The 57,671-nt window shown below is 73.2% G+C and carries 33 protein-coding genes and 2 pseudogenes (2 of these 35 running past the window's edge); 19 read left to right on the top strand and 16 right to left on the bottom strand.

Annotated features, from left to right (window positions below):
- Positions 1 to 568: the 5' end (the start) of an elongation factor Tu gene (tuf, locus tag ACFZAT_RS22490; RefSeq protein WP_391266235.1), read on the bottom strand. It extends 602 nt beyond the left edge of the window; the window shows 568 of its 1,170 coding nt (coding positions 1-568); its start codon is at positions 566 to 568; the stop codon falls past the left edge of the window.
- Between the two features lie 366 nt (positions 569 to 934).
- Between tuf and ACFZAT_RS22485 the strand changes: the two genes are divergently transcribed.
- Together ACFZAT_RS22485 and ACFZAT_RS22480 are read left to right on the top strand one after the other, a co-directional pair.
- Positions 935 to 1,645: a VTT domain-containing protein gene (locus tag ACFZAT_RS22485; RefSeq protein ID WP_391266234.1), complete on the top strand. Its 711-nt coding sequence runs from the start codon at positions 935 to 937 to the stop codon at positions 1,643 to 1,645.
- A gap of 187 nt (positions 1,646 to 1,832) precedes the next feature.
- Complete coding sequence (locus ACFZAT_RS22480) at positions 1,833 to 2,705, top strand: undecaprenyl-diphosphate phosphatase (RefSeq protein WP_391266233.1); 873 nt, start codon at positions 1,833 to 1,835, stop codon at positions 2,703 to 2,705.
- Between the two features lie 48 nt (positions 2,706 to 2,753).
- Here ACFZAT_RS22480 and ACFZAT_RS22475 read toward each other — a convergent pair whose 3' ends face one another.
- Entirely contained in the window at positions 2,754 to 3,131 is a 378-nt protein-coding gene (locus tag ACFZAT_RS22475) for a hypothetical protein (RefSeq protein ID WP_199879199.1), read from the bottom strand.
- A 151-nt stretch (positions 3,132 to 3,282) separates the two neighbouring features.
- On the opposite strand from ACFZAT_RS22475, the gene ACFZAT_RS22470 reads away from it, so the two are divergent.
- Together ACFZAT_RS22470 and lnt are read left to right on the top strand one after the other, a co-directional pair.
- Complete coding sequence (locus tag ACFZAT_RS22470) at positions 3,283 to 4,152, top strand: universal stress protein (RefSeq protein WP_391266232.1); 870 nt, start codon at positions 3,283 to 3,285, stop codon at positions 4,150 to 4,152.
- Between the two features lie 92 nt (positions 4,153 to 4,244).
- A pseudogene (gene lnt, locus ACFZAT_RS22465) lies at positions 4,245 to 5,813 on the top strand (apolipoprotein N-acyltransferase); the annotation flags it as partial.
- Positions 5,814 to 5,821: 8 nt separating this feature from the next.
- Here the strand turns inward: lnt and ACFZAT_RS22460 are convergent.
- Both ACFZAT_RS22460 and ACFZAT_RS22455 read right to left on the bottom strand, forming a co-directional pair.
- Entirely contained in the window at positions 5,822 to 6,721 is a 900-nt protein-coding gene (locus ACFZAT_RS22460) for a Gfo/Idh/MocA family oxidoreductase (protein WP_391266231.1), read from the bottom strand.
- Between the two features lie 19 nt (positions 6,722 to 6,740).
- Complete coding sequence (locus ACFZAT_RS22455; RefSeq protein WP_391266227.1) at positions 6,741 to 7,955, bottom strand: FAD-dependent monooxygenase; 1,215 nt, start codon at positions 7,953 to 7,955, stop codon at positions 6,741 to 6,743.
- A gap of 93 nt (positions 7,956 to 8,048) precedes the next feature.
- On the opposite strand from ACFZAT_RS22455, the gene ACFZAT_RS22450 reads away from it, so the two are divergent.
- Together ACFZAT_RS22450 and ACFZAT_RS22445 are read left to right on the top strand one after the other, a co-directional pair.
- Positions 8,049 to 8,636, top strand: coding sequence for a TetR family transcriptional regulator (locus tag ACFZAT_RS22450; RefSeq protein ID WP_391266223.1), 588 nt, complete (start codon positions 8,049 to 8,051; stop codon positions 8,634 to 8,636).
- A gap of 122 nt (positions 8,637 to 8,758) precedes the next feature.
- On the top strand, positions 8,759 to 9,199 hold the full coding sequence (locus ACFZAT_RS22445) for a hypothetical protein (RefSeq protein ID WP_391266613.1): 441 nt from the start codon (positions 8,759 to 8,761) through the stop codon (positions 9,197 to 9,199).
- Positions 9,200 to 9,224: 25 nt separating this feature from the next.
- Here ACFZAT_RS22445 and ACFZAT_RS22440 read toward each other — a convergent pair whose 3' ends face one another.
- The 8 genes from ACFZAT_RS22440 to ACFZAT_RS22405 form a co-directional block, all read right to left on the bottom strand.
- The gene (locus ACFZAT_RS22440) at positions 9,225 to 9,710 is read right to left on the bottom strand and encodes a hypothetical protein (RefSeq protein ID WP_391266221.1); all 486 of its coding nucleotides are present in this window, start codon (positions 9,708 to 9,710) and stop codon (positions 9,225 to 9,227) included.
- Positions 9,711 to 9,803: 93 nt separating this feature from the next.
- Positions 9,804 to 10,487 (bottom strand): uracil-DNA glycosylase, encoded by a 684-nt coding sequence (locus ACFZAT_RS22435; protein ID WP_391266220.1) that lies wholly within the window; start codon positions 10,485 to 10,487, stop codon positions 9,804 to 9,806.
- Positions 10,488 to 10,589: 102 nt separating this feature from the next.
- Entirely contained in the window at positions 10,590 to 12,182 is a 1,593-nt protein-coding gene (locus ACFZAT_RS22430) for an ABC transporter substrate-binding protein (RefSeq protein WP_391266219.1), read from the bottom strand.
- Positions 12,183 to 12,299: 117 nt separating this feature from the next.
- Complete coding sequence (locus ACFZAT_RS22425; RefSeq protein WP_391266216.1) at positions 12,300 to 13,055, bottom strand: glucose 1-dehydrogenase; 756 nt, start codon at positions 13,053 to 13,055, stop codon at positions 12,300 to 12,302.
- Between the two features lie 20 nt (positions 13,056 to 13,075).
- Positions 13,076 to 13,837, bottom strand: coding sequence for a 3-oxoacyl-ACP reductase FabG (gene fabG, locus ACFZAT_RS22420; protein ID WP_383305048.1), 762 nt, complete (start codon positions 13,835 to 13,837; stop codon positions 13,076 to 13,078).
- 214 nt (positions 13,838 to 14,051) lie between these two features.
- A complete protein-coding gene (locus ACFZAT_RS22415; protein ID WP_391266212.1) occupies positions 14,052 to 14,435 on the bottom strand; it encodes a DUF3037 domain-containing protein in 384 nt (127 codons plus the stop codon).
- Positions 14,432 to 15,283, bottom strand: a complete 852-nt coding sequence (locus ACFZAT_RS22410) for a HipA family kinase (protein WP_391266210.1) — start codon at positions 15,281 to 15,283, stop codon at positions 14,432 to 14,434. The genes ACFZAT_RS22415 and ACFZAT_RS22410 overlap by 4 nt, the downstream gene beginning before the upstream one ends.
- A 142-nt stretch (positions 15,284 to 15,425) precedes the next feature.
- Positions 15,426 to 16,553: a hypothetical protein gene (locus ACFZAT_RS22405; RefSeq protein WP_391266209.1), complete on the bottom strand. Its 1,128-nt coding sequence runs from the start codon at positions 16,551 to 16,553 to the stop codon at positions 15,426 to 15,428.
- 197 nt (positions 16,554 to 16,750) lie between these two features.
- Here ACFZAT_RS22405 and ACFZAT_RS22400 point away from each other — a divergent pair, with 197 nt between their 5' ends.
- Positions 16,751 to 20,089 (top strand): right-handed parallel beta-helix repeat-containing protein, encoded by a 3,339-nt coding sequence (locus tag ACFZAT_RS22400; protein WP_391266208.1) that lies wholly within the window; start codon positions 16,751 to 16,753, stop codon positions 20,087 to 20,089.
- Positions 20,086 to 21,312, top strand: a complete 1,227-nt coding sequence (locus ACFZAT_RS22395) for a S8 family serine peptidase (RefSeq protein WP_391266207.1) — start codon at positions 20,086 to 20,088, stop codon at positions 21,310 to 21,312. Before ACFZAT_RS22400 ends, ACFZAT_RS22395 begins: the two co-directional genes overlap by 4 nt.
- 60 nt (positions 21,313 to 21,372) lie before the next feature.
- Here ACFZAT_RS22395 and eccCa read toward each other — a convergent pair whose 3' ends face one another.
- Positions 21,373 to 25,308: a type VII secretion protein EccCa gene (eccCa, locus tag ACFZAT_RS22390; protein WP_391266612.1), complete on the bottom strand. Its 3,936-nt coding sequence runs from the start codon at positions 25,306 to 25,308 to the stop codon at positions 21,373 to 21,375.
- Between the two features lie 401 nt (positions 25,309 to 25,709).
- Between eccCa and eccD the strand changes: the two genes are divergently transcribed.
- The 10 genes from eccD (at position 25,710) to ACFZAT_RS22340 (ending at position 53,759) form a co-directional block, all read left to right on the top strand.
- Positions 25,710 to 27,110: a type VII secretion integral membrane protein EccD gene (gene eccD, locus ACFZAT_RS22385; RefSeq protein ID WP_391266206.1), complete on the top strand. Its 1,401-nt coding sequence runs from the start codon at positions 25,710 to 25,712 to the stop codon at positions 27,108 to 27,110.
- Positions 27,111 to 27,163: 53 nt separating this feature from the next.
- Complete coding sequence (gene eccB, locus ACFZAT_RS22380) at positions 27,164 to 28,648, top strand: type VII secretion protein EccB (RefSeq protein WP_391266205.1); 1,485 nt, start codon at positions 27,164 to 27,166, stop codon at positions 28,646 to 28,648.
- A 156-nt stretch (positions 28,649 to 28,804) separates the two neighbouring features.
- Positions 28,805 to 29,143 (top strand): hypothetical protein, encoded by a 339-nt coding sequence (locus tag ACFZAT_RS22375; protein ID WP_391266200.1) that lies wholly within the window; start codon positions 28,805 to 28,807, stop codon positions 29,141 to 29,143.
- Between the two features lie 84 nt (positions 29,144 to 29,227).
- Positions 29,228 to 29,551: a WXG100 family type VII secretion target gene (locus ACFZAT_RS22370; protein ID WP_018105149.1), complete on the top strand. Its 324-nt coding sequence runs from the start codon at positions 29,228 to 29,230 to the stop codon at positions 29,549 to 29,551.
- Positions 29,552 to 29,666: 115 nt separating this feature from the next.
- Positions 29,667 to 30,113 (top strand): type VII secretion system-associated protein, encoded by a 447-nt coding sequence (locus ACFZAT_RS22365; protein ID WP_361344018.1) that lies wholly within the window; start codon positions 29,667 to 29,669, stop codon positions 30,111 to 30,113.
- 58 nt (positions 30,114 to 30,171) lie between these two features.
- Positions 30,172 to 33,339 (top strand): AAWKG family protein, encoded by a 3,168-nt coding sequence (locus tag ACFZAT_RS22360; protein WP_391266198.1) that lies wholly within the window; start codon positions 30,172 to 30,174, stop codon positions 33,337 to 33,339.
- Between the two features lie 47 nt (positions 33,340 to 33,386).
- A complete protein-coding gene (locus tag ACFZAT_RS22355) occupies positions 33,387 to 33,836 on the top strand; it encodes a YbaB/EbfC family nucleoid-associated protein (RefSeq protein ID WP_391266197.1) in 450 nt (149 codons plus the stop codon).
- Between the two features lie 7 nt (positions 33,837 to 33,843).
- A complete protein-coding gene (locus ACFZAT_RS22350; protein ID WP_391266196.1) occupies positions 33,844 to 34,212 on the top strand; it encodes a hypothetical protein in 369 nt (122 codons plus the stop codon).
- An 18-nt stretch (positions 34,213 to 34,230) separates the two neighbouring features.
- Positions 34,231 to 52,539: a hypothetical protein gene (locus tag ACFZAT_RS22345; RefSeq protein ID WP_391266194.1), complete on the top strand. Its 18,309-nt coding sequence runs from the start codon at positions 34,231 to 34,233 to the stop codon at positions 52,537 to 52,539.
- A 47-nt stretch (positions 52,540 to 52,586) separates the two neighbouring features.
- A complete protein-coding gene (locus ACFZAT_RS22340) occupies positions 52,587 to 53,759 on the top strand; it encodes a ricin-type beta-trefoil lectin domain protein (protein ID WP_391266193.1) in 1,173 nt (390 codons plus the stop codon).
- Between the two features lie 69 nt (positions 53,760 to 53,828).
- Here the strand turns inward: ACFZAT_RS22340 and ACFZAT_RS22335 are convergent.
- Positions 53,829 to 54,056: pseudogene (locus ACFZAT_RS22335) on the bottom strand (hypothetical protein); the annotation flags it as partial.
- Positions 54,057 to 54,497: 441 nt separating this feature from the next.
- On the opposite strand from ACFZAT_RS22335, the gene ACFZAT_RS22330 reads away from it, so the two are divergent.
- Positions 54,498 to 55,538 carry a substrate-binding domain-containing protein gene (locus tag ACFZAT_RS22330; protein ID WP_391266611.1) on the top strand — a complete coding sequence of 347 codons (1,041 nt, stop codon included), beginning with the start codon at positions 54,498 to 54,500 and terminating at the stop codon, positions 55,536 to 55,538.
- Positions 55,539 to 55,542: 4 nt separating this feature from the next.
- Here ACFZAT_RS22330 and araD read toward each other — a convergent pair whose 3' ends face one another.
- Together araD and araA are read right to left on the bottom strand one after the other, a co-directional pair.
- A complete protein-coding gene (gene araD, locus ACFZAT_RS22325; RefSeq protein WP_391266192.1) occupies positions 55,543 to 56,256 on the bottom strand; it encodes an L-ribulose-5-phosphate 4-epimerase AraD in 714 nt (237 codons plus the stop codon).
- 35 nt (positions 56,257 to 56,291) lie between these two features.
- On the bottom strand, positions 56,292 to 57,671 hold the 3' portion of the coding sequence (gene araA / locus ACFZAT_RS22320; RefSeq protein ID WP_391266190.1) for an L-arabinose isomerase. Its footprint extends 129 nt past the window's final position; the window shows 1,380 of its 1,509 coding nt (coding positions 130-1,509); its start codon lies beyond the right edge, outside the window; the stop codon is at positions 56,292 to 56,294.

Below are 57,671 nucleotides of genomic sequence, written 5' to 3'. Positions count from 1 at the left end.
CCTCCACGGCCCCCGTCCAGCGTGGGTCGCCCTCCAGCGCGCGGAGCCCCGACACCCGTACGACGGGCACCGTGTCGCCGCCGTAGCCGTGCGCGGACAGCAGCTCGCGCACCTCCAGCTCGACCAGGTCGGTCAGCTCGGGGTCACCGGCGTCCGCCTTGTTGAGCGCGACCACGATGTGGTCGACGCCCACCTGGCGGGCGAGCAGCACGTGCTCGGCGGTCTGCGGCATGATCCCGTCGACCGCGGAGACGACGAGGATCGCCCCGTCGAGCTGGGCGGCCCCGGTGACCATGTTCTTGATGTAGTCGGCGTGGCCGGGCATGTCGATGTGCGCGTAGTGCCGGGTGCCGGTCTCGTACTCGACATGCGCGATGTTGATGGTGATGCCGCGCTGCGCCTCCTCGGGCGCGCGGTCGATGCGGTCGAAGGGGACGAAGGTGCCGGTGCCGCGGTCGCTGAGCACCTTGGTGATGGCGGCGGTCAGGGTCGTCTTGCCGTGGTCGACGTGGCCCATGGTGCCGATGTTGAGGTGCGGCTTGGTGCGCACGTATGCCGTCTTGGGCATGGGTTCATTCCTTGGGATGCGAAGCGTGACGTGAGGACCCCGGGGCCCGGCCGACCCTCCCCTCGCGGGGTCCGCCGGACAGTCGGGGGAGGGTCAGCTTCGGGCGCCGCCGAGGGGCGCTGCGGCAGCGGTGACCGCTGCGGCGCCACCTGCTGCGAGTGCGGACACGGCAGCCTTCGGCGCGTCCGCGACTGCGGACGGCGCTGCGAGGAAGGCGTACCGGAACATGCGCCGATCATCTCCGAGGGGCCGCCCGCCCGTCGAGCGAATTACGGCGGGCGGTACGGGGATTGGGCGCGGGTCGCCGGGGCGGGCGGCGGAGGCACATTACGGCGATCACACACCTTTGTCGGTTACTCTCCCCGAATGCTCGACGTCGTCCCCGACACCCGGCCCGCCCCCGGCCTCGCCGTGCGCTGCACGCGGGTGCTGCTGTCACCGTGGTCCCGGCTCTCGCTGCTGGTCGCCGTGCTGGTGGCCGCCGCGACGGCCATGCTGCTGCTGGACCCGCAGCGGCTGCTGACCTCCGGGAGACTCGGGGAGCTGGGCGGCGGCTCGACGGCGGTGGTGCTCTTCGGACTCGCGTACGGCGTCTGCACGGTGGCGTTCGTGCCGCGTCCGCTGCTGAATCTCGCCGCGGGCGCCCTGTTCGGGGCGCAGGCGGGGCTCGTGGCGGCGCTCGGCGGCACGGTGCTGGGCGCGGGGGTCTCCTTCATGCTCGTCCGGGTCCTGGGCCAGGACGCCTTGCGGACCCTGGTGCGGGGGCGCTGGCTGCGGGCGGCGGACGGGCAGCTGAGCCGGCACGGCTTCCGCTCGATGCTGGCGCTGCGGCTCTTCCCCGGGGTGCCGTTCGCCGCCGCCAATTACTGCGCGGCCGTCTCGCGCATGGGCTGTCCGCCGTTCCTGGTGGCGACGGCCCTGGGCTCGATCCCGAACACCGCCGCCTACGTGGTGGCGGGCAGCGAGGCGTCGTCGCCGACCTCGCCCGCCTTCCTGGCGGCGATGGGCTTCATCGTGCTGACGGGCGCCGGAGCGGCCGTGGTCGCCTGGCGCCGTCGCCACCGCCTGGGCGGCTGAGCACGGCGACGGGGCGGGGCGCGCGGGGGTTGTCGCCGGGCGTTCACCCGGGGGCGATACGCTGCCCGCGACCGACAGACGAGACAGGGCCCGGCCGGGCCCTGTTCTCGCGTGACCGCACACCGCACGCCGCCCGCGCCCGACGCGGGGGGCCGGCGCACGAGTACCCCGGGATGGCCCAAGCCCCATGAGCTGGTTCGAATCGTTCGTCCTCGGCCTCGTCCAGGGACTGACCGAGTTCCTGCCGATCTCCTCCAGCGCGCATCTGCGGCTCACCGCGGCGTTCGCCGACTGGCAGGACCCGGGCGCGGCCTTCACCGCGATCACCCAGATCGGCACGGAGGCCGCGGTCCTCATCTACTTCCGCAAGGACATCGCGCGGATCGTCTCGGCGTGGTTCAGGTCGCTGACGGACCGTTCGATGCGTGGCGACCACGACGCCAAGATGGGGTGGCTGGTCATCGTCGGCTCCATCCCGATCGGCGTGCTGGGCCTGGCGTTCCAGGACCAGATCGAGGGCCCGTTCCGCGATCTGCGGCTGATCGCCACCACCCTGATCGTGATGGGCATCGTGCTCGGCGTCGCGGACCGGATGGCCGCCCGCGACGAGAAGGGCGGCAGGCACCGGGCCGGCAGGCAGCGCAAGACCCTGCGCGAACTGGGCGTCAAGGACGGCCTGATCTACGGCTGCTGCCAGGCGATGGCCCTCGTCCCCGGCGTCTCGCGGTCCGGCGCCACGATCAGCGGCGGTCTGCTGATGGGTTACACCCGGGAGGCGGCGGCGCGTTACTCGTTCCTGCTGGCGGTCCCGGCGGTGCTCGCCTCGGGCGTCTTCGAGCTGAAGGACGCGGGCGAGGGGCACGTCGCATGGGGGCCGACGCTCTTCGCGACGGTCATCGCGTTCGGCGTGGGGTACGCGGTCATCGCGTGGTTCATGAAGTTCATCACGACGAAGAGCTTCATGCCGTTCGTGATCTACCGGATCGTCCTGGGCGTGCTGCTGTTCGTCCTCGTCGGCGCCGGTGCGCTGTCCCCGCACGCGGGTGAGTCCGCGGGCTGATGTGCGTACGGTGCCGCCCCCGGCCGCGACCGGGGGCGGCGCACCGCGTCAGATCTCCGCGTCCCCGGGGCCCTCGGCGCCGAACTGCTCGGCGCGCAGGGCGAGGTCCTGGAGCACGTCCGCCGAGGTGACGTCCGTCTGCCCGGAGTCGTGGACCTGGGCGAGCATGGCGAACGCCAGGGTGAACGCGCCGACGAGCTGTTCCACCGCACCGCCGACCTCACGTCCGACGACGACCACCACGTCCTCGACGGTGGCGTCCTCCGGGATGGCGATCCGGGGCATGGTCTCGTTGAGTAGGGCGGTCACGACGGTCGAGTCGGTGTCGGCGTCCTCGCGGTCCGGGTTCTCCTCCAGCAGCCGGCGCATCTCCCCCGCTTCGGTGAGGATGCCGACCACACGCTTCACCACTTCGCTCTGCTCCATACCGCGAGCATAGGCGCAGCCGGACCGGCCCCGAGGGACAACGACGGGCGAGGTCACGCCGTGCCGGGGCCCGGACGGCCGCCTCCGCCTCGGCACCGGTGCCCGTGCCGCCGTAGCGTACGAAGCAGGTCCGGCCGGCGGAGAGGAACCCATGAGCGACACCGAGCTTCCCGTGATCGCGGCGGTCGACGGCTCCTCGCACAGCTGGGACGCGCTGGACTGGGCGGCCCGGGAGGCGGTCGTACGGAACTGGCCGCTGCTCGTCGTGCATGTCCGGCAGCTGGCCCGGCGCACCGACCAGGAGGTGCAGGAGCGCGAGGCGGGCGAGCTGCTTGCCTCGGCCGTGCGCCGCGTCGCGCAGGCCGCTCCGGGGCTGCGGCCCACGACGCTCGCACCGCTCGACTTCCCGTCGGCGGCGCTGGTCTCGCTGAGCCGGGACGCCTCGCTGCTGGTGCTCGGCTCGCGGGGGCTCGGCGGGTTCCGGTCCCTGATGCTGGGGTCCAACAGCCTGGCGACGGCGTCCATGGCGAAGTGCCCCGTGGTGATCGTGCACGGCGGCCGTGACGACGAGGAGCAGGACGGTGAGGGCGCGGGCGAGGTCTTCCCCGACATCGTCGCCGGGGTGGCCGCCGACGAGAGCAGCGAAGGGGTGCTGGACTTCGCCTTCGAGACGGCGGCGGCGCACCCGGGCGCCCGGCTGCGGATCGTGCACGGCTGGACGATGTTCTCGTCGATGCTGTCGGGCGGCCCGGTCTTCGACCGGGAAGCGGCGGCGGACGCGGCCGAGCGGTCGCTGGCCGAGGTCACCGCCGGCTGGCGGGCCCGCTATCCGCAGGTCGAGGTCATGAAGGAGCCGGTCAACGGCTCCGCGACACGCACGCTGGTCACCGCGTCCGCGACGGCGTCGCTGACCGTCGTCGGGAGGCGGAGCGGCGGTGAGTCGCTGGGCCTCGGCCTGTCGCCGGTGGCGCACACGACGCTCACGCACGCGATGGGCCCGGTGGCCGTGGTCCCCTGCTGACGGACGGGCCGCGTCCGCTGCCGCACACTGGGCAGAAGATCGGGACCGGCCGGGGGACGGACCCGCCGGCGGGCGGGGCGAGGAGGTGCGGCATGGGTGCGTGGACCGGGTGGCGCGAGCGGGGCGCGCGCGTGCTGGACCGGACCCCGGGGCGCGCGGCCGCCGCTCTGGTGGCCGGTGCGCTGCCGGCCCTGGCCTTCCCCGCGCCCTCGCTCTGGTGGTTCGCCTACGTCTGCCTGGTCCCGCTGCTGTTGCTGGTCCGGTCCGCCGGGACCGGGCGCGCGGCGGCGCGGGACGCGTGGCTGGGCGGCACGGGTTACATGGTCGCCGTGCACCACTGGCTGATGCCGAGCCTGCATGTGTTCATCGTGATCCTCGCGGCGCTGCTGGGTCTGCTGTGGGCGCCGTGGGGGCTGCTGGTGCACCGGCTGCTGCGGGGCCCGGTGAGCGGGCGGGCGGCGGTCGCGGCGGTGGTCGTGGTCCCGTGCGGCTGGCTGATGATCGAGCTGGTGCGGTCCTGGGAGGCGCTGGGCGGGCCGTGGGGGCTGCTGGGGGCGAGCCAGTGGCAGGTGGTACCGGCGCTCCGGCTGGCCTCGGTGGGCGGGGTGTGGCTGGTGAGCCTGCTGGTGGTGGCGGTGAACACGGCGGTCACCGTGCTGCTGGTGCACTCCGCCGCCCGGGCCGCGGCCGCCGTGTCGCTCCTGGTGGGGGCGCTGGTGGCCGGTGCGGCCTGGGCGTGGGCGCCGCAGCCCGAGCGGACGGGCACGGCCAGGGTGGCGGTCGTGCAGCCCGGGGTCGTGGAGGGTCCGGGGAGCATTGGGCGGAGGTTGGCCCTCAGCGAGGAGCTGACGCGGTCGCTCGCCGGCAGGGGCGTCGACCTGGTGGTGTGGGGCGAGAGCAGTGTCGGGGTCGACCCGGCCCGGCGGCCGGAGGTCGCGGCCCGGCTCGCGGCGCTGTCGCGGACGGTGGGCGCGGACGTCCTGGTGAACGTGGACGCCCGGCAGACCGACGCGGCGGGGCGTACGGGGATCTTCAAGAGCGCCGTGCTGGTCGGACCGGACGGGCTCACCGGGGACCGGTACGACAAGATGCGGCTGGTGCCGTTCGGTGAGTACATCCCGGCCCGGTCGGCGCTCGGCTGGGCGACCTCGATGGGCCGGGCGGCGGGCGAGGACCGGCTGCGCGGCACGAGCCCGGTCACGATGCGGGTGCCCGGCGCCGACGGACTGCGCATCGGCCCGCTGGTCTGCTTCGAGTCCGCTTTCCCCGACATGAGCCGGCGTCTGGTCCGGGACGGGGCGGGACTCCTGGTCGCCCAGTCCTCCACCTCGTCCTTCCAGCACGGCTGGGCGCCGGGCCAGCACGCCTCGCTCGGCGCGCTGCGGGCCGCGGAGAGCGGCCGTCCGATGGTGCACGCGACGCTCACGGGCGTGAGCGCGGTGTACGGCCCCGGGGGCGAGCCCGTCGGGCCCCGCCTCGGCACGGGGACCAGCGGCACCGCCGTCTACGGGGTGCCACTGGCCCGGGGCACGACGCTCTACGTGCGCCTGGGCGACTGGCCGGTGTACGGGGCGCTGGGGGTGCTGGCCGTCTTCTGTGCGGCGGAGGGCGTACGAGGGGTGCGCGCCCGGAGGCGTACGCGGCCGGTGAAGACCGCGACGCAGAGTCTTTAGGCCGCGTCCAGCTCCCGCAGGACGCGCTCGCACAGCTCATGGGTCTCCAGGGCGTCCCGGGCGCTCGGCGTGCGGCCCTCGTGTACGGCGTCCAGGAAGGCCAGGACGGCCTGCTCGATGCCGCGCTGACGGGCCACCGGGACCCAGTCGCCGCGCCGTCGCACGCTCGGCTGGCCCTTGTGGTCGATGACCTCCGCGAGGTTGAGCACCTCGCGCTTGGAGTCCTGGCCGGAGACTTCGAGCCGTTCCTCGGTCGAACCGCTGAGCCGGTTCATCGCTCCGATCGCGGTGAAGCCGTCGCCGGAGAGCTGCAGCACCACGTGGTGCAGCAGACCGTCCACGAGCCGGCCGCTGACCACCGTGCGCTCGACGGGGCCGGGCGCCAGGAAGCGCAGGGTGTCCACGACGTGGATGAAGTCGTCGTACACCATGGTCCGGGGCTCCTCGGGGAGCCCGACGCGGTTCTTCTGGAGGAGGATCAGCTCGCGCGGGTGCTCCGCGCACTGGGCGTAGCCCGGGGCCAGCCGGCGGTTGAAGCCGACGGCGAGGCCGGTGGAGCGCGCCTCGGCGAGCTCGACCAGGCGGGTGGACTCCTCGAGCGTGTACGCGAGCGGCTTGTCGACGTACGTGGGGACGCCCGCGTCGAGCAGCCGGCCCACGATCTCGGGATGGGCGGCGGTCGAGGCGTGCACGAACGCGGCGTCGAGCCCCTGGGCGAGCAGCGGGCCGAGGTCCTGGTGGCACCGGTCCGCCGGGATGCGATGGGCGGCGGCGACCTCGTCCAGGGTGGCCCGGGTGCGGGTCTGGAGGTGCAGTTCGATGCCCGGCAGGGTGCCGAGCACCGGCAGGTACGCCTTCCGCGCGATGTCCCCGAGCCCGATGCAGCCGACCTTCACAGGGTGTTCCTCTCGCTGGTCAGCGCCGTGTGCCGGGCGCCTCCTCCGTCGTCCCGGCAGCATACGTGGCGCCCGGGGGCCGCCAGTCGGCGATCCCGTCGAAGGTGCGCAGGACGAGACCGGGGCCGAGGCGGGAGACCGTGGACATGAGGAAGTCGCGTGCGGCGACGGCCGGGGCACTGCTGAGGCTCATGAGCCTCGACACCTGGTCGGCCTTGCGGACGACGGCGGCGGTACGCGGCAGCCGGTCGGCGGTGTACGCGGCGAGTCCGGCGCCCAGGTCCCGGCCGGGGGCCACGTGGCGGGCGAGGACGATGCCGTCCTCGATGGCCTGGTTGCCGCCCTGGCCGAGGGTGGGGGCCATGGCGTGGGCGGAGTCCCCGAGCAGCACGGTGCGGCCCCGGTGGAAGGCGGGGAGGGGGTCGGCCATCCGGTACACGTCGTTGCGGAGGACCTTCTCGGGTGCGGTGGCGGCGATGATTTCGGGGACCGGGTCGTGCCAGTCGCCGAAGCGGCGCAGGAGTTCGGCCTTCTCGTCGTCGGCCGCGCGCCCCCCGGCGGGGGCGGTCGCCGCCGCGTACGCGTAGATCCGGCCGTCCTTGAGCGGCTGGGTGCCCCACAGCGCGCCGCGCCCCCAGGTCTCGTGCGGCGGGAAGGGGCGGTCCGGGGCGGGGACGACGACGCGCCAGGTGGTGAAGCCCGCGTAGGAGGGACCGGGGGCGTCCGGGAAGAGGACGCTGCGGACACCGGAGTGGATGCCGTCGGCGCCGACGACGAGTTCGGCCTCGATCGCCCCGGCCGGCGTGGCGACGACGGCGGGGGCGCCGCCCGCGGTGCCGGGGTCGGTCAGGCGGGCCGGGCAGCCGGTGCGGAGGGCGGAGGCGGGGAGCCGGGCGGCGATGCGGTCGATGAGGACGGAGCGGTGCACGAGGACCAGGGGGCCGCCGAACCGTTCGGCCGCGGCCGAGGCGTCGGTGCGCGAGAGCCAGCGGCCGGACGGCGCGCGCATCCCGCCCTCGCCCTGCCAGGCGGCCAGGGACCTGATCTCGTCGCCGAGGCCGACGACGTCGAGCGCGCGCTGGGCGTTGGGGGCGAGCCCGATGCCGGCGCCGACGGGCTCCAGGGAGTCGGCGCGTTCCAGCACGCTGACCCGCCAGCCGGACCGGTGCAGGGCGAGGGCGGCGGTGAGTCCGCCGATCCCGCTGCCGATGACGACCGCACGGCGCTTGTCCATGACGTTCCCTCCGGTCCGAGAAGCGCGGCAACTACATCTGTAGTGCCACGGTCCAACGTACTACAGCTGTAGTCGCGACGGTAGGTTGGCCCCATGACCGCACGCCCCACCGGCTCCGACCGGGCCGAACTGATCGCCGACGCCGCGCTCGCCCTCCTCGCGGAGCGCGGCATGCGGGGGCTGACGCACCGGGCGGTGGACGAGCGGGCCGGGCTGCCCCAGGGCTCGACGTCCAACCACGCCCGGACCCGGCAGGCCCTGCTGGAGGCGGCTGTGCGACGGCTGGCGGAGCGCGAGGGACGGGTCCTGGCGCCCGGCGGGCTCGGGACGGGCACGGACACCAGCGAGCTGGTCGCGGGTCTCGCCCGAGCGCTGCACCGCTATCTGACACACCACCCGGAGCTGCTGGTCTGCCGGTACGAACTGGCGCTGGAGGCCACCCGCCGCCCCGAGCTGCGGGAGTTCTTCGACGCGACGGGCATGCAGTTCCGCGCCCCGCTGGTGGCGCTGATGACGGCGGCCGGGTCGCCGGCACCGGAACGGCACACGCTGTCCCTGGTGGCCTGGTGCGAGGGGCTGATGTTCTCGTGCGCGGCCGGCTCCTACCACCGCGACGAGCCGAGTGAGGCGGAGCTGCGGACGGGCTTCGGCGAGCTGCTGCGCGGGATGCTGGGTCCCTGACGCGTTGTTTCCGAGGCGCCGTGCTGACCGGCGTCACTCGTGCGGGCGGATCGGGGGCGACGGCGGCCCGGACCGGTCACCGGCCCCGCAGAGTTGATCACGTGCAACGAACGAGTACCGCCGTGAAACTCCTGGTCGGCCTCACGGTCGCGGCCCTGTCCGGGTGCGTGTCCGTCCAGCCGCGTCCGGCCGCCCCGCCGCGCCCGGGGGTCAGCCGGCCGGCCCATGACCTGGCCCCGCAGACCGCCGGGCCGCCGGTCCACGACACGCTGGAGGCCGTACCGAAGGCGAAGCCGTCCCGCGCGGTCTCGCCGTCCGCCACGCACGAGCCGTCGCCGGGGCGCCCGGCCGCGCGGCCCGCCGGACCCCGGTTGCCGCTGCCGCGGCGGCCCGCGCCCGCCCCGGACCTGCCGCTGCCGCGCCGGATCGCCCCGCCCGCCCCCGTCCCCGCTCTGCCCGCACCCGGCGGCGGGTCCGGGGTGTGCGATCTCGGCCGGGGCTACGGCCACTGGCCCGCGGGCAGCCCGCAGTCCCGGATCTGCGACCACACCTACGGGCGGTGAGGCGGCGGCGCTCCGAAGGCACCGGTCACCACTCGCGCAGCCGCCGCTCCAGCCGGCCGATCGCCGCCCGGACGCCGCCCCCGTATCCGTCGTCCGTGCCGTCGTCGGCCAGCACCGCCGAGGCTGCCCGGGCCCGCTCCAGGTGGTCCCGGGCCGCCCCCGGGCGCTGGAGCTTCATGTAGTCCGCGGCGAGGTTGAGGTGCAGCGACGGATAGAAGGCGCGCATCGCGAGCGCGTCCCGCTCCCCGGCCGCTCCCTCGTCGACCAGGGCACGGGCGGCGGTCAGCGCGCGCAGATCCCAGGCCAGCTCGTCGGCCGGGTCGTCCTGCGTATCGGCCATGTAGTGCGCCAGGGTGCACCGGTGCAGGGCGTCGCCCCCGTCGCCGATCTCGGACCAGAGCACGGTGAAGCGGTTGCGGGCCTCCTCCCGGTCGCCTCCGTGCAGCAGCATGACCGCCTGGCCGATCCTGGTCATGAAGACGTCCTCCGACGCCTCCCGCTGCTCCGTCACCAAGGCCTCCTCGCACCCACCCGCCCGAACCCGGCGGTCCGGCTTCCGACGCTAGCCCTCGGAACGGGCGGACGCGTGGAGGCTCAAGGGCGCTCAGCCCAGGTCGGGGATGCGCCAGTCGATGGGCTGGTGGCCCTGCTGGGCGACGGCCTCGTTTATCTGGGTGAAGGGGCGGGAGCCGAAGAACTTCTTCGCGGACAGCGGCGAGGGGTGGGCGCCCTTCACCACCACGTGGCGCTCGGTGTCGATCAGGGGGAGCTTCTTCTGCGCGTAATTGCCCCAGAGGACGAAGACCGCCGGGTCGGGGCGGGCGGCGACGGCCCGGATCACGGCGTCGGTGACCTTCTCCCAGCCCTTGCCCTTGTGCGAGTTGGCCTCGCCCGCACGGACGGTGAGCACCGCGTTGAGCAGCAGGACGCCCTGCTCGGCCCACGGCATCAGATAGCCGTTGTCCGGGACGGGCAGGCCCAGCTCCTCCTTCATCTCCTTGTAGATGTTGCGCAGCGAGGGCGGGGTCTTCACGCCGGGCCGCACCGAGAAGCAGAGGCCGTGCCCCTGGCCCTCGCCGTGGTAGGGGTCCTGGCCGAGGACGAGGACCTTCACCTGGTCGTACGGGGTCGCTTCGAGGGCCGCGAACACCTGCTCCCGGGGAGGGTAGACCGGTCCGGCGGAGCGCTCCTCCTCGACGAACTCGGTGAGCTCCTTGAAGTACGGCTTCTGCAGCTCCTCGCCGAGGACGCCGCGCCAGGACTCGGGCAGCAGGTCGGTGTCGGTCACGTGAAACAACCTCCGGTAAGCAATCCGTTCTTGCTCCCAGAACCTACCGGGCGCCACTGACAGCGCGGTCCGGGCGGGCCACCGGGGCCCGCCCGCGCGGTGTCACCAACTGGCCTTGCGGTACAGCTCCCACATCTGCATGACGGTCTGCGGGTCCAGGGCGCGCTCGCCGCCGCCGATGTCCTCGCCCTCCGCCACGTACAGCTTGCCCTGCCACAGCGGCAGCAGCCGCACGTCGTCCACCAGGATCTTCTGGGCCCGCTCGAACTCCTTGGCGACCGCGCCCCGGTCGCTCTGCCGGCGGGACTGGGGCAGCAGCTGCTTGGTGATCTCGTCCTTCACGTACGGCATGCCCGTCACGCTGTTCTTGCCCACGAAGGGGGCGATGAAGTTGTCCGGGTCCGGGAAGTCGGGGAACCAGCCGCGTCCGAAGACCGGGTACTCCCCCTTGGTGAAGCCCTCCTGGAAGGTCTTCCACGGCCGGTGCTTCAGGGTGATACGGAAGAGCCCGGACTCCTCCAGCTGGCGCTTCAGTTCACCGAACTCGGGCTCGGTCGATGAGCCGTAGCGGTCGGTGGTGTACCAGAAGGTCATGGGGACGGGCGTGGTGATGTGCGCGTCGGCCAGGATCTGGCGGGCCTTGTCCTTGCTGGGGTTGCCGAAGGTGTCGAAGAAGCTGGTGGTGTGCGTGGCGATGCCCTTGGGGACCATCGAGTACAGCGGTTCGGCCGTGCCCCGGTAGACCTTGGCGACGAGCGCGTCCCGGTCGACCAGCTGGGCTATCGCCCGCCGGACGGCCGGTTTCCCGGCGGCGGGGTCATTCGGGTTGAACACCAGGAAGCGGATGTCGGCGCCGGTGGACTCCACGATCTGGAGGTCGCCGCCCTGCCCGTTGCTGTTGCTCCTGCTGTCCTCGATGCTGACGACGTCCTCGGCGGACAGACCGCGGTAGGTGGCGTCGATCTCGTTGTCCCGCAGCGCCTTCACCATGGCGCCCGACTCCTTGAAGTACCGGATGGTCACGGCGTCGTTCTTGCGGTCGGCGAAGCCCTTGTAGTCGGGGTTCTTCACCAGTTCGGAGCGGTCGCCCTGCTTGTAGGAGTCCAGCAGGTAGGGGCCGGAACCGATGACCTTGCCGTCGTCGCGGATCTTGTGCTTCGCGTACGCGCTCGGCGCGACCAGGGACATGGCCGGGGTTGCGAGGACGAACGGGAAGGTGGCGTCGGGCTTCTTCAGGTTGAAGATGACGACGTCGTCGCCCTTGGTCTCGACCCGGTCGAGCGAGCCGAGCATGCCGACGGGTCCGCCCTTGACCCCGATCTCCGAGATCCGGTCGATGGAGTACTTCACGGCCGCGGCGTCCAGCTTGTCGCCGTTGGAGAACTTCAGCCCCTTGCGGAGCGTGCACCGGTAGGCGGTGCTGGTGCGGTCGGTGAACCTGCACTCCTCGGCCGCGTCCGGCTCGGGCTTCGTACTGCCGGTGGGGAAGCTCACCAGGGTCTGGAAGACGTTGCGCATCAGCTCCCAGGAACCGTCCCACGCCGCCGCCGGGTCGAGGGTCGAGGGCTCACTGGTCGTCCCGACCGCGAGCTTCTGGTCCACCTCCGAGCCACCGCCGGGCAACAGCCCGCAGCCGGCCAGCAAGGACAGGGACGCAAGGGCTGCAGCGGCTTGCAGACTGGCCCGGTAGAACACGTGCACGCTCCTCGATCAGCCATGGGTCGGCAGACCATACCGCAGCGCCCCACCGGGTCAATCCGCAGGTCCGGCGGGGCACTTGAGGCAATCGGGGCCATATCGGCCCAGGCCGGATCAGCCGACTCCGGCATTCAGGAAAATGCCCCCGTCGACCACCAGGGTCTGGCCCGTGATCCACGCGGACTGGTCGGAGGTCAGGAAGGCGGCGGCCCCGCCGATGTCCTCCGGGACCCCGAGCCTGCCGAGCGGGTAGGCGGCCGCGGCCTCCTCCTCGCGGCCCTCGTAGAGCGCCTGGGCGAAACGGGTCTTGACGACCGCCGGCGCGATCGTGTTGACCCGGACCACCGGCGCGAACTCGTGCGCCAGCTGGAGGGTCAGGTTGACCATGGCCGCCTTGCTCATCCCGTAGGCGCCGATGAACGGCGAGGCGGAGACACCGGCGACCGAGGCGATGTTGACGATCGCCCCGCCGTTCTCCTTCTGCCACGCCTTCCAGGTCTGCTGGGCGAAGCCGAGCGCCGAGACCACGTTGGTCTCGAAGACCTTGCGGGCGACGTTCAGGTCGAGCTCCGCGATGGGCCCGAAGACCGGGTTGGTGCCCGCGTTGTTGACCAGGAAGTCGACCCGGCCGAACGCCTCCATGGCGCGGGCGACGGCCACCTCCTGGTGCGCCTCGTCGTGCGCCTTGCCCGCGACGCCGATGACCCGGTCGGCGCCGAGCGTCTCGACGGCCTCCTTCAGGGCGTCCTCGTTGCGTCCGGTGATGCACACCCGGTCGCCGCGCTCCACGAGCGCCTGCGCGATGCCGTAGCCGATGCCCCGGCTCGCGCCGGTGATCAGCGCGACCTTGCCGCTGTCCTGCACAGTCATGGTGTCCGCAGCCCTTCGCGTCAGTTGAGCGGTCCGCCGGCCACGTACATGACCTGGCCGGAGACGAAGCCCGCGGCGTCGCCCGTGAAGAAGGCGATGGCGTTGGCGATGTCGTCGGGGACGCCGACGCGCTGGACCGGGATCTGCGTCGCGGCGGCCGCCTGGAACTCCTCGAAGCCCATGCCGACGCGGGCCGCGGTCTGCGCGGTCATCTCGGTGACGATGAAGCCGGGCGCGACGGCGTTGGCGGTGATGCCGAACTTGCCGAGCTCCTTGGCGAGCGTCTTGGTGAAGCCCTGGAGACCGGCCTTGACCGCCGAGTAGTTGGCCTGGCCGCGGTTGCCGAGGGCCGAGGAGGAGGACAGCGAGACGATACGGCCGAACTTGGCGTCCACCATGTGCTTCTGGACGGCCTTGGCCATCAGGAACGCGCCCTTGAGGTGCACGTTCATCACGGTGTCCCAGTCGGACTCGCTCATCTTGAAGAGCAGGTTGTCGCGGAGCACGCCCGCGTTGTTGACGAGGATGGTCGGGGCGCCGAGCTCGGCGGCGACCCGCGCGACGGCGGCCTCCACCTGGGCACTGTCCGACACGTCGCAGCCGACGGCGAGGGCCTTGCCCCCGGCGGCCGTGATCTTCTCGACGGTGTCCTTGCAGGCCGCCTCGTCGAGGTCGAGTACGGCGACGGCGCGGCCCTCGGCCGCCAGACGTACCGCGGTGGCGGCACCGATGCCCCGGGCCGCTCCCGTCACGATGGCTACGCGCTGCTCGCTGGTCGACATGCTTGGCTCTCCTCGCCCTTGGATAGCGGCTCAGCGGACGTCGGGGGCTCCGGAGAGAAACCGCCCGATGACTGAGCAACCGCTTAGTACCTTCAGCAGACGAGACGCTAGAAGCCCTGGCACCCGGTGTCAACGGGCCACGGGCGCAGCGGTGCATGTCACACTCCGCCGGGCCGCTGTCACCCGGGGGGCGGACGGCGGCCCGGATCGCGGATCAGCGCACCAGCAGGTCGAGCAGCCGCTCCACCTCGGCCTCGGGATCGGCGGTGAGGCCGCTGTGCACGGGCCCGGGCTGTACGACGGTGGAGCGCGGCGCGATCAGCCAGCGGAAGCGCCTGCCCGCGTCGTCGCCGGCGGCCTGGCCCGCGTCCGTACCGCCGCGGCAGACGCCCTCGACGGCGTGCAGCGCGGCCCGGACCCCGGCCACGTCGGCGCAGGGGTCGAGCGCCTTCAGCTTGGCCTCGTCCAGCTCGGTGCGGGCGGCCACGAAGCCCTTGGCGCGGCAGTAGACGACCACCCCGGCGTTGAAGCACTCCCCGCGCTGGACGCGGGGGACGACGCGCAGCAGCGCGTACTCGAAGACATCGCGCCCGCTCATGCCCGGCCGCCCTTCTCGCCGGTCCTGGCGTGGGTGGTCGGGTCGAGGCGTTCGGTGATCCAGCCCGGGGCCTGGGACGGCTTGTCGGGGGTGGGCGCGTCCATGACGATCCGCTCGTGGATGGTGGCCGCGCGGGCGGCCAGGGCGTCCACGTACGCCTGCCGCAGCTCGTCCGTCGAGCCGAAGCCCGGTTCGTCCACCAGCCACTCGTCGGGGACGTCGGCGGCGGCCTCGGCGAGCAGCTCGGGCGTCACCAGCGGGGCGAGCTCGGCGGCGGCCGACGCGATGTCGGGCCGGAAGGGGGCGAGGGCGTGGTCGGAGGCGTTGTACGGCTTGGCGGCGGACGCCTGGGCGCCGGGCCAGTTGTGGTGCCAGATCATGGTGGCGCCGTGGTCGATGAGCCAGAGGTCGCCGTGCCAGACGAGCATGTTCGGGTTGCGCCAGGACCGGTCGACGTTGTTGATCAGCGCGTCGAACCAGACGACCCGCCCGGCCTCGCGCGGGTCGACCTCGTATGCGAGCGCGTCGAAGCCGAGGGAGCCGGGGAGGAAGTCCATCCCGAAGTTCAGGCCGCCGCTGGCCTTCAGGAGTTCCTGCACCTCCTGGTCGGGCTCGGCGAGCCCGATGACCGGGTCGAGCTGGATCTGCACGAGCTCGGGCACCCGCAGCCCGAGGCGCCGCCCGAGCTGCCCGCAGATCACCTCCGCGACGAGGGTCTTGCGGCCCTGCCCGGCTCCGGTGAACTTCATGACGTACGTGCCGAGGTCGTCGGCCTCGACGATCCCGGGGAGCGACCCGCCTTCACGCAGCGGCGTGACGTAGCGGGTCGCTACAACCTCTTGCAACACTTTCCCAGGCCACCCATCTCTTCTGCCCGAGCGGACCGTCGAGGGCGCCGCGTCGCTTGCTGCCAGCTTCCGGCATGAAGGGACAAGAGTAACCGAGGGTGACCGTCGAGGAGGGGCGCGGCCGGAGGGGCGGCTCGTTGGGTCAGTGCTGCGTCTTCGACGCCCAGACCGGAGCCCCTCCCGAGTAGATCACCAGGTTGCCGTCCTTCTGGAGGCGCAGGATCGCGCCGCGGTGGCCCTGGGTCCTGCTGGCCCAGACCGGTCGGCTGTCGGCGGTGTAGACGACCAGGTTGCCGTCCGCCTGGAAGACCGCCTGGTAGTTGTGGCCGAAGGTCATGGTGGCCCAGCGGGGCTTGTCGTTCTCGTCGTAGACGACGAGGTTGCCGTCGCGCTGCATCCGCAGCCTCGTCCTGTTCGCCTCGATGGATTCGCCGGCCCGCAGCACCCTGGTGGCCGTGACGGTGATGTCCGCCGGCCGGGACGGCTTCTTCACCGGTTTCGGGCTCGGTCCGGCGGTCTGCTTCGGCGCGGGCTTCTTCGTCGGGGACGGCGAGGGCTTCTTCGTCGGGGACTGCGAGGGCGGCACCGGGGCCACCACCGGGGCCTGCTTTCGCGCGGCCTCCTTCGGTGCCGGCGTCTTCCTCGGCTTCGCCGGCTTCGAGGGCGACGCGCTCGACGAGGCGTACGCCTGCGCCTCCTCCCTGGTCGGCTCCCCGCCGCCGAGGAGCGTGCCCGCCTGGTTGGCGACGGTGGTGTCGTGCCGCTCGGGCTCACCGTGGCGGCTCATGAGGAGGACCGGCACGGCGACCAGCGCGGCGCCCAGCAGCGCGGCGCCCGCCAGCAGCGGGCGGCTCGGGCGCCCCGCCGGGGCCGCCGCACCGGGCTCGGGGTCCTCCGGCGCGGAAGCCGCCAGCGCCTCGGCGACTCCCGGCTCCGCCGCCGCCTCGGGCGCGGAGGCGGCCGCCTCCGCTTCGGGCTCGGGGACGGATGCGGCGGTCTCCGCCTCGGGCTCGGAGGCCGAGGTCCCGTCGCCCTTGTCCGGCGCCTGCTCGTCCGGCGCCTGCTCGTCCGGCGCCTGCTCGTCCGGCGCCCGCGCCGGACGCGTACCGGCGCGGGCGCCCTCCGGAGCGGCAGCGGCGGTCCCGGGCGCCGCCTCCGGACCGGGGGGCGCCGAAGCCTCTTCCGTCGTCGCCGCTGCCGTACCGGTCCGGTCCGTCATCTGGCCCCATCCGTCCCGTAGTTCGTCGTACGTCCCCGTGAGCGCTCTCATTCACGCACACATGTGGGGGACGCGTCATATCTCTGGAATGAACAATGGGTCTCGGGGAAATCCCGGCCCGGGTACGGGTGTTGCAGATCATCCCGTAATGCGCGGTACGCCGCCCTCCGGGGTGGGATCGCAGGTGGGAGGAAGGCATGATGGGGCCGACCGCAACCCACGGGTGCCGATACAAGGAGGTCAGCGGAGTGCGCCAGGTACTGACGATCTGTCCGGAGGGCACCGGGGACGCCCGGACGATCGCAGAGGCCCTGGCCAGGGCGCGCGGAGGGGCGGTGCTCAGTGTGCGCCCGGGGACGTACGAGGAGAATCTCGTCGTCACCACCCGCGTGACCATCGTCGCCGAGCAGTCACGCGGCAGCGTCCGCCTGGCACCGCGCACCGGGACCGTGATCTCGCTGCGTGCCGACGCGCTGATGCTGACCGATCTGGTGGTGCAGGGCCAGGACGACGAGGCTCCCGTCGTGGACGCCTCGCACGGACAGGTCGCGATGCAGGGCTGTGACGTCTCCGGCGCGTCCTGGGCGACCGTCCTCGCCCGCAACTCCGGCTCGCTGGCCATGCGCGAGTGCCGGGTCTCCAGCCGGACCGGCGCAGGCGTCGTCGTCACCTCGGCCAGTGAGAGCTCGCTGGAGTCGTGCACCTTCGAGCACCTGGGCACCAGCGGCGTGGTGATCGGCGAGCGCGGCAGGGCGACGGTACGCGGGTGCACCGTGCGCGACGCACGCGGCAACGGTCTGCTGGCCAACGGCGACGCCCAGGTCTCCGTCGAGGACTGCGACCTCTCCTCGACCGACAAGCCCGCGCTGGCGCTGGAGGAGCGCAGCGCGGTCCGGGTGCTGCGGACCGTGATCCACGACACCGCGATCGGCGCGCACCTGACCAGCGCCGCCCGGGTCGAGCTGGACGACGTGCGGGTCAACGGCACCACCGGGCAGGGCATCATCGTCTCGCACGGGGCCGACCCGGTGCTGCGCCGCTGCCGCACCTCCCGCACGGCGGGCAACGGCCTCTTCGTCACCGACCGTTCGCGGGGCACGTACGAGGACTGCTGGCTGAGCGGCGCCCAGGCACCGGCGCTGCGTGTGGCGGGTTCCTCCTCACCCACCCTGACCTCACTGACCGTCCGGGACGGCGAGGCCGAGGCCGTGCTGCTGGAGGAGGACTCGGCGGCCGAGCTGGACCGTGTGGAGATCCTGGACGTCAGGGGCACCGGCGTGGTGGTCAGGGGCGGCGCCAACCCCCTGGTGCGCAGGGCCCGCATCACCGGCACGGGAAGCACCGGCGTCTCGGTGACCGACGGCGGGCGCGGCCGGGTGGAGGACTGCTCGGTGGAGTCGCCGGGCGGTGCCGGAGTGACGGTCGCCTCGGGCGGCAACGTCTATCTGGCAGGCCTGCGGGTGACCGGTCCCGGCGGCGCCGGTCTGGAGATCGGCGGCGAGGGCACGGCGGCGCTGCGCGACGGAGAGCTGGTGTCGGCCGGCGGCTGCGGCGTCGTCGTGGACAGCGGCGGCGAGCTGACGGCGACCCGGGTCCGGGCCGCCGCCGCCACCGACTACGGCTTCCTGGTCCGCGAGGGCGGCCGGGCCAACCTCAATGGCTGCGAGGCGGCCGGGAACGGCCGTGACGGCATCCGGGTCGAGACCGAGTCGCCGGTGTCGGTGGTCGGCTGCACCGTGCGCGAGAACAAGGGCGGCGGGCTCGTCCAGTCCCGGGCGAGTGGCCGGCTCGCGGTGGAGAACCTGAACAGCACCGGCAACGAGGCCCGGGACGCCTGGGGTTACGGCGAGGCCGAGGGCACCGATCCGGCGGGAACCGTGCCCGAGTCGGACGGTCCCGGGCGCCCGGACGGCCCCATGGCCGCGCTGGAGAACCTGATCGGTCTGGACAACGTCAAGGAACAGGTCCGCACGCTGGTCAACCTCACCCAGCTCGCCCGGCGCCGCGCCCAACTGGGCATGTCCGCGCCGCCGATGAGCCGGCACCTGGTCTTCGCGGGTCCGCCCGGCACCGGCAAGACGACGGTCGCGCGGCTCTACGGCACCATCCTGGCCGAGCTCGGGACGCTGCGGTCCGGGCACCTGGTCGAGGTCTCCCGAGCCGATCTGGTGGCGCAGGTCATCGGCGGTACCGCCATCAAGACCACGGAGACCTTCGAGCGGGCGCTGGGCGGCGTGCTCTTCATCGACGAGGCGTACGCGCTCACCTCCGACTCGCGCGGTTCGGGCGCCGACTTCGGCCGGGAGGCCGTGGACACCCTGCTGAAGCTGATGGAGGACCACCGCGACGACGTGGTGGTCGTGGTCGCCGGCTACTCCGGTGAGATGCGCGGCTTCCTCGGCTCCAACCCTGGTCTGGCGTCCCGGTTCTCGCGGACGGTGGAATTCGAGAACTACTCGGTCCCCGAACTGGTGGAGATCGTGGAGAGCATGTGCGGACGCCACCAGTACGTGCTGAACGACGAGACCCGCAAGGCGCTCGCGACGCACTTCGACCGCATACCGAAGGACTCCGGCTTCGGCAACGGCCGGGCGGCGCGGCAGGTCTTCGAGGAGATGGTGGACCGCCAGGCGGTACGGCTGGCCTCGCTGGCCCAGGTCACCGAGGAGGACCTCACCCTGCTGCTGCCGCAGGACATCAGCGAGGAGGCCGCCCGCCACTCCGAGGCCGGTCCGGACGGCGCCGACGCGGGGGACGACGCGCTCAGCCGCCTGGACGCCCTGGTCGGACTCTCCGCGGTCAAGCGGGACGTCACCGACCTGGTCAACCTGGTCTCGACGGCCCGGCAGCGGGAAGCCGCCGGGCTGCCGGTGCCGCGCCTCAGCCATCACCTGGTCTTCACGGGGCCACCCGGCACCGGCAAGACCACGGTGGCCCGGCTCTACGGCGAACTCCTCGTCTCCCTGGGCGTTCTGCCGCGCGGTCAGCTGGTCGAGGTGTCCCGCGCCGACGTGGTCGGGCGCTACGTGGGTCACACCGCGCAGCTCACCAAGGAGGTCTTCGAGCGGGCGCTGGGCGGGGTGCTCTTCATCGACGAGGCGTACGCGCTCACGCCGCGTGATGCGTCCGGCGCCGACTTCGGCCGGGAGGCCGTGGACACCCTGCTGAAGCTGATGGAGGACCACCGCGACCAGGTCGTCGTCATCGTCGCGGGTTACACCGGCGAGATGGAGGGATTCCTGGCCTCCAACCCCGGCCTGCACTCGCGGTTCTCGCGGAAGATCGAGTTCGCCGACTACTCGTCCGACGAGCTCGTCACCATCGTCCGCCAGCACGCCCTGCAGGCCGGGTACGAGTGCGGCACCGGGCTCGGCTCGGTGCTGCGGCACCACTTCGACGCCCTGCCGCGCGACCGGTCGTTCGGCAACGCGCGCACCGCGCGTCAGGTGCTGGAGCGGATGATGACCCGGCAGGCGGGGCGGCTGAGCCGAGTGGCCGCGCCCAGCCTGGACGATCTGCGGCTGCTGCTCCCGGAGGACCTCCCCGACCCGGTGCCGGCGTCCGCCTCCGGCGGGGCGGGGGCGTGACGACGGTGCGCGGGAGGAAGCTGCCCCGGGCCGCCGCCGGTGCGTCGGCGCTGCTGCTGACGGCCGCCCTGTGCGGCGCCGGTGCCGCGAGCGCCGCGGCGGCCGACGGGAACACGGTGGAGCTGCCGGTGCTCCGGTCGAGGCTGACGGGCACCACCGACTGTGCCGGGGGATCGGGGCGGCAGGCCACCGCCGTGCCCTGGGAGCAGGTCAGCCTCCAGCTCGGGCGGGCCTGGCAGTTCGCCTCCGGCTCCGGGGTCAAGGTCGGCGTGGTCGACACCGGTGTCTCGGCCTCCGCGCCCGCGCTGAAGGGCCGGGTGACGGCGGTCGGCGCGGCCGGAAAGGACTGCGTCGGGCACGGCACCTTCGTGGCCGGGCTGATCGCCGCGCAATCGGACCAGGGCGTGAAGTTCGCGGGCGTCGCCAGGCGGTCGGCCATCGTCGCGGTACGCGGGACCGACGAGCGGGGCGCGGCCACCCCCGGCCGGGTCGCCTCGGGCATCGAGGCAGCCGTCGGGGCCGGTGCCGAGGTGGTGACCGTGTCGGCGGCCTTCCCGAGCGACACGGCCGCCCTGAGGTCCGCCGTACGGCTGGCCGCGAAGAAGGACGTGCTGCTGGTCGCAGCCGCCGTGCCCGACTCTCCGGCCGCAGGGGTGGGCCAGGAGGTTCCGGCCCGGGACTACTACCCGGCCGCCAGTGACGGTGTGCTGTCCGTGATCGACGTGGACGTCAAGGGTCAGCGGCCGTCCGGCTCGTACACCACCGGGAGCGCCCAGCTCGCGGCGCCCGGTGACGGGGTGGTCGGAATCGGTCCGGCGAAGAGCGGCCACTACATCGGTTCGGGGGCCTCCCTGGCCTCCGGGTACGTGGCGGGGGCGGCCGCGCTGGTGCGATCGGTGCACCCGGAGCTGACGGCTGCGCAGACCGCCGCTCTGCTGCGCTCCTCGGCCTACCCGGACGCCGTACCGCGGGTCGACCCGTACGCCGCCGTCACCGCGGTCCTCTCCTCCGCCTCCACCGCCGCGAAGGCGTCGGGACCGGCCGCGGCCGGGGAATCCGCCGCCCCCGTACGGATGCCGGAGGACAGGGCCGCCGGACCGCTGCGCCGCGCCCTGTGGCCGACGCTGGCCGGTGTGGCCGTTGTGGTCACGGTCGTCTGGCTCGCCGTGATCATCCCCCGGGGCCGCCGCACGGGCTGGCGCCCGTCCGCCCGGCGCCCCTGAGCGAGACGCCCCCCGTCCCCCGCCGGGGCGCGGGGTGGTTCCGGGGCCGGCGGGGGCCGGCTACTCCTCCTCCGTCCCCGCCGCCAGCGCCGTCTGGATCAGCACCGGCTTGCGCCGCACGATGTGCAGCGCGCGTCCCGGCGGCAGCACCCGCGGCTTCACGCTCCCGAAGACGTACCCCTCGGACGGCGGTGTCGACATCAGGACGCCCGGGGTGTTGACCTCGTCCAGGCGTCGCAGCAGCTGGTCGTTGAGGCCGCGCCCGGCGCCGGTGGCGGACCGCACGACGACGATGTGCAGGCCCAGTTCGTGGCCGAGCGCGAGGTGGTCGAAGAGCGGGGCGAACGGGTGGTCCATCACGGTGCCGCCGCCGACCATGTCGTAGTCGTCCACGAGGACGAACAGGCGGGGGCCGGTCCACCAGTCGGCGCTGCGCATCCGGGCCGGTGTGATCTCCTGGCCGGGCAGCCGGGTCCGCAACGCCTTCGCGGAACCGCCGACGAGCTGTTTGAGGGCGTCGACGGAGACGGCGTGCCCGAGCCGGTACTCCTCGGGCACCGCCTCCACCAGGTCACGGCGGTAGTCGACCACGAGGATGCGGGCCTCGGTCGGCGCGTAGCGGGCGACGATCGCGTCCGCCACCACCCGCAGCAGGTTGGTCTTGCCGCTCTCGGTGTCGCCGACGGCGACGAGGTGCGGGGTGCGGGAGAAGTCGTGCCAGACGGTGTCCAGCGTCTCCTCGTCCTGGCCGAGGGGCAGTCTGAGGCTCTGTCCCTGGCCGAGCTCCGGCGCGGGCAGCTCCGAGGCCGGCAGCCGGTGCGGCAGCATCCGCACCTGCGGTGCGCGCGGCCCGTGCCAGGCGGCGGCGACACGCTCGACCAGGTCGCTGACGCCCTCGCTCAGCGTCTCCGGATCGCTGGAGCCGTCACCGCGGGGCAGCGCGGAGAGGAAGTGCAGCTTGGAGTCGACGGTGAGCCCCCGGCCGGGCGTACGGGGCACTCCGGCGGCCTTGCGGATGTCGACCACGGAGTCCATCGTGTCGCCGAGCCGGAGTTCCAGGCGGGTCGCGGCCTGGTCGCGCACCGGGGCGGTCAGCTCCAGCCAGCGCGAGGTCGCGACGATCAGGTGGATGCCGTAGTTGAGGCCGCCGGTGGCGATCTGGTTGAACGTCGGAATGAACTGGTCGAAGTTCTGCCGGACCGTGGACCAGCCGTCGATCACCAGGAAGATGTCGCCGTGCGGCTCGTCGGGGAACTCCCCGGCGGCGCGGCGGCGCCGGTAGGTGGCCATGGAGTCGATGCCGTGTTCCAGGAAGAACTGCTCGCGACGGGTGAGCACGGCGGTGACCTCGGCCACGGTCCGGCCGATCCGGTCCGCGTCGAGGCGGGCGGCGACGCCGGCGACGTGCGGCAGGCCGGTGAGCTGGGAGAGGGTGCCGCCGCCGAAGTCGAGGCAGTAGAACTGCACTTCGCGCGGGGTGTGGGTGAGCGCGAGCCCCATGATGAGACTGCGCAGCACGGTCGACTTGCCGCTCTGCGAGCCGCCCGCGACGGCGACGTGGCCGCCGGCTGCCGCGAGGTCCACGACGAGGGGGTCGCGGCGCTGGTCGAAGGGCTTGTCGACGAGCCCGACGGGGACCCGCAGCTTGCCGGTGCCGTTCCACCGCGGCGCGGTCAGGCCGCGCTCCGGGTCGACGGTCAGCCCGTGCAGCAGGACGTCGAGCGGGGACGGGGCGTCCAGCGGCGGCAGCCACACGCGATGGGCGGGCGGCCCGGCGTCGCGCAGCCGGTCCAGGGCGACCGCCAGCAGGCTGGAGCTGTCGTCCGCCTCCTCCGCCTCCGGTTCGAGGGCGGCCGGAGCGGGAGCGCGGGGCACCACGTACCCGGCGGACCAGGGCACGACCTGACTGGCGACGCGGGCCTGGGCGACGGCGCCGCCGCGACGGCGGTAGGGGCCGGAGACGTAGGCGGCACGGAACCGGGTCAGCGCCTCGACACCGCTCTTCAGGAATCCGCTGCCCGGCTGCGAGGGCAGTTCGTAGGCGTCGGGGACGCCGAGGACGCCGCGCGACTCCATGGCGGAGAAGGTGCGCAGCCCGATCCGGTAGGACAGGTGTGACTCCAGCTGGTGCATGCGGCCCTCGTCCAGGCGCTGCGAGGCGAGCAGCAGGTGCACGCCCAGGGACCTGCCCAGGCGGCCGATCATCACGAACAGCTCCATGAACTCCCGGTGGGCGGCGAGCAGTTCGCTGAACTCGTCGACGACGACGAACAGACTGGGCAGCGGGGCGAGGTCGGCGCCGCCGGCGCGCGCCCGCTCGTACTCCAGCGCGGAGGTGTAGTTGCCGGCCGAGCGGAGCAGTTCCTGACGGCGCAGCAGTTCGCCGTGAAGGGCGTCCTGCATGCGCTCGACCAGCGCGGCCTCGTCGGCGAGGTTGGTGATCACGGCGCTGGTGTGCGGGAGTTCGTCCAGGCCGAGGAAGGTGGCGCCGCCCTTGAAGTCGACCAGGACGAAGTTGAGCGTCTCGGAGGAGTTGGTGAGGGCGAGGCCGAGGACGAGGGTGCGCAGCAGTTCGGACTTGCCGGAGCCGGTGGCGCCGATGAGCATGCCGTGCGGGCCCATGCCTCCCTGTGCGGACTCCTTGATGTCCAGCTCAACCGGGCGGCCGTCCGCACCGACGGCGACCGGCACCCGCAGCCGCGCGGAGCCGTTGTGGCGCCGCCACAGGGAGTCGGGGTCGAGGCGGTGCAGGTCGGGGATGCCGAGCAGGGTGGTGAGCTCCATGTCGGCGGAGAGCGGCTCGACCGCGTCGGCGGTGAGGCTCATCCGGTAGGGGGATATCAGCCGGGCCAGGGTCTCGGCGGCGACCGGGCCGACGTGGTCGGGGCGGCCGAGGACGGTCGTCTGCTCCTTGCGGGTGCGGTCGGTGCGCACCAGGGCGACGGCCTCGGGGGTGACGTCGAGGCGGAGGGTGGTGCGGCCGGGACGCCAGGTGAGCGTGGAGGAGAGGTCGAGGATGACGGCGTTGCGGTAGCCGGGGCCGTCGAAGCGGTGGCCGGCCGGAACGGTGGCCCCGTCCACGACGACCACGACGAGCGGCTCGTCGCGGCCGGGCACGGCGTCGGGATCGAAGGCGGGCCGCTCGGAGAACTCGCTGCCGAGCTGGTTCTCCAGGTCGGTGAAGGCGGAGGCGACCATGCGCAGCGGTCCGGCGCCGTCGGTCTCCTGGGGGTGCTGGTTGTGCGGGAGCCACTTCACCCACTCCCACTCGGCGCGGTGCTCGTCGTCGGCGCAGACCGCGATCCACACCTCCTCCGGCGGGTGGAAGACCGCGAGCTGGCTCAGCGCGGCCCGCAGCATGCCCCGCGCGGCGTCCTGGTCTCCGCGCAGCAGCACCCGGGACCAGGAGCGCAGGTAGAGCGCGATGGGCTGGCCGGGCACGGTGCTGTAGGCGCGGATGAAGCGGCGCAGGGCGTGCGCGCACAGCGGTTCGAGGTCCTCGACGGGTTTGGTGGAGACGGGGTTGAGCCGCAGGGCCAGTTGCTGGTCGCCCACGGCGATGCGCAGCTCGGCGAAGTCGACGTCCTTGGTGCGGCGTTCCCACAGCCGGGTGGTACGCACCATGGAGCGCAGCACGGTGGGCTCGGGGTGGCGCCAGGCGAGGGCGAGTTGCTGCTCGACCACGGTGCGCTGCACGGTGCGCCGGCTCTGCGCCAGGTAGCGCAGGTAGTCGCGGCGTTCGCCCCGCAGCCGCTGCTTGCGGTCGCCCGCCTTGCGCATGACCTGACCGACCATCATGGCGGCGGCGGCGAGCACCATCATGCCGAGCGCGATGTACATGAAGATGCCGGATCCCTGGCCGCCCATGCGCAGGAACATCAGCATCATCGAGACCGACATCATGGCCATCGGGAGGTACGTCCACACCGCGGACGTGTCCGGCACGGTCTCCATCAGGGTCGGCGGTTCCTGCAGGGTCAGCTCGCCGCTCGGCATGTCGGGTCCGCGGCGACGGGCCGGACGACGGAACAGGACCACGCTCAACGCTGGGGCTCCTTAGTGGTCTTCGCGCACGCGGCGGTACGTGGGGGGAGGCTCACGGTCCGGGTCCCGACGCATGCGGGCGCGCTACGGGCAGGCCGTACGGGCCGCGGAGCCCTGGGACGCAGGGCCGGTATGTGTGCCGTGCACGTTGCCGGGGCTCCCGTTACGACGGCCTCCGGGAGTGACAGTAGTGTGCACCCCGTCAACTCCGTAAGTCCACGTCACCCCCTCCCTCCGCACGCTCCCCACTGTTCGACTGCCGTCCCTCTCATTCGCGCCACCTCACCCTCAGTGGCCTGCAACACCGCACGCCACGCACTCCGTTACGACGCTCAGGAGACGTGAGCCCCGGTATGACCGACACCTCCGTGGCCGACCTGTGCCACCTGACCGTGCGCGCCCCGGGCCGCACCATCGACCTCTCCGTGCCCTCCGACGTGCCGGTGGCCGACCTGCTGCCGACGGTGCTGCGGTACGCGGGCGAGGACATCGAGGAGACCGGCCTCGAACACGACGGCTGGATACTCCAGCGCCTCGGCGGGCGGCCGCTGGACGAGGAGGCGACGCTGGCGACCCTGGGGTTGACCGACGGCGACGTCCTGCATCTGCGGCCGCGCACCGAAGCGCTGCCCGAAGTGCGCCTCGACGACCTGGTCGACGGGATCGCCTCGGTCACTCGGGACCGGCTGCACGACTGGAGCGAGCAAGCGGCGCGGCACCTGCTGCGCGCCCTGGTCGCGGTGGCGGTGCTGGCCGGTCTGACGCTGCTGGCGTGGCCGGGTACGTCGGTGTCGCTGCGGGCGGGCGCGGCCGTCGTCGCCGGAGTGCTGCTGCTGGCGGGCGCGGCCTCGGCGAGCCGGGCGGTGGACGACGGCGCGACCGGGGCGGTCCTCGGTCTGCTGGCGGCGCCGGCGCTGGCACTGGCGGGCTGGCTGGTGCCGGGCGGCGAGCTGAGCGGCCCACAGGCCCACCAGGTGCTGGGCGCCCGGCTGTTGGGCGCGGCGGCGGCCTGGGCGGGCGGGGCGGTGCTCGCGCTGGCGGCCACCGCGGTGCGCACGCCGGTCTTCCTGGCTTCCGCGCTGACGGCGTTCGCCACGGCGGTGGGCGGTGCGGTGATGACCCTCTTCGGCCTGCGGGCGGCCGCCGCGGCGGGCGTGGTGGCGATGCTGACGGTGCTGCTCGGCGGTCTGGTGCCGGCGCTGTCGTTCCGGTTCGCGGGGATGCGGATGCCGGCGCTGCCGACCAACGCCCAGCAGCTCCAGGAGGGCATCGACCCCTACCGCGGCAACGATGTCGCGGTCCGCACCGAGCTGGCCGGCGAGTGGATGACGGCGCTGTACGGGGCGACGGGTGTGCTGGCGTCGGCCTGCCTGGTGGCGCTCGCGCACCGGCCCACGCTGCCCGCGCTGCTGTGCGCGCTGGCGCTGTCGCTGCTGCTGCTCCTGCACGGCCGGGGCCTGGTGAACACCACGCAGCGGCTGGTGCTGGTGCTGCCCGGCGCGTGGGGTCTGCTTCTGCTGGCGTTCGGCTGGGGCCTGGAGCTGACCGGTGTGGAACGGGTGCTCCTGGTGGTGGGTCTGCTGGTGGTCGCGACGGTGCTGACGATCGCGGTGTGGACGGTGCCGGGCCGCCGTCTGGTGCCGTACTGGGGCCGGGCCGCGGAGCTGCTGCACACCCTTCTGGCGGTCTCCCTGCTGCCGCTCACGCTCTGGCTGCTGGGCGTCTTCGGCGCCCTGCGCGGCTGGAACGGATGACGGACCGGCCGGGCACCGCGACGACGACGAACCACTGAGAGCAGGAGAAGACCGTGCGGTCCAAGCGCGACCAGGTGCAAGCGCACACGTTCATGATGGGGCGGCTGACCTCGGGCATGCTGCTGGCCGACCCCGACGCTCCGGAGAGCCCGCTGGGACGCACCACCCGCGGTGCGCTGATCGGCATCATCGTCGCCATCCTGATCTCGGCCGGCGCCTTCGTCTACGGGCTGCTCCGGCCGGGCGGCAACGACGCCTGGCGCGGCGGCGACACCCTCATCGTCAACAAGGACACCGGCGCCCGCTACCTGTACGCGGACGGCCGGCTGCGTCCGGTGCGCAACTACGCGTCGGCGCTGCTGATCGGCGGCGCGGACCTGGACACGACCGCGGTGGGCACGAAATCGCTGAAGGGCACCCCGGTGGGCACACCGGTCGGCATCACCGGCGCCCCCGACGGCGTGCCGGGCTCGGGTGACCTGGAGACGTCGGCGTGGGAGGTGTGCTCGACGGGTGCGGGTGAGGAGACGACGCTGGTGCCGGGTGCGCCGGTGGAGTCACGGCCGGTCGGCGCGGGTTCGGCGCTGGTGGTACGGGGGCCGGACGACCGCACGTACCTGATGTGGCAGGGCAGCCGGCTGGAGCTGGACCGGACCTCGGGCGCCGCCGAGTCGCTGGGTTACGGCGCGGTGACGCCCCGTCCGGTGTCGGCGGCGTTCCTGGACGCCCTGGTCAGCGGCCCGAAGCTGGCCACGCTGAAGGTCGCGGAACGGGGCGCGCCGGGCCCGGCGCTGGCTGGCGGGAAGTCCCGGGTCGGACAGGTGTTCCGGATGACGGCGGGCTCCGTGAGCCAGGACTACGTGCTCCAGAAGGACGGCCTGCACGCGGTGACGGCCACTCAGGCGGCGCTGCTGCTGGGCGATCCGGACACCCGTAGGAAGGCGTACGGCGGCGCGTCCCCGGAAGCCGTCGCGATCGGCGTCTCCGATCTGCGCTCCCACCAGGCCCCGGGTACGGCGGGCACCGACCCGTCGATGGCCGGGCTGCCGGACAGCCCGCCGGCGGCGCTGCGGCTGGCCACCGGACAGGCGGCGTGCACGCGGGTCGATCCGGACAGCGGCGCGGTACGCGTGTCGTCGGTACGGATCGACGAGGCGGCGCTGTCGCCGTACGCCGCGGCCGACTCCACCGCGCTGGTCCCGGCCTGTGTGGCGGTGGACCACGTGGTGACGCGCCCGGGGCACGGCACGCTGGTCCGGGTGCTGGGCGCGGCGGGCGCGACGGTCGGCAGCACCACGTTCCTGGTGGGCGACGACGGGGTCAAGTACCGCGTCGCGGACGCGGAGGCGCTGGGCGCCCTCGGGTACTCCGACGGCGATGCGGTGAAGGTGCCGTCGACGCTGCTGTCGCTGCTGCCCACCGGCCCGGACCTGAGCACGGAGGCCGCGGCGCGGTCCGACCCGGCCACTGATACGAAGAAGGCCGCGCCCGGTCCCGCGCCGCAGTGCCGGACCGGAGACGTCGTCCCGGGACCGTGATCCTTTCCGGCGCCGGGGGAGGTTTCCCGCCGGTTGATGCCCCGGAAGGAGATCGAGCGTGAACCTCAGATCTACCTCAGCTTGTTGTCTTCTCAACTTGCCTCACTTTAGGCTCAAGTTGCTCGTACCAAGATCCGACTCACGAAAGGTGGGACGATGGCGGGAGACGGCCAGCAGTCAAGCGAGTCATCAACCCGGAACGGCATCCAGGCCCTCGAAACGGCCTTCAGCGGGATCATGAAGATCCGCCAGGACGTCGACGGCACCAAGTCCGCCCTGGGCTCCGGCTACCAGGGCAGCGACGGCGGCCAGTACGGCCAGCTCCTCGCTCAGTGGGACGGCCAGTGCAACGTCATCCTCAAGAACCTTGAGGACGTCATCGACCGGCTGAACCAGAGCCTCGTCGAGCACAACAAGACCCAGGGTTCCTCGAACGACGCGATCAACCAGGCGTACAACGCCTCCCAGTCGGCCTTCGACCAGCTGGCCGGCTGACCCGGACGCCTCATCGGCACCAGGGCCTCCCGGTGACCTACCGGACAGGCCGCCCCCCTCAACACCGTGTGAAAGAGGCAGACCGTGGCAGACAACCTGAGCGACGGTTTCATTTACGTCAGCTACAACCACATGTCGAACGCGGCAGACGACATGGTGATGCAGACCAAGGCGATCGCCCAGACGCTGTCCAACCTTGAGGCAGAGCTCAGCGAGCTGTCCAAGACCTGGTACGGCAACGACGGCGACACGTACCGCCAGAAGCAGGCCGCCTGGGACGGTGCGGTGCAGAACATGGAGACGCTGCTCACCTCGCACGCGCAGCTCCTGAGCGACATCTCCGGCAACTACAAGTACAGCGAGAATTCGCTCAGCCAGATGTGGTCCGAAGTGACCATCGGCCGCTGAGCAGGCGTCCCGACCGCGCCGACCGGTCCGCCCTCGGTCGGCGCGGTAGAGCCGTCTCCCCGTACCGTCGCCGTGCCGCACGCAGGTCCGGCGCGTCCCGCCACCGGAGGCACCCATGGCAGACCTGACCCATCTGGACTCGACGGCGCTCAAGAACTTCAAGAACAACGATGTCGGGGACTTCATCACCGATCTGCTCAACATCCGCAAGGACAACGCGGGTGTCCGCTCCCTGAAGAACCTGGTCGCGGAGACCGGTGCGGGCTCGGCGTCGGGCGACGCCAAGATGCTGCGCATCGGCCTGATGGGCGGTGGCGACAGCGAGGACCCGACCGGCGGCTCGGCACTGATCGAGGCGCTGAAGACGCAGGGCGGCGCGCTGGACGGCATCTTCAAGAGCCAGAAGGTCCTCTTCGACGACATCGAGTCCGCTCTCGAAGAAACCATCACCACGCTGCTGAAGACACAGGGCGACAGCCTGACCTCGATCGACGGCGAGAAGCTGATGGACATCTTCGACACGGTCGACGACGACATGAGCGGCACCGGCTCCGACAGCTGACGCCGGGCGCGTCCTCCTCTCCCCCACCCCCCTCAGCCCCAGCAGCGGAGTCCGTGCCATGGCCGACGACGGCAAAAGTACTTCCGGAACGCCCACCTACGACCCGGACGACTATTACGGCCAGGCGATCACCAACTTCACCGGCTACACCATCCCGGCCCGCTCCAGCCTGTTCAACTCCCTGAGCAGCGACAGCGGCGACGACTTCTCCGACCTCAAGCTGTTCCGGATGGAGATCTCCGGGCAGACCATGCGTGCGGTGTCCACGGAGGACTACACGGCGCTCAGCGGCTTCCAGAAGAGCAAGGGCGAGGACTACGACCTGGCCTTCTACGACGCGGGCGGGGACGGCGCGCACAACAGCGTGAGCCTGAAGAAGGCGCGGATCGTGATGATCGGCGTGGGCGTGGGCGACGACGGCCGCGCCGACCTGTGGGGGGACGGGGCGGTCTCCGGCGGTGGTGAGTTCGAGGGCTCGTACTCGCACGTCCAGTGGGACTCCGGCCCGATGGCGCAGTACATCTCCGGCAGCAAGCTGGCTCTGGACGAGCTGCTGAACAATCACACCACCAAGGGCTGGAGCTTCAGCAACCTGTCGGTCCTCGATGGCAACGCTGTCGAGTTCAAGTCCTTCGAGGAGACGGGTCAGTCCTTCGACCGGGCGATGCAGTTCTTCAAGGACCACTCGGACGTCGTCAACGGGTGGATGAAGTCGCTCGGCGAGGACCAGGCAGCGTGGAAGGGCAAGGCGGCCAGCCTCTTCTGGCACCTGCTCAAGGAGCTGAAGACCAACTACGACGGTTACGTGTCCCAGTTGGGCGGCCGTGACTACAAGCCGAAGAACACCACGGTGGGCGGCTATGTCCCCAAGTCGAAGCTGAGCGACGCCCTGGCCGCCGCGCAGACCGCGCTCAAGGACGCGGTCACCGATCTCCAGACGGCGTGGAACAACTGGGCCAAGGACGGCCAGCACGACCCGCACAGGCACCTGGTGAAAGTACTGGACGACGTGTCCGCCTTCGTCCTCAAGGACAACATCCAGCACGTGAACGTGAAGACCCAGTACTACGGCGGTTACGGCGGTGGCGGCTCGTACAAGACCTACTCGACCACGGCCGAGTTCAAGCAGACCTCCGAGTACGGCGACCTCACCCAGCACACCACCTGGAAGAAGATCGCCGACGCCGCCGTCAAGAGCTGGTCGGACCATGCCGACTCGATGCTGAAGCAGCCGGCCATCGACGCCCTCAGCAACGTGAAGTCCGCCTGGGCCGATGTGACGGACGCCTTCGACCAGGAGGTGACCGACAAGAACTCCGAGACGCTGGCCGAGGTCCTCGCGAAGGAGGAGGCCGACATCGCGGAGGACGAGGCCAATGCGAACAACGACAAGCTGAACAAGTACCTCGACGGCCTCAACGACAACATCAACACGATCGGTGACGGTCTCAACGACCTCAACGACGGACTGAACGACAGCCTCAACAACCTGGGTGACGGGTTCAAGGACCTCAATGACGGGCTCAACGACGGGCTCAACGGCCTCGGCGACGGGTTCAAGGATCTCAACGACGGGCTCAACGACAATCTGAACGGGCTGAACGACGGCCTCCACAACAGCCTCAACGGCATCAACGACGGCCTCAACGAGAGCCTGAACGGGCTCGGTGACGGGCTCAACGGCCTCGGCGACGGCGTCAACAACCTCGGCGACGGCCTCAACAACAACTTCAGCACGCTCAACGACGGGCTGAACAACAGCCTGGGTGACGGCCTGGGCCCGAACGGCGACCCGGACTCCCCGCTCGGCGGGCCGGACCCGTCCGCGCTGGTGCCTCCGATCACCTCGCTACTGAACAACGGCCTGAACGACGGCCTGAACAACCGGGACGGGAAGGGGGGTTCCTCCCTGCTGAACTCCCCCACCGGGGGCAATACCCAGCTCAACGACGACGGCACGCTGACCACGAAGTTTCCCGACGGCTCCACGCAGATCATCGATCCGCGCACCGGTCTGGTCACCAGCACATCGCCGGACGGGGTGACGTCGACCTCGCAGCTCAACCCGGGCACGAGCCTGCTCAACCCGGACGGATCGACCACCACGCTCAACGACGACGGCACGCTCACCACCACCTTCCCGGACGGTTCGAGCCAGACCCTCGACCCGAGGACGGGCCAGGTGGAGACCCTCAACCCGGACGGCAGCCTGTCCGAGTCGACGCTCGACCCGACCGACGGAGCCTTCACCAACCCGGGCGGCTCCACGTCCCAGCTCAACGACGACGGCACACTGACGACGGAGTTCCCGGACGGTTCGACGGAGGTCCTGAACCCGGACACCGGGCAGGTGACCGTCACCGACCCCTCGGGCCACGTCACCACCCACCAGCTGGACCCCGGCGAATCGTTCACCAACCCGGACGGGTCCACCACCACCCTGAACGACGACGGCACACTCACCACGAAGTTCCCGGACGGCTCCCAGCAGGTCCTCGACCCGGAGACGGGCCGGCTGACCACCACCGACGCCGCCGGGCACACCACCACGACCGACCTGAACGGTGACGGCCCGTCGTCGCTCAACACCCGTGGCCCGGAACTCGACAGCCTCAACCACAACGGTCCGGACACCGACGGGCTCAGCACCCAGGACCTCAACGGCCCGCACACCTCGTCGCCGCTCACCCACTCGGCCGGCCTGAACACCCACGGACCGGGCGGCTCGCTGAACGTGCCCGGCGGCCCGGACTCCGGCCTCGACGACTACTACGACGACTACGACAGCACCCCGTACGGCGGCGGCCCCCTGGGGTCGATCACCCCCGCCGCCGCCGCGCTCGTCGGCAACCCGGCGGCGCAGCCCGCGAACGGCACCCCGCTCAACCCGATGGGCATGGGGGGCGGCGGCATGCCCGGCATGGCCGGCGCGGGCGGCGGCGGCCAGGGCACCAGCGAACGCACCCGGGCCGTCCTCACCGACCCGGTCGGCGGTGCCCGGGGCGGGCGCGTCGGACGGCCCGCGGGAGTCGACGAGGACGAGGAGATCGTGTACACCCGGCCGACCACCTCCAGTTCCCCGTACCCGGTGGGCGGGCCCGGCGCCGCCGGCCAGGGCGGCACGTCCACGGAGAGCGGCGACCGCGCCCGCGAGGCGTGGCTGGCCGAGGACGACGACGTGTGGGGCACCGACGACGGCGGCGCCCCGGCGGTCATCGGCCGCTGAGGACGCGGACCGGGCCACGGAAGAGAGAACGGGAGAGGGAGTGCGCGGTGAACAGTGAGTCGATCGAACAGCGGCTCGCCAAGGCGATGGCGGAACTGGAGGAGACCGAGGCCGCCGTGGCGCGCGCCGAGAGCGAACTGGCGCACGCCGAGGCGACGGTGCGCTCCGCGGACCGCTCGGTCGAGGTGACCGTCTCCGCCCAGGGCGACCTGACCGCACTGACCTTCCTGGACGACAAGTATCGTACGATGCCCGCAGGTCAGCTCGCTGCGAGCGTGCTGGAGGCGGCGCAGGAGGCGCGAGCCCGGATGGCCCGGCGGGTGATGTCCACCTTCGAGCCCTTCACCCACGCGCACGCGGAAGCGCCCGAACTCACCGGCTTCGACGTGGACTGGAACAGGATCTTCGGGCCCGGCGTGCTGGAGGGCCCGAAGGGCGACCGCCGCCGCGGCTCCGGCCGGCTCCGTGACGAGATCAGCGAAGACCCGGAGGACTGAGGAGACGATGACGGAGAACGCGTACTACGCCAACTTCCCCGGCCTGACCGGCGGTACCCGGCAGCTCCAGGCGATCAGCGACTACGCCGTCGACATGTTCGACGAGTTCTTCCACGACGTGTCGGCGACCAGCGACTGGCCCGGCAAGGACGACAGTTACGCCAAGACGATGGTCCCGCAGGAGAAGAAGCAGCGGGAGGGTGCGGTGAGCACCGGCAAGGCCCTGACCGAGGCCATCGTCGGCGTGGGCGACGGCACGCTCGCCAACCTGAAGAGCGTCCTGACCACGCTGGGCGGCAACCTCGACGCGATCCACGAGTCCCACATCGACAACACCAACGTCTCCGGCGGCGCGCACGGCGGCGGCAGGCACTGACGGACCGGACCGCGCCCCATGAGCATCCAGGTTTCGCCGCAGCTGAACAATCTGCTGTTCGTGCTGATCGGTGAGAAAATGCTGCAGGCCGACGAGGACATGGCCTTCGCCAACGGCAAGCCCTACGGGCGGCTGGGGCGGCGGGTGCGGGACCTGTCGGACCTGATCGAGCAGACCGCGGGTGGCGTGGGGCGCTCACTGCCACCGCAGGTGGGCAGTCAGTACGTCAAGGCCATGCACCTGTTCCTGGACAATGGCGGCAAGAACTACCTGAAGGACTTCGCCGACCAGCTCGACGACCTGGAGAAGGCACGGACCAAGTCCTCCATGGACATCATGGAGGCCAAGTGGCAGATCATCGCCGAGCTGATCCGGCTGCTGATCGAGCTGGCCATCATCATGGCGCTGTCCATCTTCACCGGCGGTTCGGCCTCCAGCCAGGCGGCGGTCGCCAAGGCACGCAGCCGGGTGGCGATCCTCACGCTGCTCGACTGGCTGATGAAGCGCACCCATCTGCTGCCGACCCTCTCCGAGATGATCGAGGAGGCGTTCACGACGTTCGCGGTCCGCCTCGCGATGATGCTGGGCGCACCCAAGGGGCGGCGGCCGGACGGCTTCGACTGGTCGCAGATCGTCCAGGACGGTGTCTTCGGCGCGTTCACCGGACTGTTCCACGGGTTCCTGAACGACATCCTCAAGAACCTGAAGAAGAACTTCAAGGACCTCTGGGGCAACGGGAACAACCCGTTCAAGCACATCGACGGCAACGGCGACAAGTTCAACAACAAGTTCGACCACCATCACTTCAACGACAAGCCGGCCCCCACACCGGACCCGAGACCGACGCCGAAGCCGGGCCCCGAACCGTCCCCCGCACCGAAGCCCAATCCGGTCCCGCTGCCCAAGCCGCCCCCCACCCCGCCCCCCGGCCTCGGGGACCGGCTCAAGCACGAGTTCGGTGAGGACATCGGGCACTTCCTCACCGAGGGCGGCGCGGAGGCGCTGGGCGAGCTGGCCACGGCAGCGATCTTCCACCTCCCGGTCGAGGGCCCGATGACCTTCCTGGGCGGCGGGCTGAGCGCGGTCAGCGAACGGCACCTGGGACAGGGCGCGTCCGCCCTGGGCAACAAGTTCAACTTCACCAAGCCGCCCACCGTGAACACCGCGCACCTCCCGGACACACCGGACGACTCCACGGCGGACGGCGCTCCCCGCCCCGGCGACGGCGACGGCAAGGGCCCCGGTCCGGGCACGCCCACCCCGGGACCGGGAGCGGGTGTGCCGACGCCGGGCCCGTCCCCGACCGGCGGCGGGCGGAACGGGCCGGTCACCGTTCGGCCTCCGACACGGTCCCCCGACCTCGACGTTGCGGTGACCGGCGGGAACATATCCGCCGACGGCCCGTCAGGCGTGCACTTCGACGGCGTGCACGTGGACCCCGTCACGATCGAGGGCGTGGACGTCCACAGCGATGCCCCGGACCTCGACGGCAACGTGGCGGTCACCGACCCCGACGTTCACCCGGTGACCGATCCGTCGGCGGTCCGGAAGCCGACGACGGCCCCTGACACCTCCGCCCACGACCCGGTCGCCGAAGCGCCCAAGCCGATCGTCACCGGCGGCACCGCACCGCCGCCGACCGGTCTCCCCCGGGGATCCGTGCCGGACGGCACACCCGAAGACGCCCCGGACCTCACTCCCACCCCGCGCCCGTCGCCCGTGCGCACATCGTCCCCGGACCCGACGCCGGACCCCGTACGCAATGAAGCACCGGACCCCGTACGGAACGACGTACCGGAGCCTGAGGCCAACGCCGTTCCGGAGCCCGTGGTCAACGCCGTTCCGGAGCCGGTGGTCCTGACCCCGGCGCCGCCCGTCACCCCGGTGTCCCACCACGCGCCGGGCAGTTTCGGGGAGACGCGGAACGGGGCAACGCCGACGCCTCGGAGTCACACCTGGGTGGACCCGGTCTCGCGGCCCATGGGCCCGGACGGCAGGCCGACGCAGTACGTGGTGCGTTCCTCCTTCGACGTACGGCAGTTCACGCACGGCGGCGAGCCCGTCACCGATCTCACCGTCACCTATCGCGTCACGGGCGACCCGCAGCTCGGCCCGGAGGCCGACGGGGTGCGCCAGCGGCTCGAAGAGGGCGTGCGGAGGGTGTTCAACGCCCCGGACCACCGCCTGCCCGACGGCAGCAGGCTGCACGTCACCGTCGTTCCGGCCGCCGAGGGGCAGACGCCGCACCTGGACGTCACCCTGACCGACCCGGCGGACGGCGTGCCCACCACGCACCACTCGTGGCCGGCGGACATCTCCGACTCGACGCTGGCCCACGAGATCGGCCACCAGCTCGGGCTGCGCGACGAGAGCGGCCTCGACCCGGCCGCACCGCACCGCGGCGGCAACGAGAGCCTGATGGGTGACGCGCCCCCGGTCACCGGCGCCCTCGCCCGCCCGCCGGAGCCGGCCGGTCAGCAGCCGGGCGGGCTGCGGCCCCGGCACCTCCAGCTCATCGGCACGCTGGTCGGCGACCCCGCCGACGCCCCCCGGCCGCGCCCCGGCGGTGAGCGGCGCGACGCAGCGACGCCGCCCGTGCCGGTCACCGGCGACCTCGGCGCGGACCCCCCGGCGCCGGTCGTCCCGCCCGCCACAACGTCCACCACCGCGCCCGCCGTCGACCCGGTCTCGGACTCCGAAGCCGTGCCGATGGTCCCCATCAGCACCACGTCCGCGCCGGTCCCGGACGACACGACCGTTCCCCCGCCCGTCGTCACCTCCGAGGAGGCGGCGCCCCCGCCGGTGGTGCCGGAGCTGACGCTGACCACGACGGAAGGTCACACCACGCCCCTGCCCGATCCGGACCCGGACCCGGCGCCGGAGACGACGGGCGGACGCGGCCCCCGCCCCTCCTACCTCGGCGGCTACGGGCGGCGGCACGACGGACAGGTCGGGCTCGTCCTCATGGAACCGTTCTCGCCGGACGTGGTGGACGCCGTGCACCGACAGGTGATCACCGCCCTCGGCCGGCCGGCCCCGCGCCCCGACGACCCTGTCCTCGCCCAGTTGCGGGACGTGCTGTCGGCGTCACAGATGACCCAGCACCTGCCGTATCTGCGCAGCCTCGGCGGCCACCGCGTCACGCTGCGCGTCGACGGCACCGACCGGAGCGTGGACGTGCGGCTGGCCCTGGACGGGGGGCGGCCGTCCGCGCGGCAGGGCGATCTGGACACCAGTGACCCCGACAAGCACGTGGAGCGGCGCGGCCAGGGCACCCGGGAGAACGTCTCGGCGCAGCCGTCCGGCACGTTCTCGACGATCCCGGTGCCGTGGACGGGTTCGTTGCCGGTCACCGCGCCGGGTCCGGTCCGTTCGCTGGACATGGCGCTGTCCGCGACCCTCACGCACAACCAGGCGGACGGCTCGGTCACCGTCACCCAGGTCACGCAGACCACCACCGCCCAGCGCAGCGCCGAACCGTCCCGGGCCTACGACTTCGACGGCGACTGGCAGGTCCGTGTGGACGCCGCCCCGCCGACCGCCCCGGCCACCGACGGCGACGCCGCCGACGGCTGGTCGCCCGTACGCGGGCACGGGCCGGTCACCGCCTGGTTCCCGCAGCACCTGGTGGACGCGGACGCCGACCCCGCCCAGGAGCTGCCCACCCCGGCCGCCCTGGACGACCTGCCGCTGTGGGGCGTGGACTCGGTGCTCAACCCCCGGCGGCTGTACGAGGGCGCGGCGGCGCACTTCCGCGCCGACCTCGATGCCACCTCCTCCTCGCAGCTCGCCGACTTCCTCTCCGAACCGGTGCTGCGGGGCACTCTGCCGATGCAGCGCGACGGAGGGCTGTACTCGCCGGTGCTGACGGACGGCAACGGCCGGGCCGTCGGCATGGTGCGGCTGGACGCGCGGGTCACACCGACCGTGCCGGTCGCCAAGAGCATCGACGCGAAGATCAACCTGGAGAGCCACCTCGTCACCACGGTCAAGAACGACCAGAACACCGCGTTCAGCAGCGGTGTCGCCCTCGCCGGCAGCATCGGCCCGTCCTTCACCGCTGATCCGCGGCGGGACCACCCGGACGCCACCGGCTCCATCGGCGGGAGCCTCAGCGGCAAGGGCACCCTCCAGCTCGGGGCGCAGAACGCCTTCGGCACCAGTTCCTCGGCGGCCTCCGTGCACGCGCTGCGCACCAACCGCAGCCATCTGCTGACCGAGGCCGACGTCTCGTACACCGTCACCCTGATCCGGCCGGACGGGAGCACCGCCTCGTACGCGCCGGGAACCTGGCAGCACGGCCTCGACCTGCGCATGCTCGGTGCGGACGACGCCCGGGGCCACGCACCGGCCGAGTCCGAGGTCAGGCAGCTCCCCGCCGAGCTGGCATCGCTCGGCTCGATCGGGCAGTCGACGGCGCCGCTCGGCGTGGAGGGCACGGCCCCGCTGTTCGCGGAGGCCGAGACGTGGCTGCGCGACCAGGGGTTCCTGCCACCGCCCGCGAGCGCGCCGCGCCGGGGCCGGATGCCCGACGAAACGTTGGTGCAGGCGCAGTTGAACAACCTGCGGCGGCTCCAGGAGCTGCGCTCCGGGCTGGGGCTGCGGGGTGCGACGGACTCCATGATCGACGGTGGCCACTCGCTGTTCCTGGAGACACCCTCGCCGACCGGGCGGCGCCGGGTGCGGCTGATGCTCGGCGCGACCGTGGACCCCGACCGGCCGCCCGTACACAGGAGGGTGCTCCCCGGCATCGCCGTCATCAGCGTGTCGTCCTCGACAGCCGGCGGCAACGGCAGGCTCGGCAACAGCTACAGCGGCGGCCTCGGCTTCGGCGGCGGCCCCAGCATCCCCATGCCGAACGGCTCCTGGACGCTGAGCGGCACCGGCGACTACCAGTACGTCGGCAACGCCTCGCTCGGCAACACCACCTCGTCCACGGTCGGGCAGGACCAGTTCTTCATCAGCTCGGGCCAGGACGCACACGAGTTCGACGTGCCGGCCCGCCTCACGCTCGATCTGTACGAGGGCACGGGCCCCGGTCCCCGGGTCCGCTTCGGCACCCCGGAGCCCCGCCCGCACCCGCCCGGTGACCTGGAGTCCGCGCCGAGCACCGTGCCGGCGGGGGTGCCGGGCACGGTCCGGCTGGGCGTGCCCCACGGCCGCACCCTGGACGCCCCGGCGCCGGTGCCGGCCGGCGAGCCGTTCACCGTACGCCCGGTCTCGCGGCTCGACCGGGACCGGCTGGCGCTGACGGACGGCTCCGGCCGGCCGCGCCCGGACGTGGTACGGGTCCCGGACGACGCACTGGTGGACGTGATGCGGGGCTCGGCGGCACTCCAGGACGCCTTCCAGCGCATCGTCACCGGCACGGCGCCCGCCACCGGCACGACCGCTCCGGCTCCCGGTGCGGTCTCCCTCACCCCGGCGCCCTCGCTGCTGAGCCGCTTCACCGGGTTCCTCGGCAACTCGATCACCGGCAACCCGTTCGCCGACCCCACCACGGTGGCCGCCGAGTCCCGGACCGCGGCGCTCTCACCCGGTTCGCTGGTCGCGCGCGGACAGCAGATACTCGGCGGCAGCTACGTGGTGGAGGGACTGACCCTGCCGGGTCTCGGCGCCGACGGGCAGATATCCGTGGAGATCCAGGCCGTCGCGCACCACCCGCGGCTCGTGTCCGGCACGAGCCAGTACATGGAGTCGGACGTCTCCGCCGCCGACTCGGCGCAGCAGCTCAAGGGCCTGGGCAAGACGCACCAGTTCGGGCTGGCGGGCACGGCGACACAGAACAACCCGAAGTCGCCCGCACCCGCCACCGGTCCGGAGCCGAACCAGCAGCAGGACGGCGCCACTTCCACACCGCAGCCCAGCACGTCCGAGACCCCGCAGCCGTCCCGCTTCAACCCGTCCTTGCGCTACCAGTACGACCGCAAGGCGGACAAGTCCGCTACCTCGATCAGTACGACGACGACCAACCGGGTGCCGACCCAGACGGGCATCCAGCACCGGGTCACGGCCGACCTCACCTATGTCATCACCGTCCGCTCCGGGCACCGCAACGCATTCGCGAACTTCGTCGGCTACACCAACGGGCACACCGTCCAGCTCGCCGTGGACGTGCCGCAGGGCCTCCAATTCCTGATGACCGAAAGCCAGTTGCGCCGCGACCGGCAGTGGATGGGCGGCGTCGAGGGGCTGCCCGCCGCAGTGCCGCCCACCGGCCTGGCAAGCCCGCCGCTGCCCAGCCGCTATGTGCGGGACGGGACGCTGGGCCTGGCCTCGGTCACCTCGGTCACCGAGCTGGGCCCGGCCGGCCGGCCGGGCACCGCGCAGCGCCAGCGGTTCCAGAACGAGGTGCGCGGCCTCCTCGACCGGTACGCACCCGGCGCCACCACCCCCGGCCACGCCTCCTACCTCCCCGGCGTCGCGGCCCTGATCGCCGACCAGACGAGCACCGCGGGCAAGCGCGCGCTGATCGGCCGCGGCGGCGGACAGGCCCGGTTCAGCTTCCGGCACCACCGGTTCGGCGGCGCGGCGCTGGTCGAGGTGACGTTCTCGGCCCGGCCCACGACCACCGCCGCGAACCGGGGTACGCGCCGCGGCACCGCCGTCCCCGATGACAAGTCGGGGCTGGAGAGCTGGACGTCGCAGACCCCGGCGGGCCGGTCCACGGCGGACACGGTGAGCCGGCAGCACCGGGTCACCGTCAATCCGACGGCCCGCTTCACCCGGCCCGACGCGGACGAGCGCACGGACCGGCTCGGCCCCTCGGTCCAGTGGACGTCGGCCAGTGTCAAGACCGACAAGCGGGGCCGCACCGCCGAGGACCGGTTCTGGCTGCGCACCGACAACGCCGCCGACTTCGACGGCCTGGACTACGAACTGGTCGCCACCGTCCGCTCCACCTGGGTCACGGACTGGCCGCCGAACGTGGTGGGCGCGCTGGTGCAGCGCGGCTTCATCGCCTGGAGCGACGCCGACTCGCAGACCCGGAGCTGGATCAGCCGCACCCTGGCCGGCGAGATCGGCGGCCGGACCCGGGTCCCGGCCCACGTCAGCCTGCGGTTCGCGGGCGGAGAGACGGCCGACCCGCGCGGCGGCAACCCGTTGCCGGTCCCGGTCTCGGTGACGCGGGCCGATCCGCGTCCGGCGCAGCCCGCGCTGCGCGACGACGGGCTGTTCCACCCGACCGGCAACACCCCGGTGTACGGATTCAACGCCTGGGACCAGCTCTACACGGCCCTCGGCCAGGTGGCGCCGGCCACCGGCAGCGGCTGGCGCGCGCAACCCGCGTCCACCTCCGACGAGAACGCCTCGGTACGCCTCGGGGAACTGCTCCAGGCCGGTTCGATCACGCTGGACAACCCGCGTCAGGCCGGCGGCATGCTGCCGGCCGTGCCGGGCGCCTTCCCGCTCCTGGACTCCCCGGAGGGGCCCACCCTGACGGTGTCCCTGTACCGGCCCCGGGTGGTCACCGAGAGCAGCGACGTCGCCGTGGACCGGCTGCGTATCGTCACCGACACCTCGGGCACGGTGTCCGGCAACGACACCGCCCTCGGCCTGTCCCTGCCGTTCGTGCTGAGCGCCGACGACCCCGACCGCAATCTGCTCGGCGCCACTCCGCCCGTCCTGCAACGGCCCGTCGACCCCGGCAACTTCGGCGGCAACGTCTCCGGCGGGCGCCGCGAGTGGCTGAAGACCGGCAGCACCAGTGCCCCGGCCGAGGGGCGCGGAACGCGTGGGTACGAGGTCCAGGCGGACGTGCACATCGAGGTCAGCGGCCCCGAGGGGGTGCGGCACGTCACCGGTACGGCCACCCTCCGCATCGAGGAGCGCGACGCGCTGGGCCACGGCATCGCCCCGCCCCGGCCGCTCCCGCGTGTCTACGACCTGCCCGCGCTGCTGGCCGCGCAGACCGGCACCACGCCGGGGCAGTGGGCGTCCACACCGCCGCGCGACCTGCCGGAGGCCCTGGTCGCCGGGGTGCACCCGGACGACGACGGGTACCAGTTCTGGCTGGCGACCGGCGCGGACCGGGACGGCTCCCGGCTCGCCCTCGCGCTGTACGGGGCGTCCCGTACCGCCCGGCTGACCGGGCGTCCGGTGGAGTTGGTGACGCGTGGGCCGGAAGGACTGCGGTTCTGGTCGTTCGGCCCGGACGGTGCCCTGAGGACCACCCCGGCCCCTTCCGCGGTGCCGGGCACGGAGAGCGCGCCGCCCATCGGCGATCCGGCGCTGGACCGCGCCTGGTCCGGCTTCGAGACCGTCGCGAACGATCTGCACCGCGCCCACGGCGACCACGCGCAGGCCCTCGCCGACGAGGCCGAGATGCGGAAGCTGCGGTCGGACGCGGTGGACAGCCTGCGCGACGCGGTCAGGACGCTGAACGACGCGCGCACCGCGGCCGTCGACGCCGACCGGGCGGCCACCTCGGCGGAGACCGACGCCGACGGGGCGGAGCAGGACGTCCGCGACCTCGAAGGCCGGATCGACAAGCTGACCACGGACATCGCCGACACCCGCGGCAGTGTCGATGCGCTGACCGCGTCCCTCAACGAGGGCGGGCGGCGGCAGACCCGTCTGGACGCCGGCCTGAAAGCGGCGCAGGACGCTCTCGACGCCCTGAACGAGACCGCCGCCACGCCCCCCACGCCGGACCCGGCCACCGGTCCCGGCACCTCCGCGACGCCCACGGCCGCCCCCGCGACACCCCCGGCCGTCGACCCGCGGCTCACCGAGCGGATCGACGCCGCGACCGCCGAGGTCGACCGGATCAACGGGGAACTGGACGCGATCCAGGCTCAGTCGACGCTCGACCGGACGAACCTCCGGCAGTCCGAGATCTCCCTCGCCCGGGACGAGGCGGCCCTCAAGGAGCTTGAGGCACAGCTCCCGGACCTCCGCGGCACCGCACGGGACCTGCGCTCCGACGCCGACGCGGCGCGCGGTCACGCCGACGACACCGAGCTGGTCCGCCAGGACGCGCAGGAGTCGCACGACCGGGCCGAGCTGCGCCTCGGCGAGATCGACCACGCGCTGGACGACATCCTCGGCCGCCGCGACGACGCCGCCACCCGACGCGCCGACGCGGAGACGGCCCTGCCCGCGACGGCGGGACCGGTCCTGGCGAACGGGCCCGCCGCCGTGCCGCCCTCGCGGACGTCCTTGTCCGCCATGACCCCTCACCCGCCGGGCTCCGGGCTGCCCAGGACGGCCGGGCCCTCCACCGGCAACACCCCCGCCATCGGTGTCGGCACCGATTCCGACGCCGAGTCGGACTCCACCGCCTCGGTCGCCTCCGACCCGCGCTCCGACGACCGTGACGACCCGTCCGAGGCGGAGACCGCGATCACCGTGCCGGACCCGACGCCCCCGCTCCCGCCCAAGAGCGAGGGCACCTCCGAGCACGGCGAGGACGGCAAGGACGGCGACGCCCGCTCCGAATCCGACGCCGACCCGGACCCCGAGCCCAAGCCGGAACTCAAGCCGGAGCCCAAGCCGAAGCCCGAACCCAAACCCGAACCCAAGCCCGAGCCAAAGCCCGAACCCAAGCCCGAGCCCAAGCTCGAATCCAAACCCGAAAGCACGGCACCGCCGCCGCCCCTCTCCGAGCCCTTCCAGGTACGCGCGCCGCGCGGCAACACCGTGCCCACGATCGATGACGGCCGCTGCATCCTCTACACGTTCATCGGCACCGACCCGCAGCGCGTGCGCGAGCGGGTGCCCGGGCTGCGCACCCAGGCCCCGGAGACGTACGCCTGGCTGGGCCGCACCGACGACGTGCGCACCGGTCTCAGCCTGGCCGCCCGCGGCGGCGCCTCCCCCGCCGCCCGGCAGGCCCGCAACCACCTGCTGATCGCCGCCGACCACCTCCGCTCTGCGGCCGAACAGCGGCTGCTCGACGCGCACCGAGGCGGGCGGCCGCTGCCGCAGGACGTGGTGGGCCAGGTCCGGCAGACGCTGGCACCGCGCTTCACCCGGGCCACGGCCGCCATGAACCGGCCCCAACTGCTCGCGACGGCCAGGCGCTACGGCATCGACGGGGTGCGCCGGCCGGAGGAGCTGAACGACCTCAACGCCCGTTTCGACGCCGCGCTGACCGAGGACGGCGTGACCGACCGTCCGGCCGACCCCGGCGTCATCCAGATGTTCAACCACCTGCGCGACACGGGCCGGCTGCCCTCCCTCGACGAACTGGACGACGCCCAGCTCCGTCAGGTCATCGACTCCGCCTACACCGAGAGCACCGTCCCCTTCACGGACGAGGAGCTGAATCACGCCCTCGCCGCGGTGCGGAACTGGTCCGGCGCCTGGCAGAGCGACCAGGGCGAGATGTTCCTGCCGCTCCTCGCCGACACCCTCGGCGTCACGGTGGAGGTGCTGCGGCCCGATCCCACGACCGGCCTCGGCACGGTGACCCGCGTCGGCTCACCCACCGCGGGCCGGGTCCTGGAGGTGCACTACTGGGGACTGAACCACTACACGGCCAGCGACGCGGCCCCGCTCACCGCGATCCCGACGTCCAGTGCGCCGCGTGGCCCGCAGGACGCACCCAGCACCCGGCCCGCCGGACGCCGACGCCCCGCGCCCCGCCGCGACCCCCGGGACGACCGGCCCGCACCCCGCGTCGCCCGGCCCGCGCACCCCGGCACCTGGCACCACCTGCGCCCCCACGCACGCCCCGCCACCCTCCGCACCGAGCGCTTCGACCCGCACGCCGACCCGCTCACCGACGCCCCCCGGCCCGGACTCCTCTCCGGCGCCACCACCCTCGTCCGGGCCCAGATCCGCCGTATCCAGGCCCCGAGCGGGCAATGGGTACGCGATTACACCCTCAACCTCCCCGTCAACGCGGCCGATCCCCAGCACACCGCCCGGCTCGCGCAACGCCTCGGGCAACTCGTGGAGCACCACCTCAACACCGGCTACGCCCTGCCCACTTCGGGCGACCAGCTCCACGTCAACGTCAACCTCGTCGACAGCCCGGAGCATCCGGAGGCCATCGCCCTCACGCACACGGACGAGCCCGCACGGCCCGACCAGGTCCACTTCGACCTCAACCACACCGACAGCCAGCTCCTCCACGAGCTCCTGCACTACCTCGGCCTGCCCGACGAGCAGCGCGACAACGACTTCCTCTTCCGCAACCACCCCGACGCAACCGCCGTCCGCACCGACGGCCTCATGGCCACGACCGAAACCCGCGCGCCACTCCCCCACCGCTACCTGGCCGCCATCGAGAACGTCACCGACTCCGGGCCGCAGCTCCACGACCACACCCCCGCGACCACCGAGACCCCCACCGAGCCCGACACCACGCCCATCCCGGTCGCCGAGGCCCCCGACTGGCCCACCTCACGGGCGCCCGTGCCCGCACCGTCCTCCTCCTACGTGCTCGCCTACGGCGCCCAACTGGACGGCAATGTAGGCCTGGTGTACCTGGAGCCACTGCCACCGGCCGTGGTGGACGGGCTGCACCAGCAGGTGATGGGCGCCCTCGGACTGGCGGACGTCCCCGACACGCACCCGGTGCGGGAGCAGCTGCGGACGGTGGCGAGCGGTGAGCAGCTGATCCTCAACCTGCCCTATGTGCGCGGCAGTCTGGGCTTCCGGTTCACCGTCCGGGTGGACGGCCGCGACCGGACCGTGGACGTACGGATGCGGCTGTCGGACCCGATGGCGTCGGCGCGGTACGGACGGACGGAGGGCGCCGAGCGGGACGTGCGCGTGGAGCGGCGCGGCATCGGCACCCAGGAGTCGGTGTCCGCGGAGGCGTCGGGCACGGTCCGCACCCTGCTGCTGCCGTGGACGGGGCTGTTCCCGGTGACGCGGGCGATCCCGGTGCGGGGGGTCGATGTGGCGCTGACGCTCGCGATGACGCTGAACCAGTTGTCCTCGACGTCGTCGGTGACGACGGTGGTGCAGACGACGTCCGCGCAGCGCAGCAACGAGCCCTCGGAGCCGTACGACTTCACGGCCTCGTGGGAGGTACGGGTGGACGCGCCGCGGCTGGCGCCGCCGGTCACCTGGGGGCCGCCGCGGGCGCACGGGCCGGTGACGTTCTGGTTCCCGCAGCACCTGGCGCGGGACGAGGCGGAGGAGCTGCCGGAGGCGGCCGGACTGGACGACCTGCCGGTGTGGGGCGTGGACACGGTCGCCGAGCCGCAGCGGCTGCTCGCGGAGGCGCTGGGCTTCTTCGGCACCGAGCTGGGCACACTGGACGAGGACTCGGCGGCGGAGCTGGAGACGTTCCTGTCGGAGCCGCTGCTGCGGGGCACCCTGCCGATGCAGCGGGACCGGGGGGTGTTCTCACCGGTGCTGCTCGACGCCTCGGGGCGCGCCCTGGGCATGTTCCAGCTGCGGACCGAGGTCGTCGTGGGCGAACCCCTGCGGCGCAGCGTGGCCGGGAAGATCAACCTGGAGAGCCATCTGACCCAGGTGGTCAAGCTGGATTCGCAGTCGCGGTTCAGCAGCGGCCTCTCCCTGTCCGCGAGCGCCGGACCGGCGCTCACGGCGGACCGGTCGCAGGGGCATCCGGACGCCACGCACCGGCCCGGCGGCGGCGTGCTGGGGCGGCTGTCCGCACAGGCGGGGACGCACGAGGAACTGGTGCAGAGCGGCAGTACGGCGCTGATGCACGCGGTGCGCACCAACCGCAGCCACCTGCTGGCCCCCGCCGAGGTGCGGCACACGCTGGTGCTGCACCTGCCGGGCGGCGGGCGGCGGGAGTTCGCCCCGGACGCCTGGCCGCGCGGCATGCACCTGCGGCTGCTGACGGCCGAGGACGCCAACGGCCACGTGCCGTCGGCGGAGGAGCTGCGGCGGCTGCCCGCGGAGCTGGAGCATCTGCGATCGGTCGGCACCACGGCGACGCCGCTGGCCGTGGACGGCGCCGCGCCGCTCTTCGTACACGCCGAGAACTGGCTGCGGCGGGAGGGCTTCCTGCCCGGTGACACACCGGGGCGTCATCGCGTGCTGCCCGACGAGGCTCTGGTGCAGGCGCGGTTGAACAATCTGCGCCGGTTCGAGGAGGGGCGTTCGGAGGTGGGGCAGCGGGCCGCCACGGACGCCATGCTGGACGGTGGCCACTCACTGTTCCTGGAGATTCCGACGACGACCGGGGCGCGGCGGGTGCGGCTGGTGCTCAGCGCGGTGCGCGGCGACGGCGGCAGCGTGCACAGCCGGGTGCTGCCGGACGTGCAGGGCATGGGCGTGGCGTCGCTGTCGGCGGCGGGCGCCGACCATCGCGGTTCGTCGTACGGGCTCTCGTACGGTGGTGGCGGCTCGTTCGGGCTGCCGAAGGGGTCGTGGACGCTGGGCGGCAGCGGCGACTATGTGCGCGGCCACCAGGTGCGGCACGACAACAGCGTGCAACTGGGCGTCGGACACGACCAGTTGTTCATCGGGAGCGGGGCCGGGCAGCGCAGCGAGGTCTTCGAGGTGCCGGCCGATCTGGCGCTGGACCTGTACGAGGGTCCTGGCGAGCAGCCGTCGGTGCGTTTCGCGCACGAGACGGTGGCGGTGCCGTTCGTACCGCACGGCGCCCCGCCCGCCGAGCCGGCGGGCCCGCCACCGGACCGGGTGCCGGGCACACTGCGCCTTTCGGTGCCGACCCACCGCACGCTTCCCGCCGGGGCGCCGGTGCCGGCGGCTCCCCCGGCGCCGGTGCTGCGTGCCGCCACCGACGCCGACCGGGACCTGCTCGGCCTGACCGACGAGGACGGCGGGGCGCTGCCGGACACCGTGCTGCTGCCGGACGACGCGGTCATGGAGGTGTTCCGGGCGTCCGCCGCGCTGGACTCGGCGTTCCGCGCGGTGCTCGGCAACACCTATCCGGGGCATCCGGCGCGCGGTCTGCTGGACGACGTGCGGGACGCGGTCGCCGGGCGTACCCCGCGTCCGGTGGCGCGGGCCGGCCGGGCGCTGGGCGAGTCGCTGGCGGGCGCGGCCGCCACCGATCCGACGACGGTGGCGGCCGAGATGCTGTCCGCCGCCCGCAGCCCCGCCGCGCTCCTGGCGCGGGGGCACCAGGTGTTCAAGGGCGCCTACGTGGTGGAGGGCCTGACGCTGCCGGGGCTGGCCTCGGACGAGGTGCTGTCGGTGGAGATCCGCGGCGTGCTGCGGCGGCCGAGGGCGACGGACGGTTTCGCGCAGTACTTCGAGACCGGTCTGAGCGCCACCGACGGGGCGGCGCAGCAGCGGGGCGTGGCAGGCACCTCGCAGTGGGCGGGCGGCTTCCGCGCGGTCCGCAACACCTCGTCGGCGCAGACACCGGCCGCCGACCAGGCGGCGGGCAACGACTTCGACGACGTCCTGGTGACCCGCGCCGACCGCACCGGTCAGGAGGACAGCGCGCCGCAGGCGTCCCGGCCGAGCACGCTGAACCCGTCGGGCCGTTACACCCGTACGGCCCGGAGCGAGCGGTCCCGGGCGCTGGGCTCCACGACGACCGCCTACCGCACCGCCACCGAGAGCGGCACCCAGCACCGGATCACCGCAGACGCGACGCTGCTGGTGACCTTCCGCCGGGGCCGCCGCAACGTCGTCGGCAACGCGTTCGGGCAGGGCGAGGGCCGCGCGGTGACGGTGGCGGTGGACCTGGCGGACGGGGTGCGGTTCCTGGCCACCCCGGCGCAGATCCGGCGGCACGCGGCGTGGTTCGCGGGCGTGGCCGGTCTCGCCGTACCGGACCCGGCGGCGGGCTCGGTGCCGCTGCCGCGCCGGTTCACGGCATCCCGCGAAGTGGGTCTGGGCAGCGTGCTCGCGGTGGACGAGTTCACCGACGCGACGCGCACGGTGCAGCGGCCCGACGTGCTGCGGCGGCGGCTTCTCGCGCTGATCGAGGCGGAGGCGCCCGGCGTCACCCGGCCCGGCCACTCCTCCCACCTCCCGGGTGTGGCGACCCGTGTCGCGGACCTGTCCTCGACGGCCGGACTGCGCACCCTCGCCGGTCGTGGCCCCGGCCACGTGCAGCGCTTCCGGTTCCGTTATCTCGGCTACGGCGGCGCCCAGTTGGTGGAGGTGACGCTGCGCACCGAGCCGGACGCCGACGACCACGCGCTGCGGGCGCTGCGCGGACACCCGGCGGCGTCGGGCTCGGGCATCGAGCAGTTCCTCGGCCATGTGCCCTCCTCGGTGACCGACCGGACGGCTCGCAGTGTGCGGCACGCCGGGTTCGTCCAGCTCCAGTCGCGTCTCCCGCGGCCCACCGGCGGCCCCCGCACCGACCGGGCGGGCGCGCTGATCAGCGCCGACACGACGCGCGGCAACGCGGCGCGTGTCACCCGCTCCGCCGAGGACCGTTTCTGGCAGCGCACCGACAACGCCGCCGACTTCGAGGGCGTGCCGTACCGGGTGGTGGCCGAGGTGCGGTCCACCCCGGCCGCGCAGTGGCTGCTCGACCTGCCGGGCAGCCTGTTCCAGCACGGTGTGCTGAGCCTCACCGAGACGGACGCCACGCTCGCCGACCGCATCGCGCGCCTCTTCGGCGGCCGGCCGGCGCGGACCACGACCGTGCACACCGCCGCCGCGCTCCGGTTCACCGGCAGCGAGACCGGCGAACCGGCCCCCGCGCCCGCTCCGTTGCCGGTGGCCCGGCACACCGCGCGGCCCGCGGTCGCCGGGGACCGCTTCGTGCCGCACGGCCCGGCCCCCGTGTACGCCTTCGACGGCGGCGCGGAACTGGCCGCGGCGCTGGGCGAGGTGGCCCCGGGGCTGACCCGCTCCTGGCGTTCCCTGACCGCCTCCGGATCGGCGGACGCCACGGCCGTGCGCGTGGGCGAGCTGATCCAGTCCGGCACGCTCTCGCTGGACCACCCGCGCGGCCCGGCGGGACCGGCCACGACGATGCCGGGCGCCTACCCCTTCCAGGGCGCGCCGGACACCCCGCCCCGGCTCACGGTGGAGCTCTACCGTCCGCGCCCGGTCACCGACACGGGGGATGTGACGGTGGACCGGCTGCGGCTGAGCACGTTCGGCGCGGCGTCCTCCTCGCAGGCGGGCGTCACCGCCGGTCTCGCGGCACAGGGCGGGCTCGCCGCCACCGACGACAACCGGCAGATCGTCAACTTCACGGTCCCGGTGCTGGCCCGCCAGCCGCAGGCCCCCGGGCCCGGCGCCGCTGTGAGCGGCACCCGCCGGGACTGGCTCAAACACGGCAACACCAGCGCCCCGGAGGGCTCGCGCGGCACCCGCAGCCACGAGATCCTCGCCGACGCGCTGATCACCGTGCACGGCCCGGACGGCGTGCGGTACGTCACGGGCACGGTGCGGATGCGTCCCCTGGAGCGCGATCTGCTGGGCCTCGGTGTGACCGGCGAGCGCACCGACGCCGGGACGTTCGACGGTGCCGCCCTGGTACGGCAAGCCGCCGACGCCCGCGCCCACGCGGCGGGCGCCCCGGCCGACGCCCTCGCCGACGCCGTACTGCGCGACTGGCGCACGGTGCCGCTGCGCGATCTGCCGCCGCTGCTGGCGGACGGCGTCCGGGCGGACGGCGGGGCGGCCGTGGACGGCGTACAGATATGGCTGGCCGTGGACGGCGGGCCCGGGCAGACGGCCCGCGCGCTGTACGCCGCCGCCGGGGCGGCAGCGCTGCTGCGACGGCCGGTCGAGCTGGCACTGCGCGACGACGAGGGGGTGCGCTTCCGCCGCTTCGACGCCGACGGCGAACCGGAACCGGCCGGCCCGGAGGAGAACGGCGCGGGCTGGGCGGCCGTCCGGGCGCAGGTCGGCACGCTGGACGCGGCGGCGCACGCGGAGGAGACGGCCCGCGCCGAAGAGGCGACCGTCCAGGCCGAACTGCCCGACGCCCGCCGGGCGCTGGACGAGGCCCGTCCCCCGCTGGCCCGTGCGGGGCGGGACCTCGCCGACGCCCGCGCCACCGCGCGGACCGCCCGGGACGCCCGGACGGCCGCCGAGCGCGCGGTCACCGCCGCCGAACGCACCGACCGGGAACGGCGCACCCGTGTCGCGGAGCTGACGGCCGACGCCGAGGACCGCCGGTCCCGCGCGACGGCGGCGACCCGGGAGGCCGAGGAGGCCCAGGAGGCGGTCCGCGCCGCGCGGGAGCGCCTGGAGGCGACGGAACGCAGCCTGCGGGAGGCGGTGACCGATGCGGCCTCACGGGGCGGTTCGAGGCCCGGCGGGTCGGGCAGGCCGGATCGGTCCGGCAGTTCGAGGTCCGGCGGTTCGGACAGGTCCGGCAGGTCGGACAGGTCCGGCGGGTCGGTCGCCCGCCGCACCGTACGCCGGGACGACGCCCGCGTCGCGCTGGAGACGGCCCGGACGGAGGCCGAGGCGGCCGAGCGTGCCGCCGACGCCGCCCGGCACGCCGCCTGGGACGCCGCCCGCCGCCGCGACATGGCCCGCGACGCGGCGCGCGACGCGGCGGCCGCCCTGACCCGTGCCCGCGAAACGGCCACGACGGCTTCGCGGACCGACCAGGAGGCCCGCGACACGCTGACCGCGGCCACCGAACGCCACGATTCCGCGGTCACGGCGCTCGACACCGCCCAGCGCGGGGTGGACGGCCTCGAACGCCGGGCCGGCGAAGCCCTGGCCGAACAGGCCCGCCAGGCGGACCGGCAGCGCAACGCCCAGAACGACCTGACCGACCTCGTGACCCTTCTGGAGGCGGAGCGCGCGGCGGCGGGCCACGGCACGGTGCGGCTCCCGACAGGCTCGTTCGCCCGCACACCGGCGGCCTGGCCGATCCGCACGGGCCGGCCGGCGCCGCCCAGGACCGAGGAGGACTCCGACGCGTCCGACACCGGCTCGGACGAGGACAGCGCCGACGAGGACGCCGAGGACGCGGGCGGCCCTCCGCCCGTTCCCCGGGGCGAGCGTCCGGACTCCTTCGTGGCCTCGCTGTCCCGGCTGCTCACCGCCTCGGGGGATGCCCCGGCCTGGACCGGGTCGCGCGACCCGCACGGCGCGCTGCGCGCATGGGCGCGCACGGACGTGGCGGCACGCAGGGCCCCGGAGGACGCCGAACTCCCCTCGGGTGAGACGCTGGTGAGCATCGATGATCTGGACCGGATCGGCGCCCTCACCGACGCGCTGCGCGCCCAGTCGATCCTCCAGAGCGGCCGGGTGACCGTGGAAGAGGCCGGGCTCGACGACCTCGCGCGCCTCGCCCTGGTCCTGGCACGCCCCGATTCCCCGGCGTACGTGGCAACCCTGGCCGCGCTCGTCGCCCGGGAGGCCGGACGCCCGGTGCGGGTGCTCGGCCCCGGCGACGGCGTCCGTGCGTTCGGACCGGAGGAGGGCGACCCGCTGAGCCTGTACTTCGACGGCCGCCGCTTCTCGACGACCCCGCCCGGTGGCTGACCGTCCGCTCCGCCCCGGTTCCACAGCCCTGCTTCGAAAGGAAGACCATGTCCGGCGAGAACGACCCGCAGCACCAGGCCGCGGCAGCCGAGTCGGCGACGACGCACGGCGCAGCGAAGCCGGAGGCTCCGGAGACCTCCGTCACGGAGGTTCCGGTTCCGGATGCGCCGAAGACCGCGGCACTGCCGGAACCCGCGCAGCCCCTGAAGCCCGAGCAGCCCGCACACCCCGAGCAGTCCGCGCAGGCCGAGAAGTCCGAGCAGGCCGCCCCGGAGAGCACGCCCGACCCGGCCGCGCCGGAAGCGCCCGACGCGACGGCAACGCAGGCGGCGGCGCCGGACACCGGACCGACCGCCACGGCCGAGGCGGCGGCAGCCGACCCCGGAGCCTCCGCGGCCGACGCCGAGTCGTCCACGGCCCCGCGCCCCTTCGGCCGGCCGTCCCGGGGCCTGCTGGCCGGTGCGGCGATCGCGGGGGCGCTGCTGGTCGGGATTCCGTTCCTGGTGTCGGGAGCGCTGGACAGATCGGGCCCCGGGAACGGCGGCCCCGCGGACACGGTGGCCGACGCGGGCACGCTGCTGAACGACCCGGGCAGCGGCGCGGGGTCCGGCGCCTATGCCTCGGCGGTCCCGGAGCCGTCGTCCCCGTCACCGTCACCGAGCGGGACCAAGGGCCGGAAGGACGACGGGAAGGGCAAGCCGAAGGCGGCGGGCGCGGTGGCGGGTGCGCCGGTGGCCAGGAGCACGGTGGAGGCCCCGAAGACCACGAAGCCGTCGAAGGCGCCGAAGAAGAAGACGCCCCCGAAGCCCACGGTCACCGCGACGGTGACGGCGGCACCGGGCACCACGCTCTTCGGCCACGCGTCCAACCGCTGCATCGAGATGGTGGCCCACAAGGGAGCCGACGGCTCCCCGCTCCAGATCGCCAATTGCACCGGCAAGAACTGGCAGAAGTGGGACTTCCGCCCGGACGGCACGATCCGCTCGATGGGCCTCTGCATGGACGTGGCGTGGGGTTCGCACGACAACGGCGCGGTCATCCAGATCGCGTGGTGCAGCGGGAATCCGGCCCAGCAGTTCGTGCTGAGCGCCGACCACGACCTGGTCAACCCGCAGGCCAACAAGTGCGTGGACGTGAAGGACGCGCAGACCGGCGCCGGCGCCCGCCTCCAGCTCTGGGACTGCAACGGCCGGGACAACCAGAAGTGGAGCAGGCGCTGAGTCCGCCGACGGCCGCTTTCCGCCACACCGGCGGGAAGGACTGGCTCCGGACCGTTGACGGAGTCTTCCTCAGCGCGTCCTGAGGGCCGGCTGCTCGCGGCCTCCCAGGATCCCGGTGATTCCCTCGCGGTAGGTGGTGACCGGGAAACCGGGGAAGCGGGTCGCGAACTTCGTGTCGAAGATGTTGTCGCCCCGGTAGCGCGGCAACAGCTCACGCGTCTCGCCGAGTTGCCCGACGAACCGGCCGCCGATCCGAAAGACCGCCTCGGGCAGCACCGTGTACCGGAGCCGGCGGCCGCCATCTCGGACTACGTGCGCGGCACCGTGCGCGCCGCATTCCCCGGCGTGGACCCGGACGCCCTGTCGACCACGGTGTGGGCCCTGGTCCACGGGCTGGCGTTCCTGCACCTGGACGGCAAACTGGACGCCTCCACCCCGAGGTGGTCGCCGCCCGGGTCACCGCCGCCGTCCAGGTGCTGTTCACGGCCTCCCCGCCCTCGGAGCGGCGGCGGACATCCGCTGACGAGAGACACCTCAGGCCACGTACGAGGCGTTCCGCGCGGCGTTCACCGCCTTCCGCCCGTCCGCCCGAGCCGGTGCCGCCGAAGACCGGGCGGGGGCGGCGGGAGCCCGCAGCGCGAGGGCCGTACCTTGGCCGGGCGTAGATTGAGCGTTCATTGCGGATCACCCGTGGCGCCCGCGGACAGCCGGGGCGCGGGCGGTCACCGTCAGGAGGAGATGGGTGTGGAGGACGCCACGGCGACGAGTCCAGTGGTGCGGGAACCGGCGATGACCGATGTCGCGCGGCTCGCGGGCGTGTCCCACCAGACGGTGTCCCGGGTACTCAACAGCCACCCCAATGTGCGCGAGCAGACCCGGCTGCGGGTGCTCGCGGCGGTGAAGGAGCTGGGCTACCGGCCCAACCGCGCGGCGCGCGCCCTGGTGACGGGGCGCTCGCAGCTGATCGGCGTGATCGCCCAGAACTCCACGCTGTACGGGCCCTCCTCGCTGCTGGCCGCCTTCGAGATCGCCGCCGCCCGCCAGGGCTTCGCGGTGAGCGTGCACCGGGTCCCCGAGCTGGGCCAGTCCTCGATCACCGCCGCCGTCGAGCGCCACCGCGACGAGCGGGTGGCCGGGATCGTGGTCATCGCGCCCACCGCGTCCGCCGACGCCGCGCTGGCCGGGGTGCCCGCCGAGGTCCCTCTGGTCACCATCGACGGCGACCCGGAGCGGGGCGCGCCGATGGTCGCCGTCGACCAGGAGCAGGGCGCGTACGAGGCCACGAAGCACCTGCTGGAGGCGGGCCACGAGACGGTGTGGCACATCTCGGGCCCGCCGGACTGGTTCGACGCGGCGGGCCGCATCAGCGGCTGGCGCCGGGCGCTCCAGGAGGCCGGGGCGGAGGTGCCGCCGGTCAGCACGGGCGACTGGTCCGCCGCTTCCGGGTACCGGGCGGGGCAGATGCTGGCCCGGATGCCCGAGGTCACCGCGGTCTTCGCGGCCAACGACCACCAGGCGCTCGGCGCCCTGCGCGCCATGACCGAGCGGGGGCGTTCGGTCCCGGAGCAGGTGAGCATCGTCGGGTTCGACGACGTGCCCGAGTCGGCGTTCTACTCGCCGCCGCTGACCACCGTGCGCCAGGACTTCGGCGCGGTCGCCACCACGACGCTCGATCTCCTGCTCGGGCTGATCAACGGTGCCGAGACGAAGGGTGCGCAGCCCGTCATCACCCCGGAGCTCGTCCTCCGGGAGAGCGTACGGCCGCCCGCCGGCCGCTGAAGGCTCACGCGGCTCCGGGGTTGCCGTAGTAGGCGTCCGGGCCGTGTTTGCGGGTGAAGTGGCGGTCCAGCAGGTGCTGCGGGGGTTCCACGGTGCCGAGGGCGATGGTGTGCAGGGCCATCTCCGCGACCGCCTCGCAGATGATGGCGTGCTCCAGGGACTTGGTGGCGTCGGCGCCCCAGGTGAACGGTCCGTGGTGGGCGACCAGGGCGCCGGGTACCTCCCGGGCCCGGGTGTCGTCGCCCTCCAGGAGGTCCACGATGACCTGCCCGGTGTTGTACTCGTAGTCCTTGGCGCACTGCTCGGGCGTCAGCGCGGCGGTGACCGGGACGGGCCCGTTGAAGGTGTCGGCGTGGGTGGTGCCGAGCACCGGGATCGGGCGCCTGGCCTGGGCGAAGGCGACGGCGTGGGTGGAGTGGGTGTGGGTCACTCCGCCGATCGAGGGAAAGGCCTGGTAGAGGCTGCGGTGTGTCTCGGTGTCGGTGGACGGGCGCAGCCGGCCCTCCACGACGCTGCCGTCGGCCAGCGAGACGACGACGAGGTCGTCGGCGCCCAGCGCCTCGTAGGAGACCCCGGACGGCTTGATGACGAAGACGCCGGCCTCCCGGTCGACGCCGCTCACATTGCCCCAGGTGAGGGTGGCGAGCCCGGCCCGGGGGATGCGGAGGTTGGCTTCGAGCACGTCTCGGCGCAGCTCGTTCGATACGGTCCCGGCCACGGAGGGCTCCGTCCTGGTGGAGGTGTCGGCGGCGGTCACAGGCTCTGGGCCAGCCGGTGGTACGCCTGGCTCCAGCGCAGTTCGCGGGTGAAGCGCCGGATGGTGGTGTCCCGGTCGATGACGGCGAGTTCGGTGCGCAGCATCTCGGCGAGGTCTTCCAGCTCCTCGCCGCCGAGTGCGGTGGTGAGGACGGTGTGGTGCGGTGCTCCGGCCGTCAGCCACGCCTCGGTGGAGGTACGCAGGTCGGGGCTGGGCCGCCACACGGCGCGGGCCACCGGCAGTTTCGGCAGCGGCTCAGGCGGGGTGACGACGTCGATGTGGTTGGCGACGAGCCGGAAGCGGTCGCCCATGTCCGCGAGCCCGACGACCACGGCGGGCCCGGGGGCCGCGTCGAAGACCAGCCGGACCGGGTCCTCCCGGCCGCCGATGGACAGCGGGTGGATCTCGCAGCTGGGGGTCGCCGTGGTGAGCGAGGGGCAGACCTCCAGCATGTGGGCCCCCAGGATCAGCTCCTGATTGGGCGTCAGGTCATAGGTGTAGTCCTCCATGAACGACGTGCCGCCGGGCAGCCCGTGCGCCATGGTCTTGAGGGTGCGCAGCAGGACGGAGGTCTTCCAGTCGCCCTCCCCGCCGAAGCCGTAGCCGTCGGCCATCAGGCGCTGGACGGCGAGCCCGGGGAGCTGGCGCAGACCGCCGAGGTCCTCGAAGTTGGTGGTGAAGGCACCGAAGCCGCCCTCGGTGAGGAAGGCGCGCAGTCCGGCCTCGATGCGGGCGGCGTAGCGCAGGGATGCGTGGCGTTCGCCGCCCGGCCGCAGTTCGGGGGCGAGGGTGTAGACGTCCTGGTACTCCTCGACGAGGGCGGTGACGGTGTCCTCGTCGGTGGCGTCGACGGCGGTGACCAGGTCGTTGACGCCGTAGGTGTTCACGGAGACGCCGAACCGAAGCTGGGCCTCCACCTTGTCGCCCTCGGTGACGGCGACATCGCGCATGTTGTCGCCGAACCGGGCGAGCTTGAGCCCGGCCAGTTCGGCGCGGCCCGCGGCGGCGCGCGCCCAGCCGGCGATGCGGTCGACCACCTCGGGGGTGGTGACATGGCCGGCGACGGTCTTGCGGGGGACGCCGAGGCGGGTCTGCACGAAGCCGAACTCGCGGTCGCCGTGGGCGGCCTGGTTCAGGTTCATGAAGTCCATGTCGATGGTGGACCAGGGCAGTTGCCGGTTGGCCTGGGTGTGCAGGTGGAGCAGCGGCTTGCTGAGCGCGTCGAGGCCGGCGATCCACATCTTGGCCGGGGAGAAGGTGTGCATCCAGGCGATGAGGCCGATGCACCGGTCGTCGGCGTTCGCGTCGAGACAGACCCTGCGGATGGCGGCCGCGTCGGTGAGGACGGGCTTCCAGACCACGCGCACCGTCATCTG

The sequence above is a fragment of the Streptomyces sp. NPDC008163 genome, from assembly GCF_042956885.1.
GTDB classification, from domain to species: Bacteria; Actinomycetota; Actinomycetes; order Streptomycetales; family Streptomycetaceae; genus Streptomyces; species Streptomyces drozdowiczii_A.
This window is presented reverse-complemented; position numbering and strand designations above follow the sequence as displayed.

Bases quoted from the DNA above. Each gene is read 5' to 3' on its own strand.
- ACFZAT_RS22485 (WP_391266234.1), top strand. From the start codon at position 935: ATGCTCGACGTCGTCCCCGACACCCGGCCCGCCCCCGGCCTCGCCGTG.
- ACFZAT_RS22480 (WP_391266233.1), top strand. From the start codon at position 1,833: ATGAGCTGGTTCGAATCGTTCGTCCTCGGCCTCGTCCAGGGACTGACC.
- ACFZAT_RS22475 (WP_199879199.1), bottom strand. From the start codon at position 3,131: ATGGAGCAGAGCGAAGTGGTGAAGCGTGTGGTCGGCATCCTCACCGAA.
- ACFZAT_RS22470 (WP_391266232.1), top strand. From the start codon at position 3,283: ATGAGCGACACCGAGCTTCCCGTGATCGCGGCGGTCGACGGCTCCTCG.
- ACFZAT_RS22455 (WP_391266227.1), bottom strand. From the start codon at position 7,955: ATGGACAAGCGCCGTGCGGTCGTCATCGGCAGCGGGATCGGCGGACTC.
- ACFZAT_RS22450 (WP_391266223.1), top strand. From the start codon at position 8,049: ATGACCGCACGCCCCACCGGCTCCGACCGGGCCGAACTGATCGCCGAC.
- ACFZAT_RS22425 (WP_391266216.1), bottom strand. From the start codon at position 13,055: ATGACTGTGCAGGACAGCGGCAAGGTCGCGCTGATCACCGGCGCGAGC.
- fabG (WP_383305048.1), bottom strand. From the start codon at position 13,837: ATGTCGACCAGCGAGCAGCGCGTAGCCATCGTGACGGGAGCGGCCCGG.
- ACFZAT_RS22415 (WP_391266212.1), bottom strand. From the start codon at position 14,435: ATGAGCGGGCGCGATGTCTTCGAGTACGCGCTGCTGCGCGTCGTCCCC.
- ACFZAT_RS22405 (WP_391266209.1), bottom strand. From the start codon at position 16,553: ATGAGAGCGCTCACGGGGACGTACGACGAACTACGGGACGGATGGGGC.
- eccCa (WP_391266612.1), bottom strand. From the start codon at position 25,308: ATGCCGAGCGGCGAGCTGACCCTGCAGGAACCGCCGACCCTGATGGAG.
- eccD (WP_391266206.1), top strand. From the start codon at position 25,710: ATGACCGACACCTCCGTGGCCGACCTGTGCCACCTGACCGTGCGCGCC.
- ACFZAT_RS22375 (WP_391266200.1), top strand. From the start codon at position 28,805: ATGGCGGGAGACGGCCAGCAGTCAAGCGAGTCATCAACCCGGAACGGC.
- ACFZAT_RS22365 (WP_361344018.1), top strand. From the start codon at position 29,667: ATGGCAGACCTGACCCATCTGGACTCGACGGCGCTCAAGAACTTCAAG.
- ACFZAT_RS22360 (WP_391266198.1), top strand. From the start codon at position 30,172: ATGGCCGACGACGGCAAAAGTACTTCCGGAACGCCCACCTACGACCCG.
- ACFZAT_RS22350 (WP_391266196.1), top strand. From the start codon at position 33,844: ATGACGGAGAACGCGTACTACGCCAACTTCCCCGGCCTGACCGGCGGT.
- ACFZAT_RS22345 (WP_391266194.1), top strand. From the start codon at position 34,231: ATGAGCATCCAGGTTTCGCCGCAGCTGAACAATCTGCTGTTCGTGCTG.
- ACFZAT_RS22340 (WP_391266193.1), top strand. From the start codon at position 52,587: ATGTCCGGCGAGAACGACCCGCAGCACCAGGCCGCGGCAGCCGAGTCG.
- ACFZAT_RS22330 (WP_391266611.1), top strand. From the start codon at position 54,498: ATGGGTGTGGAGGACGCCACGGCGACGAGTCCAGTGGTGCGGGAACCG.